Origin of the sequence: Bradyrhizobium sp. CCGUVB14 (assembly GCF_024199935.1) — a bacterium.
GTDB lineage: Bacteria > Pseudomonadota > Alphaproteobacteria > Rhizobiales > Xanthobacteraceae > Bradyrhizobium.
Map to the genome: position 1 here is coordinate 4,548,585 of NZ_JANADS010000001.1, position 57,352 is coordinate 4,605,936.

A 57,352-nucleotide genomic window follows, 5' to 3' on the forward strand; every position below is an offset into this window, starting at 1 on the left:
CGCGAGCGCATGCGGTTGCTCGCGCCGCACATCCAGCGCTCGCGCGTCATGGGTCGGCAGATCAGGGCGCGCTCCCACACCGTGGCCGACCTCGCGGAGGTCCTCGACGCCTTGAGCACGGCGATCTGCCTGTTCGATGCGGATGGACGTGTCGTTCATGCCAACGCATCGTGTCGGCAAATGCTCGCCGACGGAAATCTGCTCGCGATCGTCGGCGATCGCATCGTCGCGCGTAACACCCAGGCCGACAAAATATTCCGCGGTCTCTTTGATGGCGTCGCCGGCGGCGGAACCGGTTCCGCCGATCGCCGCAGGATCGAGCTGATGACGTCGGCCGACGGTCAGCACTATCTGGCCTACGCGTTTTCGCTGACGCCCCAGCGTAGCCTGCATCGCGATGCCGCAGCCACGGTGCTGTTCCTGCAAAAAGCCTCGATGGTGCCCCAGCTTGCAACGGATGCGATCGCTGCAGCATTCCGGCTGACACCGTCTGAAATGCGCGTGCTGATGGCCATCGTCGAGCTTGGCGGAGTTCCCGACATCGCGGCAAAGCTCGGAATTGCCGAGACGACGGTGAAGACGCATCTCGGCCGCCTGTTCGAGAAGACCGGCGCCGGCAGGCAGGCCGACCTCGTGAAGATCGCGGCGGGCTTTGCCGCTCCATTCGTGCAGCCGATCGGCCCGGACGACACCGTGTGATCCAATTCACATCGCGGCCTGCGAAATTGCGCGATCTCAATCCAATGTGAAGACCAGGCGACACTCGTCCTCCGAACGTATGACGCTTGTCATCTGACATTTTCGTATAGCCATTTTCTGACATGCGAGAGGCAATGCGCGCCATCACAACAATGCGCGGCACCGGATACGAGTGCAGGAAACAACAGCGCGTGGCCGAGCCTGCTCGTCGATTGGAGGGATTGCAGTGAGCAGCAATAATGATGTTTCCGTTCTCAAAGTCTCATCGAGCGACATTCCAGAAAGCGAACGCGTCACCACGCTGCGCGATTTCTACTGCCGCGGCACAGCGAAGGCAGAGCTAGAAATTCGCGATGGCGAACCGATCATCGCAAATCTCACGGCGCATTCGCTGCCCGACGCGCACTTGCTCCTCGGTACGCTGTTTGGTGCCAAGCTCGTTCGTTCCCGGCAGCTCGTCGTCGACGACGGCGACGACAGTCTTGCGTTCGTGTTCAATCGCTCGGGAACCATCGGGGTCACGGGGCGGGGACGGGATCTGCTGCTCGGTCCCGGAGACGCGGTGCTGGCCAGCGCCGAGGACGCCACGACTTTCGAACGATTCGTGGAAGGAGACTGCTTCTCGCTGCGGGTGCCGCGGCGGGTGCTCGCGCCGATCATCATGGACGTCGATGACGCCGTGATGCGCGTTATCAGGGACCGGCAGGCCGAGATCAGGGTGCTGGTCGACTACGCCGCCTCGCTGGTGCGGGAGCACGCATTGGCGACGCCTGCATTGCGCGAGCTCGGCGCCGGGCATTTGCACGATCTGCTGGCGCTCGTGCTCGGTCCAACCGACGACATCAGGGAAAGCGCCGGCCGGCGCGGCGCGAAGGCCGCCCGCCTGCGCAAGGCCAAATTCCTGATCGTCAACAATTGCTGGCGGCAGGACATCTCGGTCGCGGGCGTCGCGCAGGAGCTCGGCGTCACGCCGCGCTACCTCCAGCGCCTGTTCGAGGCCGACGGCAGGACGTTTTCCTCGTTCCTGATCGAGCAACGCCTGAAGCGTGCCCATCGCATGTTGCGGGAACCGGAATTCGCCGAGCGTCCGGTCTCCTCGATCGCATACGACGTCGGCTTCGGCGATCTCTCCTACTTCAACCGATCTTTCCGGCGGGCCTACGGGGCCACGCCGAGCGATGTCAGGAGCGGCGCGGCGGAGTGATCGTATCCGCTGGGCATTTGAGCGGCCCGCCGATTTTTAGGCCGGGCCGGGAATTTTTCACATGATCCTTGATCGTGAAATCATGGCTATCGCGCGATTATTGAAACGTAGTGCCGTTGTCGCGAGCGTGCTCTGTGGAGCGTCGGCTTTGGCGGGGACGCCGGACGAGATCAGGGTTCCCGGAGAGATTCCGGGCACCGTCCTCCATGCCGAAGGCGCGCAGATTTACGAGTGCCGGCGCGACCCCACAAATCAGTTGGTCTGGCAGGTGCGGGAGCCGACCGCGACGCTGATCGATCGCGGCAAGTCCGTCGGGCGCCACTCGGCTGCACAGCATTGGGACACCGTCGATGCCAGCACGCTGATGTGGGAGCACAAGGACGGCAGCTTTGTGATGGCGAAGATTGTCGCCCAGGCGGCAGGCCGCAGCGCCGACGATCTGCCGTGGCTCAAATTCGGAGTGATCACACAGAGCGGCGACGGCCTGTTTTTCGGCGCCAGCCACGTGCAGCGCATCAACACGCAAGGTGGCGTGCTCCGGGGCACGTGTCAGCAGGCGGGGACCTATCGCAGCGTGCCGTATTCCGCCGATTACGTGTTCTGGCGCGTGGAGTAGAGATGCGCCGTTTCTTCTTCGACCTCCTGGTCGGCAATGTCGTCAAGATCGATCCGGGTGGCATGGTGTTCGAGCATGCGAGAGCGACCTTCGCGGTCGCCGACGAGATGGCAAATCACCTCTTCGTCTGGCGCGATGATCTGCGCGATTGCGATGCCTGGATCCGCGTCAGGGACGATGGCGGCCGCGAGATCTATCGCGCCGCGGTCTGGGCCGAGAGTGCCGAGAAGGCGGGCTGGGACCAGGCGTGAGCCTGTGGGCAGTGTCACAAGTCTGCACCAGTGCTTGCGAAAGAGCGTCAGTTCGCTCTGAGCCGAACCTCGGTCGCGTCCGTCCAAGTCGGATGTTGACTGTCCTCCTACCTTAGCGATCAGCGATTCACGTTCGCTGCGCCGGCCTCCTTCGAAGGGAGGAGGCTGGTTGCAATAGGTCTGCACGCCCACTGGGCGGAAGGCCTCGCTTGGGGAATGAAGATGAAACGAAGGCTTCTCGCAACCGTCAACCGCCGCCTGCTGCGGGTCCCGGCATCAGCACTTCTGCTGGCGCCGTGGATCATGACCGGGCGCGCCGAAGCTGCGTGCACGCCGCCGTCGCCGGTCAACAACACGACTATTACCTGTTCCGGCACGACGACCAACGCCAACGGTACGATCGGCTATGGATCGGCCACCGACACCGGCAACACCATCAACGTGACGTCCGGCTCGTTCCTGAACGGCACGACCTCCGGCATCACGCTCAACCAGGGCTCGATCAACAATGCTGGCGCCATCCTGGGCGGGACCGCAGCGTCGAATGGCGCCACCGGAATTGCTGCCTTGGGCGACCTCGATCTGAAGAACACCGGAGATCGCGTTCAGGCATTCGGGACCAACGCTGTTGGGGTCAATAGCCTCGGTACGGTGAATGTGAAAACTGAGAATTCAGGAAGCATCTACGCGATCGCCGCAGGCGGCATCGCGATCCAGGCAAACGTCGTCAACCTGTCCACCAGTCAAAATGGCCAGGTTCAGGGCGACCGGTTTGGAATCACCGCAACGACGGCTACGACGGTCGACAACAATGGTACGATCTCCGCAGGGGCAATCAACGGCATCGCGATCAATACATCCGGTACCGCTGTCGTCAACAACACCAACGGCATCACCGGAGCTATCGCAATTCGCGCGGAAACAGTGACTCTCGGTAACACCGGCACCATCCGAGCCGGTGCGGCCGGCATCTCCTTCACGAGCATGGCGACGATCACCAACAATAGCGCCGGCGAGATCGAAGCGGACGGCGTCGCAATATCTGGCCCAGGCACTGCGACGGTCGTCAACTCCGGCGAGATTTCTGGGCTCTTGGGCGGAAGCCAGGCCATCGCGGCGAATATCGTTGTTGTGTCCTCGAACACCGGCCGTATAGAGGCCGGAGCGCAGGGCGTTCTTGCCAACACTGCAACCGTCAGGAACGACAGCGCCGGAATCATACAGGCAGACGACGTCAATGGGGCCGCGATCAATGCGATCGTCGCGACCGTCTCCAATGCGGGACAGATCCTCGCATTGAGCGCGGGCGGCGTCGGTATTTTGGCCGGAACAGTGAATGTGACTGACAACACCGGCACGATCACGGGTGAGGCCAACGCGATCCGATCGCCGTCGGGTTCGGTCACCGTCAACAACAACGGCGGCAAGATTCAGTCCACGAATATCAATTCCATCGCGGTGTTTGCAGGAGCGGACGCAACCGTCAGCAATAGCGGCACGATCAAGGGGGGCTCGAACGGTGGAAAGGCGATCCGCGCTACTAACAATGCGACGGTCGAGAATCTGTCGGGAGGACTCATCTCCGGAGGGCAATTCGGCATCAGTGCGCACAACATCGTGCTGAGCAATGCCGGTGTGGTCGAAGGATCGGGCGGTAACGCCGTCGACGCCACCACGGCGGATGTCCGAAATTCAGGCATTCTGCGGACGTCGACCTTTTACGCCATTTCGGCGACGAGCACTCTGACCGTTGTCAATTCGGGGGCGATCACTGGAGGATCGGCTGGTATCAGCGCTGGCGGGCAGGCGGATATCGCCAATTCGGGGCTCATCACCGGAAGGTCAGGGATCGTCGCCTCGAGCACGCTCAGCCTGACGAACATGGCCGGTGGCAGCATCGCGGGCACAGACCAGGCTGTGCTCGCGCGTGACGCCGCCACGATCGTCAACGCCGGCACGATAACCGCAACGTCCGGCGTGGCGATCCGGCTGTCGAACGCGGCCGATACGCTGACGCTGCTGCCGGGTTCGAAGATCAACGGTGTGGTCGATTTCGGCTTCGGCAATGACGTCGTCAACGTCAACCTCGCGCCGAGCAGCAAAGTGTCGTCCTTGGCGAGCGTCGAGTTGCCGACCTTCAACCGCTTTGCCGGCACCATCAACATCATCACGTCGGGCGGCGGCTTCAATGGCCCCTCGGTCGTCTCCGGCACGACGCTCGCAACCCTCGATCCAACCGCGCTGGCGCAGACCGACCGTACGCTGATGGATTTTACAGGCGGCGTGTCCTCGCTGGTGCAGGGCCGCCTCAATGGCGGCACCGCGCCGGCAGGCAGCAACATGATGGCAATGGCCTACTCGCCCGAAACCGCGCAGGCGGGACCCTTCACCAAGGCGCCGAAGAGTCTGTGGACCGATCCGGCGCCGATCACGGTGTGGGCCAACAGCTTTGGTGGCCAGCGCATCCAGGACGAGACCGCCGCAACGCTGCGCGCGACCTCGACGGCCTGGGGTGGCGCTATCGGCATCGATCGCAAAGTGCAGCCGAACTGGCTGGTCGGCGCGTTCCTCGGCGGCGGGCAGGGCGGCCTCTCGGTCGATCTCAACTCGCAGTCGGTGGACACCAATTATGTGTTCGCGGGTGCCTACAGCCGCTTCGAATGGGCCGCGCAATTCTTCGACTTCACCATCCAGGGCGGCAATGCCGACAACAAATCGCGGCGGCTGGTGCTCAACAATGCCGTGGCCGACGGCATGGAGACGGCGACCGCAAGCTATCGCGGCTGGTACATCAGCCCCGAGCTCGCCTATGGCTACAAGCTCGACATCGGCAATGGCTACCTTCTGACGCCGACAGCGCGGTTGCGCTACGTCGCCGGCCGGTTCGACGGCTATAGCGAGACCGGCTCCGCGCAGGGGCTATCGGTCGGCAGCCGCACGCTCCAGGATATCGAAGAACGCGGAGAGGTCGATCTCTCCCGGGTGACGCGCTTCGACAGCGGCGAGCTCAAGGCCAACATCCACGGCGGCGTGATCGCGCTCCAGCGCGTGGGCGACACCGGCATCAACACGGTGCTGCTCGGCCAAAATCTGGCCTTCGTGACGCCGGGCAGAAGCAGCACCGTCGGCGCGGTGGCGGGCTTCGGCCTCGACTATCGCACCACGACCAACGTCTCCGTGTTCGGCGCGGTCGAGGGCATGGTGATGTCCGACCAGAGTAGCACTGGAACCGCAAGAGGGGGCCTCCGCGTCGCGTTCTGAGCCGGCATCAGCCCTGGCGGCCTGAACGCGATGCCCGCCGGCCGGGCTCCATCCGCCCGGCCGGCACCATCCTCCGATCGGAGGATGAGGAGGTGCCCCGATCGTGATATTGTGCCCGGCATTGTTCATCCAAAGCCATTCAACGCCATGCCGAGAGCTCGGAAGCTGCCCGATCTGGTCGAGTCCATCTACGATGCCGGTCTCGACCCCTCGCTCTGGAACGACGTCGTCGTGGGTATCCGCGATTTCGTCGGTGGCCAGGCCTGTGGGCTGTTTTCGAAGGATTCGATCAGCAAGTTCGGTGTCACGCACTATTATTGCGGAGCCGATCCGCACTACATCCAGCTGTATTCCGAGACCCACTCCAAGTTCGATCCGCTGGCGATCCTGCCGCCACACGGCCAGATCGTCAGCATCCCCGATCTCGTCAATTTCGACGAATATCGCCGCGGGCGTTTCTATCAGGAGTGGATGCAGCCGCAGGGCTCTCACGATGCCGCCAATGTCGTGCTCGAGAAATCGAACGCGCACTGCCCGGTGATGATGACGGTGCTCTCGGGCCGGCGCATGGTCGACGCCGGAATGAAGCACCGGATGTCTCTGATCGTGCCGCACGCCAGCCGCGCGCTGCTCGTCAACCGGGCGATCAACTCGAAGTTGACGCTGGCCACGGCACTCGCGGATGTCCTGGACAATCTCTCATCCGGCATTTTCCTGCTCGATTCCTGCTGCCACCTGGTGCACGCCAATGCGAGCGGTTACGCGCTGCTCGAAGCCGGCGACGCGGTCCGCATCGTTGCCGGCCAGCTCATGACCAGCGGCACCGAGGCCAATCAGACGCTGCGGGATGCTTTTGCGGCCTGCGGCGATGCCGCCTCGCTTCTCGCGGGAGGGCATGCGATTCCGTTGCTTTCGCCGAAGGGCGAGCGCTACGTCGCGCATATCCTGCCGCTGTCGTCCGTGCTGCGGAACGGCAGCGAGCGTTCGTCCGATGCCGTCGGCGCGGTGCTGCTGCGCAAGGTCACGCTTGGCGGGCACGCCTACGGCGAGCTGATCGCGCGGACCTTCGATCTGACGCCGGCGGAACTGCGCGTGTTCCTGTCGATTGTCGAGGTCGGCGGCGTTCCGGAGACGTCCGTCGCGCTCGGTATAGCCGAGACGACGGTGAAGACGCATCTGCATCGCGTGTTCGCCAAGACGGGCGTCGCGCGTCAAGCGGATCTCGTCAAGCTCGCGGCCGGATTCTCCAATCCACTTGTCAACTAGCCGGTTATTTGGCGCGAAACCGTTGAACCTATCGGTGTCTCGGCCGACTCCATAGAAAAGCCGCAGGGCATCAACGTCTCAAATCCGCGCTGGACTATTGGCTTCAATGCAGCTGACCGCAGAACATTCCGAGTTGATCGAGAGCATCTATGACGCCGGACTCAATCCTGAGTTGTGGTCCGATGTCGTCGTCATGCTCAACGGATTTTTCGGCAGCCGGGCCTGCGGCCTGATTTCAAAGGACAAGGTCAGTAAATCCGGATCGACGCATTATTATTGCGGAGTCGATCCGCACTTCATCCAGCTCTATGCCGACGAATACGCGCAGCATGACCCTCTCGCCAGGCTGCCGCGCTATGGCGAGGTGCGTAACATCCCCGACCTCGTGAATTTCGACGAATATCGGCGCGGGCGCTTTTATCAGGAATGGTTGCGCCCCCAAGGCTGTGCCGACGTCGCGAATGTGGTGCTGGAACAGGCGAGTTCGCCGTGTCCGATGCTGATGACGGTGATTCCGGGCAGGGAGATGCTGGACGCGAAGATGCGTGCGCGCATGCAGCTCATCGTTCCACATGCCAGCCGCGCCTTGATGATCAACCGCGCGGTCGAGCGGAAGCAGCAGAAGGCCATCGCGCTTGCCGATGTCGTGGATCAATTGAGTGCCGGCGTGATCCTGCTCGATGCCGCCTGCAACATCGTCTACAGCAATCCGGCGGCCGCCGCGATCCTGGACGAGGACGACTTCTTGCGGTCAGTCAATGGCCGCCTGCTGGCGAGATCGCCCGACGCGAACGCGGCGCTGCGCAACGTCTTTCGTGACGAAGCGGAGGTCGCCGCAGCAGCTGCGGCGGACCGCAATATTCTGCTGACATCGAGCGACGGATCGCATCACGTCGCCCATGTGGTCGCGCTGCCCTCGCTTCTGCGCGAGGGGAATGTGGGGCGTGCCGGTGGTGCCATCGGCGCCCTGTTCGTCTGGAAGGCGAAGCTCGATGCGCGCTCCTGCGCCGGGCTGCTCGACCGTACGTTCGAGCTGACGCCTGCGGAGCTCAGGGTTCTGCAGTCCATTGTCGAAATCGGCGGCGTGCCGGAGACGGCCGACGCGCTCGGTATAGCCGAGACGACGGTGAAGACGCATCTGCATCGCGTGTTCGCCAAGACCGGTACGAGCCGCCAGGCCGACCTCGTCAAGCTCGCGGCAGGTTTTGCCAACCCTCTGGTGCACTGACGCATCGTCAGCGCTGAACAAAGCATCGGCACCGCGCCCGCAATTTCATCATCAGATTGTTATCGCGCGTCATTCGTTTGGGTGACGCGATTTGCTGCGTTCTCTCCTACGAGAGCACACACGCGTTCTTGTTCGTCGCGTGCGATTCGTGTGTGAAGCAACTCACAGTGGTTCAGGGTGAATTCCATCAATCTCGCTTTCAGGTTGAGAGGAGATCGTCATGCGAACAACGGCACGGAGCCTTGTCGGGAAGTTCCACGACGCCGTCGATCGCATGGTCGCAGCGCTGCATCAGCAGCGTGCCATCGAAGCCCGGCGCGTATTGCAGCGCTACCGCCACCTGCTGGAAACGCAGCACGAAACATTGCCTTTGAATGACGCCGATTTTGTCTGCAGCGAAGAGGAATTTTCAGAAAATGCCGATCAATCTGATGCGCGCGAGCGCGGAGTCAGTCACGCGGGTCTCGCGCGCGCGTAACGGCAACATCGTTGCAGTGGCGCTCACCGCCGCGCTCATCGTCCTTCAACTGGCAGGGCTCATCATGCTGGAACGATCGCATGCACATGCGATGCAGGTGTCGTTTCCGCGCGAGCCTGCAAGCTGCGGAGAAAGCGCCGCCGCACCGGTCTCGCAGATCCCCTATGATTGAGTGGAGGGCAGACCGTGCCTGACATTACGACACTGCTGCTCCTCAGCACCGCCGTATTCGCCGGAGCGTTCGTCTCAGGGCTCTCGGGATTTGCATTCTCGGCCGTGGCGGGCGCGATCCTGTTGCGGGTCTTCCAGCCGCTGGAGGCCGTGCCGCTGATGATGGCCTGCAGCATCGGCGTGCAGGCGACCAATCTGTGGGCGCTCCGGCGCAGCATCCGCTGGGAGGGGAGCCTGTTCCTGATCATCGGTGGGCTGATCGGCGTTCCCATTGCGGTATCGCTGTTGCAGTCGACCGACACGCATCTGCTTCGGCGCGGCTTTGGTGTCGTTGTTGCGCTCTATGCCGCCTATATGCTGCTGCGGCCGACGCTGGTGACGGCCGGTGAGGCGGTCGGCCGGCACTGGGTTGCGTTGATCGGCTTCGGAGGAGGGCTCGTCGGCGGGCTCACCGCGATGCCCGGCGCGATTCCGACGATCTGGTGCGACATGCGTGGCATGCCCAAGAGCGAGCAGCGCGGGCTGGTCCAGCCGTTCATCGCCGCGATGCAGGTCTTTGCGATCATCCTGCTGGTCGGGCATCAGGATCTGTCGTCAAAGGTCTTCGTCGATCTCGCGGTCAGCCTGCCTGCGCTGTTCGCGGGATCCGCGCTCGGTGTGATTGCCTTTCACCGGGTGAACGAGACGGTCTTTCGCAAGACCGTGCTCGTTCTGTTGCTGATATCGGGGATTTCCCTGATCTAGTGGCCAGGGACTTCTTGGTTAAGGCCCTGAACCGGAGCCGCGCTGATGTCGCTGCCGTGATGCACCAGCGGCTTCATGCCGGTGACGGTCCGCAGCAGCACATAAAACACGGGCGTCAGGAACAGGCCGAACACGGTGACGCCGATCATGCCGGAGAACACGGCAACGCCCATGGCGCGTCGCATCTCCGAGCCGGCGCCGGTCGAGAGCACCAGCGGCAGCACACCCATGATGAAGGCCATCGACGTCATCAGGATCGGACGCAACCGCAGCCGGCTCGCCTCGATCGCGGCCCGGATCGGCGTGCGACCTGCAAATTCGAGCTCGCGCGCGAATTCGACGATCAGGATCGCGTTCTTGGCAGAGAGACCCACGAGAACGATAAGTCCGATCTGGGTGAAGACGTTGTTGTCGCCCTTCGAGAGCCAGACGCCGAACATCGCGGCCAGCAGACCCATTGGCACGATCATGATGATCGAAAGCGGCAGGGTCAGGCTCTCATAAAGCGCCGCCAGCACCAGGAACACCAGCAGGATCGCCAGCGGGAACACCCAGAGCCCGGAATTGCCGGCGATGAACTCCTGATAGGTCAGGTCGGTCCATTCGAAGGCAAATCCCGGCGGCAGCGTCTCCGCCGCGATCCGCGTCGCAGCCTCCTGCGCCTGGCCGGAGGAGAAGCCGGGGGCGGCAGCCGCGTTGATGTCGGACGACAGGAAGCCGTTGTAGCGGATCGCGCGCTCAGGGCCCGCGCTCTGGCGGATCGTGAGCAGCGCCGATAGCGGCACCATGTCGCCCGAGGATGAGCGCACCTTCAGCTGCCTGATGTCGTCGGCGCGTGCGCGGAACGGCGCGTCGGCTTGGACATAGACAGAGTAGGTGCGGCCAAACTTGTTGAAGTCGTTGACGTAGTAGGACCCGAGGTAGATCTGCAGCGTGTTGAACACCTCGGTCACGGGCACGCCGAGCTGCAGCGCCTTGGTTCGGTCGATGTCGGCGAACAGCTGGGGCACGTTGACCTGGAAGCTCGAGAACACGCCGGCGATCTCCGGCGCCTTCTGCATCGCCGCCATGAACGCCTTGGTCGCCTCGTTCAGCGCCTCATAACCGAGACCGGCGCGATCCTCGATCTGGAGCTTGAAGCCGCCGATGGTGCCGAGGCCGTTGACCGGCGGCGGCGGGAACATGGCGATGAAGGCTTCCTGGATGCCGGAGTATTTCTTGTTCAGGTCGGCGGCGATGGCATTGCCGCTCAATGCCGGGCCCTTGCGCTCGTCGAACGGTTTCAGCGTCGAGAACACGATGCCGGCGTTGGAGGAGTTGGTGAAGCCGGAGATCGACAAGCCCGGGAAGGCCACAGAACTCTCGACACCGGGCTGGGTCAGCGCGATGTCGCTCATCTTGCGGATCACTTCTTCGGTGCGGTCGAGCGTTGCTCCGTCGGGCAGCCGCGAGAAGCCGACCAGATATTGCTTGTCCTGGCCCGGCACAAAGCCGCTCGGCACCTGCTGGAACAGGAAGGCGGTCAGACCGACCAGGACCACATAGAGCCCCATCACCGCGGCCTTGCCGGAGATCACCTTGGTGACGGTGCCGCTGTAGCTCTCGGAGGAGTAGGTGAAGGCGCGGTTGAAGCGGCGGAAGAACCAGCCGAGGCCCTTTTCCATGATGATCGTCAGGCGATCCTTGGGCTCGTTATGACCTTTGAGCAGCAGGGCCGACAGGGCAGGCGACAGCGTCAACGAGTTGACGGCCGAGATCACCGTCGAGATCGCGATCGTCAGCGCGAACTGCTTGTAGAACTGCCCGGTGAGGCCGGAGATGAAGGCCAGCGGCACGAACACCGCGATCAGCACCATCGCGATGGCGATGATCGGCCCGGACACCTCGCGCATCGCCTGATAGGTGGCGTCGCGCGGCGACAGCCCGCCCTCGATGTTGCGCTCGACATTCTCGACCACGACGATGGCGTCGTCGACGACGATGCCGATGGCGAGCACGAGGCCGAACAGGCTGAGCGCGTTGATGGAGAAGCCGAACACATGCATCACCGCAAACGTGCCGACGATCGAGACCGGCACGGCGAGCAACGGAATGATGGAAGCGCGCCAGGTCTGCAGGAACAGGATCACGACCAGCACCACCAGCGCGATCGCCTCGAGCAGCGTGTGGATCACGGCCTCGATCGACGAGCGCACGAACTGGGTGGGATCGTAGACGATCTGGTAGGACACGCCCTCCGGCATGTTCTTCTTGATCTCGGCCATGGTGGCGCGGACGTGGTCGGAAATCTCCAGCGCGTTGGAGCCGGGCGCCTGGAAGATCGGGATCGCAACCGCCTGCTTGTTGTCGAGCAGCGAGCGCAGGCCGTATTCGGATGCGCCGAGCTCGATGCGCGCGACATCGCGCAAGCGTACGACTTCGCCGCGGGTGCCGGTCTTGACCACGATGTCGCCGAACTGTTCTTCGTTGGCCAGACGTCCCTCGGCGTTGACCGAGAGCTGCAGGTCGATGCCCTTGACGTTGGGGGAGGAGCCGACCACGCCGGCGGCTGCCTCGACGTTCTGCGCCTGGATCGCCTTGACGATGTCGCTGGCGGTCAGCCCATGCTCGGCCGCCTTCTGGGGATCGACCCAGACCCGCATCGAATAGTCGCCGGCACCGTAAAGCTGGACGTCACCGACGCCGTCGATCCGCGCCAGGCGGTCCTTGACGTTGAGCACCGCATAGTTGCGCAGATACGTCATGTCGTAGCGGTTGTTGGGCGACAACAGATGCACGACCATGGTGAGGTCGGGCGACGACTTCTTGGTGATGATGCCGAGCTGGCGCACCACCGCCGGCAGGCGGGGCTCGGCCTGCTGCACGCGGTTCTGCACCAGCTGTGTTGCCTTGTCGGGATCGGTGCCGAGGCGGAACGTCACCGTCAGCGTCATGGCGCCGTCGGTGGTTGCTTGGCTCGACATGTACAGCATGCCTTCGACGCCGTTGATCTGCTCCTCGATGGGCGTGGCCACCGTTTCCGCGATCACCTTGGGATTGGCGCCGGGGTAGGTCGCGCGCACCAGGACGGAGGGCGGCACCACATCCGGATATTCGGAGATCGGCATCGCGAACAGCGAGATCAGGCCGGCGAGGAAAATCAGCACCGACAGCACGCCGGCGAAAATCGGACGATCAATGAAGAACTTCGAGAGATTCATGGCTTTGCCCCTGCGCGAGAGACAGCTCTCCCGTTCCCCGGAACGCGGGTAAATGCCCACGTCCGGGAAGCGAGATGCGATGTCGTGGTCGTTATGACGTCGTCCTTCCGGGCGTCCGGCCCGGAACGAGGTAACTAGCGTTGCACCACGTCCTGGTTGCTGTGGTTGGAGGCCTGCTGCCCACGCGCACCCATCGTTGCCACCTCGGTCTTGAGGAGAGCGCCCGGACGCACGCGCTGCAGGCCGTTGACGACGATGCGATCGCCGGTTTTGAGGCCCGCTGTCACGATGCGCAGTCCGTCGACCGAGCCGCCAAGCGTGATCGGCCGGTAGACCGCACGGCTGTCATCACCAACCGCCATCACGAACTTCTTGTCCTGGTCGGTGCCGATCGCACGCTCGTCGATCATCACCAGCGACTGCTGTTTCGGCTGCCCCATCCGCACGCGGGCGAACTGGCCGGGAATGAGACGCCCGTCCTCGTTCTGGAATACCGCGCGGACACGGATCGTGCCGCTCTGGCCGTTGACCTGGTTGTCGATGAGCTGGATATGGCCTTTGGCCGAGAGGCCGCCGGAGGTCGCCATCTCGACCGGAATCTGGTCGAGATTGCCGCGCTTGCCGGTGCTGTCTGCGATCGAGTTCAGTGCGCGCAGCACGACCTCTTCATCCGCATCGAAGGACGCGTAGATCGGATTGACCGAGACCAGCGAGGTCAGCACCGGGGAGGCGGTGCCGGCGGCGACGAGATTGCCGACGGTGATCTCGAACTTGCCGACGCGGCCGTCCACGGGCGCGCGCACCTCGGTGTAGTCGAGATTGAGCTTTGCGGTCTGGAGCGTCGCTTCGGCCGCCTTCACGTTGGCGATGGCTTCGCGGTTGGCGTTGTCGCGCTGGTCGTAGTCACGCCGCGTGACGACGGCATTGCCGACCAGCTGTGCGCCGCGCTCGAGTTCGCTCTGGGTGAACACCACGCGCGCCTTCGCGGCCTCGAGCTGTGCGTTGGCCTTGTCGACCTCGGCCTCGTAAGGCGACGGGTCGATCTTGAATAGGACGTCACCGGCCTTCACCAGCGCGCCCTCGGTAAAATTGGTCGACAGGATCGCGCCGGCCACGCGCGGTCGAAGTTCGACCCGATTGATGGCCTCTAACCGGCCGGAGAAATCGTCCCACAGCACGGTCTGCTTTGGTTCGATCATCGCGACCGTCACGGAGACGGCCTGCTCAGCGGCGGCCGCCGTTGCGGTCGCTTGCGCGGCACGGAAATAGTGGCCGGTCGCGATCGAGCCGGCTACCGCGAGGGCGCCCACGATCGCGACACCGCCGAGAAGACGGCGGACACGGCCAGGGCGAGAGGTGTTTTGGGAGGGGGGCATTTGCGCGCTCCAGAAATGTAGTGTTCACTACAGATGTGGAGCTGGATATCGCAGCGCAAGATACTTATGTACCGTCACTAAGAAAATTGTAGCCGCTTACCGCAAGAATTGGAAGGCGGAAGAGAAAAGAAAGACAGAACAAATAGATAGGGTCGAGCGTTAAGTTGATGGACGACGCTGATTCCTGAGGAGACAGGCACATGGGCATGGGACGCCCCCGCGAATTCGACGCCGAAGTGGCGTTGGATCAGGCGATGGAAGTGTTTTGGCGCCATGGCTATGAGGGCGCCACGATTGCCCAGCTGACGGAGGCGATGGGCATCAACCCGCCGAGCCTCTACGCGTGCTTTGGTAACAAGGAAGGCCTGCTGAAGGCCGCGCTCGACCGTTACACCAAATTGCGCGGCGCCTGGATGGACGAGGTGGTGGCCGCACCGACCGCCCGCGATGTCGCCGAGCGGATGCTGATGGGCATCGCCGAGAAGCAGACCGATCCCGCCAATCCACCCGGCTGCCTGCTCGTGCAAGGTGGCATCGCCACGGGCACTGGCTCCGAAAACGTCCCCTTCGAACTCGCCGCGCGCCGCGCCCAGAACGAGGACCAGCTCCGCGACCGTTTTGTGCGCGCCAAGGCCGAAGGCGATCTCAAGCCGACGTCAGATCCCGCCGCGCTTGCGCGCTATGTGTCGGCCGTGTCGGTCGGCATGGGTGTGATGGCCTCCTCAGGCTCGGATCGCGAAGCGCTACGGCAGGTTGCGACCGTGGCCGTGCAGGCGGTCGAGGCCCAGTCGACCGACAGAACGCAATAACGTCGTCGACCTTCGTTAGCTCGCGGGCAGCGACGGCGGCGGCACGAAGCCGCCGAACTCGCGCTCGATCAGCCCCGCCAGCGCAATCGTCGTACGGTCTTCCAGATACGGCCCGATGATCTGGACGCCCACCGGCAGGCCCGAAGTCGTGCGCTCGATTGGCACGGCGGTGGCCGGCAACCCGCAGGTCGAGGCAGGGTCGGCCCAGATGAAGCACGCATCAGAGTAGTTATAGAGCTTGCCATCGATATCCAGCTGCCGCGCGTCGAACGGCTCCGAATGGTCGTGCGGAAAGGCCGGCACGGCGGCGGCGGGGTAGATCACCGCGTCGAACTCGCGGAACAGCTCATGCCACTTTTGCTGCAGTTGCAGGCGCGCCGCATCGGCCGTCAGCCACTCACGATGGATCATGCCCCAGCCGCGTGCGCGCTCGGCCTGCAGGCTGCGGTCGTCGGGCGCGAGTGCTGCTGCCAATCCTTGCGCTTCTGCGAGGGCGGCCGGCGTGAGGCGCGGACTTCTCGCTGCGTTCAACAGCTTCATGTAGAGCCGTGCGGAATCCGCGAGGTCAGGCAGCGCCGCACTGGCGCGCGCGACCCGCGCGCCCGACTTGCCGAGCCGGTCCGCCAACCGTCCAATCGCTGAACGTACGGCGTCTCCCGTCGGCATCAACGGATGCGTGTCAATCACGAGGATTCTGAAATCCTTGAGCTGGTCATGACGCGGAGCAGGCAGCGCGAGGCGATAGCCGATGCCATCGCGCATTTCATCGGGGCCGGCGATCACGTCGAGCGACAACGCGAGGTCCGAGGCCGTGCGCGCCATCGGCCCGACGACCGCCAGATCGCCCTGGCCCGGGACGGGCGTGGCCGGCGGCAAACTATATCCGCGCAGCGGCACCAGGCCGAGGCTCGGCTTGTGTCCGAACACACCGCAGAAATGCGCCGGCACCCGGATCGAGCCGCCGATGTCCGAGCCGATCGAGAGCGGACCGAAGCCCGCGGCCAGTGCCGCGCCGCATCCGCCCGAGGAGCCGCCGGGGGACCGGCCGAGGTCCCACGGGTTGTGCGTCGCCCCGTAGATCTCGTTGTAGCTCTGGAAATCCCGCAAGCCGATCGGGATGTTGGTCTTGCCGATGATGATGGCGCCGGCCGCTTTCAAGCGCGCGACCAGAACAGCATCTTCGGCCGGTCGAAAATCCCTGAAATGCGGAAAGCCCCATGTCGTCGGCAGGCCGGCGACATTGAACGGTTCCTTCAAGGTCACGGGGATACCGAGCAGCGGCTTCCGCTCGCCGCGGCCAAGCGCAGCATCGGCGGCGTGCGCAGCGTCTCTGGCGCGATCGAAATCCCGAACGATGATCGCGTTGATCGGCCCGTCCAGCGCCTCGATGCGCGCAATCGTATGTTCGAGCAATTCCGACGCGGAGATCTTGCGCGCGTGCAGGGCGCCGAGGAGTGCGCCGATCGAGCCGTAGTTCAAGTCAGCGGCATCTGCGGTCATCACGAACTCCCTTGCATCTTATCGTGTCGGCGAGCCGATCCGGGTATCAAGCATGCAATTCCGCAAGAGAGATGAGGAGGCGATGTAACGGGAACCAGATCTGCCCGCCGATCGGGGCAGGAGACGTTCGAATCTGAAATTTTGCGTGGATGGCCGGGACAAGCCCGGCCATGACGCCGTGGAGTGAGTCAGGAGGCTTCCTTGAGCACCGGCGCAGCGGAGTCCTCGGCCTTCAGCTCCTCGAGACTGCGATGCCGCGGCTCGATGCCGAGCCCCCAGACCGTGATGATCTGGACCACCAGGAGGCCGATCATCAGCGCCATCACGCCGGCAACCCCACGCGTCTCGAACAGCGAGACGACGAGGAACGGCGTGACGATCGTGGCGCCGCGTCCCAGCGTGTTGACAATGCCCGACGCGCGCAGGCGGACCTCGGTCGGAAACAGTTCGGGGATGTAGATGCCGAACAGAAGCGCGACCAGGACGTAGATCGGCACCGTCAGCGCGAAGCCCACGGCCGGCAGCAGGATCGGATCCGAGATCATGGGGTAGAGGATGCCGAGCGCCACCGTGATCAGCGATGCGCCGATGATGGTCGGCTTGCGGCCCCAGCGGTCCGCGGTCAACGCGCCGATCGCCGAGCCGATCGGGGCGCCGAGCGCCATCAGCAGCGAATAACCGAACGACGTCGCGATCGAGAGGCCCTGCTTGACGAAGAACACGGGCAGCCAGGTCACGAAACCGTAGAGCAGGGTGTTGATCGTGATCAGGCAGACCGAGCCGACGATCATCCGAGACAGCAAGGGCGCGGTGAACAGCGTGCCGAGATCGGCCGCGACCGGAGCCGATGTGATGGGCGCGGGAGCAGGCAAGGGCTGGCCCTGCGCCGCTTCCTTCTCGATCGCCTGCATCAGCGCTTCCGCCTCCGCCGTGCGCCCGACAGCTTCGAGCCAGCGCGGCGATTCCGGCAGCGACTTGCGCATGTACCAGACGACGAGCGCGCCGATGCCGCCGAGCACGAACATCGAGCGCCAGCCGTATTGCGGCACCAGCACGGAGGCGACCAGCAGTGCCACTGGCAATCCGGTGACGACGCATACAGTGGTGAAGCCGAGCCATTTGCCGCGGGTGCGGGCAGGCACGAACTCCGTCATCGTCGAATAGCCGACGACGTTCTCCGCCCCCAAGCCGACGCCCATCACGAAGCGGCAGGCAATCAGGAAGGCCATGTTCGGCGAGAACGCGGCGGCCAATGAGGCAACGCCGAAAAGCAGCAAATTGAATTGATAGGTAAAGCGGCGTCCGTAGCGATCGCCGAGAAAGCCGGTGCCGAACGACCCCAGCATCATGCCGACGAAGGTCGCGGAGATGAAGGCCGCGTTCTGGGCAAGTGTCGAAAAGCCTGATTTCAGCGTTACGCTGAGCACGGTGCCGGCGATGTAGATGTCGAAACCGTCGAAGAACATGCCGATGCCGATCAGCAGCATGATGCGGCGGTGGAATGGCCCGATCGGCAGCCGATCGAGACGGCTGCCTGCGTTCACCGATGTCGACATGTACGCTCTCCCTTGACTGTCGTTCTGGTTGATGCGGCCCGCCTTCTGTGGGCGGTCAGCCGCTTCCGGTCTCTGCTAGTTCAATCGTTTCTGGTTGGCCGTGTCGCGATACCAGTCGAACGGCTGCTCATGCGTCGCGACCATCACGCTCTTGGTGTTGAAATGGTCGTCAAAGCTCTCGGTGCCGCATTCGCGGCCGATGCCGGAATCGTCGACGCCGCCCCAGGGCGAGGCCGGATCGAGCCGGTGGTGATCGTTGACCCAGACGATGCCGGCCTTGACCGACGCGGCGACGCGGTGCGCGCGGGCGACATCCCGGGTGCGGATCGCCGCGGCAAGACCGAATGGGGAGTCGTTCGCGAGCCGCAACGCGTCGGCCTCGTCCTTGAACGGCGTTACCGACGTGAACGGACCGAACACTTCCTCCTGGAAGATGCGCATGTCGGAGGTGACGTCGGCGAACACCGTCGGCTCGACGAAATAGCCGTTGTCATGGCCCGGCACCTTTGCGGCAACACCGCCGGTGACGAGACGTGCGCCGTCCGCGTGGCCATAGCCCGCATAGGCGAGAACGCGGTCGCGCTGCCGCGCCGAAATCACGGGGCCGAGCTGCGTGCTGGCATCGAAGGGATCGCCGATACGGATCGTGCGGGTCTTGGCCTGCAGCTTCTCGACGAACTCATCGTAGATCGAGGCCTGAACGATATGGCGCGAGGCGCAGACGCAGGTCTGGCCGGCGCCGATGAAGGCGCCGAATGCGGCATAGTTGACGGCGCGATCGACGTCGAAATCGTCGAACACCATCACCGGCGTCTTGCCGCCGAGCTCCATGGTCTGATGCGCGAACACCTTCGCCGCCGCGCTGCCGGCGATGCGGCCGGCCTCGGTCCCGCCGGTGAGCACCAGCTTGTTGATGTCGCCATGTTCGGCCAGCATCTTGCCGGCGCTCTGGCCCAACCCAAGCACAATGTTGAAGACGCCGGGCGGCAGGCCCGCTTCGGTGAAGATCTGCGCCAGCTTCAACGTCGTCAGCGGCGTGTATTCGGACGGCTTGACCACGGTGACGCATCCGGTCGCCAGCACCACGGCGAGCGACTTGCACAGGATCATCAGCGGGTGATTGAACGGGGTGCAATTCGCGACGACGCCGATCGGCGTGCGGAGCGTATAGTTCAAATATGCGCCTTCGACCGGGATCACGGAGTCGCGTCGCGACAACGCAAGGCCGGCGAAATAACGGAAGAAGTCGGGCAGGCGGGAGAGCTGCGCGCGGGTCTCGTTGATCGGGCGGCCGTTGTTGAGGGTCTCGAGCCGGTACAGGCTGTCGAGATTGGCCTCGAACGCATCGGCGAGCTTGTTGACCAGCCTGGCCCGCATGCGCGTGTCCATGCCGCCCCAGGCCTTGCCTTCGAACGCGGCGCGCGCGCTTTTCATGGCGCGGTCGATGTCCTCGGCGGTGGAGTTGGGAATGCGGGCGATCACGTCGCCGGTTGCGGGGTTGCGAACATCGAGCATCGCGCCGTTGCCGGCTTCGACCTCACGTCCATCGATGAAATTGCCGTGGCTTTCGACGTCGATCGACGCGGGTTTCGACGGAACGTTCATGATGACCTCTCCTCGACGATGACGGCGTTACGCTTGAGCGCCGGCAGGACGCGTTTTTCGGTGGCCCCGATGTGGGCCTTGATGATGCGCGCCGCGGTTCGTGTTTCGCGGCTCTGCATGGCGTCGATCAGGGCGACGTGCTCGGCGACAAGCTTTGTCGGGTCGTGGCCCTTCAGGTTGGAAATGCTGACCCGGACCAGCCGATCGGCCTGACCGATCAGATCGCACAGCGCGGTCGCCATGCGGCGATTGCCGGACGCATGCGCCAGCGCGGTGTGGAAGCCGCGATTATAGGCGATGAAGTCTTCGTGGTTGCCGGCGAAGCGGCGGAATTCGTCGAGCGATTTCAGCACGCTGTCGGGGGCGCTCTCGATCGCCTCGGCAACGCAGGCCGGCTCCAGCGCAAGACGGAAGCGCAAGAGATCGCGGGCGTCGGACAGCGAGATCGGCGTGACCCGATAGCCCTGGCGCGGCTGCACGGTGACGAGGTGCTCGCGCTGCAGTCTTAAGAGCGCGTCCCGCACAGGCTGGCGGCTCACCTCGTAGCGTTCGGCCAGGTCCTGCTCGCGCATTTCATCGCCCGGAGCCAGGCGACAAGCTAAAATATCAGCTCTCAGAAGGTCATAGATATTTTCGCGCAAAAGCATGGAATTTGGATTCTCCTTGGCCATAATCTCTCAGTCCTGATATTTCACGTCAAGCTCCAAATGCTTGAAATCCCGTCGAATTGATTTATCAATCGGACCGATGAGGCACGCGGTCACGCGTGTTCCGAGCGACGCAGCCGAGGAAAGACCGACATGGACAGGCTTTTTGCCAACGGGACCGTCAACGTCGCGCAATCGGGCGAGGGGCCGCCGCTCTTTCTCTTTCACTCGTTGTTGTCGGATCGCGCGAGCTTCGACGCGATTGTGCCTGAGCTCGCGCCGTCCTTCCGGACCATCGTGCCGGAGCTCCCGGGGTTCGGCCGGTCACGCGCCGTAGCAGGCGGTCTTGCTGCGGTCGCCGACCGGATGGCCGAGGCCGTGCGGGATGCTGCGGGCGGCGCGCCGGCGATCGTGCTCGGCAATGGTTATGGCGGGTTCGTCGCCTTGCAGATGGCGATCCGGCATCCCGAGATCGCGAGCAGGCTCATCCTCGCCGACAGCGGTGCGGCGTTCTCCGAGCCCGGCCGCGAGGCGTTTCGCAACATGGCGAGGGTGTCGCGGGAGAAGGGACTGGAGGCCATCACCGACGTCGCGATGCGGCGCCTGTTCGCGCCCGAGTTTCAGGAGCAGCAGCCCGACCTGATGAAGGACCGTCGTGCAGCTTTTCTGCGAACGGATCCCAATGTGTTTCGCGCGGCCTGCGATGCCCTGGCGAGCCTCGATCTCCGCGCCGAACTTGCCGGCGTGAAAGTTCCGGTTCTTGTGATGGTCGGCGAGCATGACGAGGCAACGCCTCCGCCGATGTCGCATGAGTTGGCCGCGGGACTTCCGCACGCCGAACTCAAGATCCTCGCGGGTTGCGCCCACGTGCCGCAGCTGCAATCGCCGCGACAGTTTCTCGACGCCATGAAGGGGTTTCTGCTCTGAGCTCGCAGGCCGTATAAGGATGGATCGGCCCTGCGACTCGCACCAGAGTAGGCAATGTTCGCCCTGACATTTCTCGGGACCTCGGCCAGCGTGCCATCCGCGGAACGCAACCATCCGGCGCTTCTGCTGGAGGCCGCGGGCCATCGCATGCTGATCGATTGCGGCGAAGGCACGCAGCGCCAGCTGCTGCGAAGCGGTGCGGGCTTTCGGCGGCTCGATCGCATTCTGCTGACACACGGCCATCTCGATCACGTGCTCGGCATCCCCGGCCTGTTCTCGACATTGGGGCTGCGGCAGACCTCCGATGTCATGGCCATCCATGGCGGGCCGGGCACGCTCGACACCGTCATCCGCATGCTTGCAGGGCTGTGGGGGGAGGGGCGCGCGCCGATCTCCGTGCAGTTCGCGCCGCTGTCGGAAGGCCCCGTCGTCGACGCCGGCGACTTCAGCATCGGCTGCTTTCCGGTCCGTCATCGCAACACCGACAGTTTCGGCTTCGTTTTTGAAAGCCCTGCGCGGCGTCATCTCTTGTCAGATCGCCTCTCGGCGCTCGGTGTGCCCGACGGTCCCGTGCGCGGCGAGCTTGCCGCAGGTCGACCGGTCACGATTGAAGGGGGCCGGACGATCCATCCGGAGGATGTTCTGGGTCCGCCGGGTGGGGCCAGGAAGCTGGTCGTGATCGGCGACACCGAGACCACCGAGGGGCTTTCGACACATGCCGCGGATGCGGACCTGCTGGTGATCGAGGCGACGTTCCTGGATCGGGATGCGCCGACGGCGCGAGATTACGGCCATCTCACCGCAGCGGAGGCGGCTCGGTTCGCGGCCGCGAATAACGTCCGGCAGCTCGTGCTGACCCATCTGTCGGGCCGCTATGAGGACGGAGAGATCCTGGCCGAGGCGGCAAAGATCTTTCCGAACGTCCGGATCGCCGCAGACTTCGATCGCATCGCTGTTTAGGCGGTGCGTTGCACGGCCATTAATCTTACCTGTCAAGGTTGACGCGACTTCATTCCCGCAGCCGCGCGCCGGCGCGGTATTTTCGCGAGATCAGAAATCAGCTTGTATTGAGAGTATCATGTCTCGTTCCGTTGAATTGATCGTTGAGGGCTATGTGCGGCTGAACGATCGCCATGCTCTGGAGGATATTTTGGCGCATCGCCAGGATCTGCTGCGTCAGCTGGTGGCTGTGACTGGCGTCGACCCGCAGCACTCCATCGCGCAGGTGAACGAGGAAATCACCATCATCGAAGCCGGACTTGCCACGCTCGTCCCGGAATAGCCATCTTCAGAGACCGCGCTTCGGCCGACAGCGCACTCAGCTCAACAGGCCCGACTTGATCGCGAGGCCCTGCACCTTGCCCGTCAGCAGCGTCAGCTTCGGCAGCGCCTGGTCGCGAAAGGTCGGCATGTCCATGCGCATTGCATCCACGGTGACGCTCAATCCCGCGATCACAAAACCCTGGGCGTCGAGGATCGGCGTCGCCAGCGTGCGCAGGCCATAGGCGTTCTCGCCGTCGGAGACGGCATGGCCTTTCTTCTTCACCTGGTCCAGCCGGGCGAGCAGGGCATCGAGATCGGTCAGCGTTCGCTCCGACAGCTTGACGCGGGGGCGTGACTCCAGCCGCGCGATCTGCTCGTCACGCTGAAGATGCGCCAGCATGGCATGGCCGAGCGCGGCGCTATAGGCGGGGATGCGCGAGCCGGGCCGGCGATCCATCTTGTAGCGGTCGAGGCCCGCACTGGCGCGCGCAAGATAAATCACGTCGCCGCCGTCGAGGATGCCAAGCGAGGCCGCATCGCCGACCTCGGGCACGAGATCGTGCAGCAGCGGCTCGACGAGGGCACGCAACGATCCGTGCGACAGCACGGTGTAGCCGAGGTCGAGACAGGCGACGCCGAGACGGAACCGGCGGCTCTGTGGCACGGCCTGGAGATAGCCGAGTTCGATCAGGGTCTGGATCAGCCGGAATGCCGTGCCGCGATCGAGCTCGGCGCGTGCGGCGACTTCGCTCAACGTCAGCTCGAAGGCCTCGCTGGTGAAACTCTTGAGCACGGCAAAGGCCTTGCCGACGGACGCGACATAGTTCTTGGGATTTTTATCCTTGGGATTCTTATCCCTAGGGTTTTTCGGTGTAGCTTCCGGTGCGCGCTTCGCCGGCTTCTTTTCGACCTTGGCCATGCTTGTATGCCCTGCCATGACAGCCACAGCCCTTGACGCGGCGGCAGCCTGATCTTACCAACAGGTCAGATTATAACAAATGTTCGCATTCCGAACAACATCGATCTGACGATCGGAGGAAGCTTTGTCGACATCATCTCTGCACCCCCAGCCCTTGCACCCACATGGCGTGTTCTCCGCCGCGCTGACGCCGCTCGATGCCGAGCTCGCGCCCGATCATGCGCGCTTCATCGCGCATTGCCGTTACCTGCTGGACGAAGGCTGCGATGCCATCGCGATGCTTGGCACGACGGGGGAGGCGAACTCCTTCTCGGTCTCCGAGCGCACCGCGCTGCTGGAGGCCGTGATCGCCGGCGGCATCAAGCCGAACCAGCTGCTGCCGGGCACCGGCGTTGCTGCATTCACCGAGACCATCGCGCTGACGCGCCATGCACTGTCGGTCGGCGTCGATACCGTGGTGATGCTGCCGCCGTTCTACTACAAGAACGTCAGCGATGATGGCGTCTATGCCGCCTACAACGAGATCATCCAGCGCATCGGCGATAAGCGCCTCAGGATCGTGCTCTATCACATCCCGCAGATGTCGATGCAGCCGATCTCGCACGCGCTGATCGAGCGGCTGCGCACGGCCTATCCGTCGACCATCGTCGGCATCAAGGATTCCTCGGGCGACTTCGCCAACATGACCGCGATGGTCGAGCGGTTCCCCGGCTTTTCGGTGCTGACCGGCGCCGACCCGCTGCTGCTGCCGCTGCTGCGCAAGGGTGGCGCTGGCTGCATCACGGCGACCTCGAACCTCATCGCGCGCGATCTCGCCTATGTCTTCAAGCATTTCCGCGACAGCGACGACGACGCCAAGCTCGCGGCTGCGCAGGCGCGCATCGTGAAGGCGCGCGAGCTGGTCTCGCGCTTCGCGCAGATGCCGTCCCTGAAGGCCCTGATGGCCGAGCGCACCGGTCACGCCGGCTGGCAGCGCCTGCGGCCGCCGCTGGAGACCTTGCCGGCAGCTCAAGTGAAAGAGCTGCTCGCGAATGCCGCGGCATTCGCGACGGCTGCCTAAGGCGGACGCGGACGGCGAGGCGATCCGATGTCCGACTCTTTCCAGGACGCGCTGACCGGGCTCGCCGCCATCGTCGGCGACAAGCACGTCATTGCGTCCGGGTCTGACCAGGAGCCCTATGTGGTGGACTGGCGCGGGCGTTATCGCGGCCGCGCGGTTGCGGTGGTGAAGCCCGGTTCGACCGCCGAGGTCGCGTCCGTGGTCAGATATTGCGCCGGGATGCAGCTCGCGATCGTGCCGCAAGGCGGCAACACCGGGATGTGCGGGGCTGCGACGCCGGATGATGCTGCCGGCAACGTCGTGATCCGGCTGGATCGCATGCGCACCGTGCGCGATGTCAGCCCGCTCGCCAACACCATCACGGTGGAGGCCGGCTGCATCCTCGCCGAGGTGCAGAGTGCGGCCCGCGACGTCGATCGCTATTTTCCCTTGAGCCTGGGTGCCGAGGGCTCCTGCCAGATCGGCGGCAACATCTCGACCAATGCCGGCGGCACCGCCGTGCTGCGCTACGGGCCGACGCGCGATCTCGTGCTCGGCCTGGAGGTCGTGCTGCCCGACGGGCGCGTCTTCAACGGCCTGCGCGCGCTGCGCAAGGACAACACCGGCTATGCGCTCAAGCAGCTCTTCATCGGCGCGGAAGGCACGCTCGGCATCGTCACCGCGGCGGTGCTGAAACTTTTCGCGTCGCCGCGCAGTTCGGCATTGGCGCTGTTGAAACTGCAAGGCGTCGAGCAGGCGCTCGAGATCATGGCGCGCCTGCGCGGTGCGGTCGGCGACCGGCTCGGCAGCCTCGAGATCATGTCGCGGTCCCAAATCGAGGCCATCGCCGCGACCGTGCCGCACGTCACCATTCCCTTCGTGCTGACGACACCTTGGTATCTGATCGTCGAGCTGACTGACACGCTCGCGGGCGTCGACCTCAACGAACCTCTTGCGGCGGTGCTTGCCGATGCGATGGAAGCAGGGCTCGCGGAGGACGCGATCCTGGCCTCGAACCTTGCGCAGGCGAAGGCGATCTGGGCCGTCAGGCACAGCGTGTCGGAAGGCAACAAGCGCAGCGGCTATGTGGTGTCGCACGACAGCGTGGTTCCGCTGGAGCGCCAGGCGGCCTTCGTCGCCAATGTCGAGGCCCGGATCAAGGCGGCCGTTCCGCATGCGAACGTCGTGATGCATGGCCATATCGGCGACGGCAATATCCATGTCATCGCGCTGATCGATCGCGCGCGTTGCCAGGATCCGGCCGCGACCGCGGCGCTGGTGGCTGAGATCAACGAGATCGTCGATGACGAGACTGCGGCGCAGGGCGGGGCCATCAGCGCCGAGCACGGCATCGGCATCACCAATCGCGGCCGGCTCGCCCGCGTCGCCGATCCCTTGGACATCGAGCTGATGCGCGGCATCAAGCAATTGCTCGATCCGCAGGGCTTGATGAATCCCGGCAAGATCTTTGGCGCGGGAGCGGCATGACGATGACCAGCGTCCGCCTGCTTGCCGACGATTTGACCGGCGCGCTCGACACCGCGGCGGAGTTCGTTGGCCTGTGCGGACCGTTCGATGTCATCTGGAAGGATACGGCGTCGGGTTCCCCGAGCCTCGCCATCGACAGCGGCACGAGGGAACGTTCGAAGGCCGAAAGCGTCGCGATCGTCGGCCGGCTGGCACCGCTGCTGCGCGACGGCACGATCGCCTACAAGAAAGTGGACAGCCTGCTGCGTGGCGCATGGGCAGCCGAGCTCGGTGCCTGCCTGGGCACCGGCCACTGGGCGTCCTGCGTGGTGGCGCCTGCCTTCGACTATCAGGGACGCCGCACCGTCGATGCCCAGCAATATGCGCGCACGGTGGATGGCGACTGGCATCGCGTCGGCGACAATCTACTGGATCAGCTGAGACAGGATGGCATCGCGGCGCAGCGCGGCAACGCCGACACGCTGGCGCAAGGCGGCGTTCAGGTCTTCGACGCCGAGAGCGACGTCGATCTCGATCGCGTCGTCGAGATGGCGCGGCGAATGCCCGGGCCGGTGCTGTGGTGCGGAAGTGGCGGGCTGGCCGGTGCCCTCGCGCGGGGCCAACGCGCAGATGCGCTTTCGAAATTGAAGCGCCCGGTGCTGGGCCTGTTCGGCTCGGACCAGGCCGCCACCGCCTCCCAGCTGGATGCATGTGGCGACGCCACTGTTGCGCTTGGCGAAGGTGAGGGCCGCGCTATCGTTCAACGCAAGCTGGCCGATGCCGGCGTGGCGCTGGTGAAATTCTCGCTGGCCGAAGGGCTGTCGCGCGCCGACGCTGCGCAACGGATCGCGCGCGAGCTGACGGCGTTGGTCACGGCGCTCGATCCGCCGGGAACCCTGATCGTTGCTGGCGGAGAGACGCTGAAGGCCGTATGCCTTGCCCTCGGCGCGCACGCGCTGCAGGTGACAGGGCGGATCGTGCCGGGCTTGCCGCGCTCGACGCTGCAAGGCGGCCGCTGGGCCGGCGTCGATGTCGTCTCGAAATCCGGAGCCTTCGGTGCGCGCGATCTCTGGCGCGATCTGCTCCGGGACAATCATTTGCTCAATCAGGGGAGTCCGACATGACCTCTCGTCATCTTGCCATCACCATGGGCGATCCCGCGGGGATCGGACCGGAGATTATCGTCAAGGCTTGTGTGGGATTGAAGGAGCGGATCGCGCGCGGCGATCTGCGCCTGCTGATCATCGGCAGCGGCGCGGCGCTGGACGGTGCGAAGGCCGCGCTCGGCAGCGACGTTGCGATCCCGCAAGTGACCGCGGATGATCGCGACTGGCCGAACCTCTGCTATTTGCAGGCCGACGTCGAGGGCGACCCGATCAAGCCCGGCGTGCTCAGTGCCGATGGCGGCCGCTTTGCATATAAGGCGATCGAGCAGGGCGTGCGCCTGACCCAGGCAGGCCGAACCGGAGCCATCGTAACCGCGCCGCTGAACAAGGAAGCCCTCAACAAGGCCGGCTATCATTTCCCCGGCCATACCGAGATGCTGGCGCATCTCACCGGCGTGCGCGGCTCGGTGATGCTGCTCGCTCACGGCAACATGCGTGTCAGCCATGTCTCGACCCATGTGGCGCTGGAGGATGTGCCGAAGCGTCTGACGCCGGAGCGGCTGCGCATGGTGATCGATCTCACCAATGATGCGCTGCTGCGGCTCGGCATTGCCAAGCCGAAGATCGCGATCGCCGCGCTCAATCCGCATGCCGGCGAGGGTGGCCTGTTCGGCCGTCAGGATATCGACGTCTCCGCGCCGACGATCGCGAAGGCGGTCGCCGACGGTCTCGACGTCGTTGGCCCGGTGCCCGGCGACACCATCTTCGTGAAGCTGCGCGCCGGCCAGTACGACGCGGCGGTCGCGATGTATCACGATCAGGGGCACATTCCGGTCAAGCTGCTCGGCTTCCAGGTCGATCCCGCGACGGGCCGCTGGCAGGAACTCTCCGGCGTCAACATCACGCTGGGTCTGCCGATCATCCGCACCTCCGTCGACCACGGCACCGCCTTCGACATCGCCGGCAAGGGCATTGCGAACGAGCACAGCCTGATCGAGGCCATCGATTATGCCGAGCGGCTGTCCGCAGGCAGCACCGCATCCAAGTCCTGAGATCGAGCCCACGATGACCAACGCCTTCACGCCCATCGAAATCCTCCGCCCCACCATCCTGGAGTTCGGCAACGGCACCATCACCGCTGCAGCGCGCTTCGCCGAGCGGATCGGTGCCAAGCGGCCGCTGGTGATCTCCGATCCCTTCAACGCGCGCCGCGTCGACATGCTGGCGCTGCCGGGCGCCGTCAAAGTGTTCGGCGAGGTCAAGCCGGAGCCGGATCTGCCCAATCTCGAAAAGGCGGTCGCGATGGCGAAAGAAGCCAAGCCCGATCTCGTCGTCGGCTTCGGCGGCGGCAGCGCGATGGATCTCGCCAAGCTGGTCGCGGTGATGTGCACGTCTGAGGTGCCCTTTGCCGACATCGTCGGGCCGGAGAAGGTCGCCGGCCGCAGCGTCGCGCTGATGCAGATCCCGACCACGTCCGGTACCGGCAGCGAGGCCGGCACCCGCGCGCTGGTCACCGATCCCGTCAGCCAGAACAAGCAGGCGGTGCAGAGCCGTTTCATGCTGGCCGATATCGCCATCGTCGATCCCGATCTGACGATGACCGTGCCGAAGGAGATCACGGCTGCCACCGGCGTCGATGCGCTGGCGCATTGCGTGGAGGCCTACACCAGCCGCAAGGCGCACCCGACGATCGATCTCTACGCGCTCGAAGGCGCGCGGCTGGTCGGGCGTTATCTCAAGCGCGCGGTGGCCGATGGCGGCGATCGCGAGGCCCGTGCCGGTCTGTCGCTGGCTTCGCTCTATGGCGGCTATTGCCTGGGGCCGGTGAACACCACTGCCGGCCATGCCGTGGCCTATCCGCTCGGCACGCGTCATCACATTGCCCACGGTCTCGCCTGCGCGATGATCTTCCCGCACACGCTGGCGTTCAACATGCCGGCGGTGGAGGCGAAGACGGTCGCGGTGCTCGGAGCGCTCGGTCTGCCGGAGCAGAACGATCCGAAGCTTGCATTCGATGCGACCTACGCCTTCTGCAAGAACCTCGGTGTGGAGATGCGGCTGTCGGCGCTTGGCGTGCCAAAGGACGATCTCGGCATGATGGCCGACGAGGCGCACGCCATTCGCCGCCTGCTCGACAACAATCCGCGCGATTTGGGACGGGATGCGATCCTCAACATGTACGAGGTCGCGTTCTAGCCATCTCCGCCGTGCGCGGCGCTCAATCAATAACATTGAAAAAAGTAGAGGAAACTTCGATGAGATCGATCTGGCTTGGTCTTGCCTCGGCAATCCTGCTGGCGATGTCGCCGGCGAGAGCGCAGGACGGCTATCCGTCCAAGCAGGTGACGGTGATCGTGCCCTTCGCCGCCGGCGGCACCGCTGACATCTTCGCGCGCATGGTGTCCAACCATTTGCAGATGAAGCTCGGCAAGCCGTTCGTGGTCGAGAATGTCGGCGGCGCCGGCTCGATCCTCGGCGTGACGCGGCTGGCGAAGTCGGCCCCCGATGGCATCACGATCGGTCTTGCCAGCACCTCGGCGCTCGCGATCAATCCGTCGCTGTACGGGCCGAAGCTCAGCTACCAGCCGGACAGGGATCTCGCGCCGGTCGCCCAGATCAGCGTCGTGCCCAACGTGCTCGTCGTCAATCCCGACAAGATCAAGGCGCGGACCGTGCCGGAGCTGATCGCCTATCTGAAGGCGAACCCGGACAAGGTCTCGTTCGGCTCGGCCGGCGTCGGCACCTCGCAGCATCTCGCAGGCGAATTGTTTCAGCAGATGACCGGCACCAAGATGGTGCACGTGCCCTACAAGGGCTCGAGCCAGATGCTGACGGACCTGTTGAGCGGCCAGATCGATCTCGCCTTCGACAACGTGCCGCTGCTGCTGCCGCAGGTGAAGACCGGCCAGCTCGCGATGCTGGCAACCGCAACGCCGAAGCGCGCCGCCTTCGATCCGGAGGTGCCGGCCGTGGCCGAATTCCTCCCCGGCTTCGAGGCGGTCGCCTGGCACGGCTTCTTCGTTCCGGCCAGCACGCCGAAGCCGATCATCGAAAAGCTCTCGGCCGAGATCCGCGCCTACATGCAGCAGCCTGACACGGTGCAGAAGATGGCCGAGCTCGGCGCCACCGCAGTCGCCGTCGATTCCGAGCCGTTCGCCGCCTACATCGCCTCCGAGACCGAGCGGTGGAAGAAGGTGATCGAGGCCGCGAACATCAAGATGGAGTAGGGGACGATCCGTCCACCGCAGCGCTTGCCAGTCCGGGGACGAGCAGGTAGAAGGCTGCACGCCTGAGCCGTGATTTGCGCAGACCGCGCTTCCGGCCACAGTCGGACAGATCAGTAAGATATTGAATTTGTTCGACTATTCCGTTGGGGAATGGTGTAACGGTAGCACAACAGACTCTGACTCTGTTTGTCTTGGTTCGAATCCAGGTTCCCCAGCCATTCAAGGCGCCTCCCACAGGCCTGAATTGCCTCTGACCCGGCCGTCTGCCGTGCCCGGCTCGCGACGGTTTGCCTCATCCCGACTTCGCCATCGCGTGTCGGATCGGTGTGCGTCCGATCGTCCTTGGGGCACATAACCCAAGGAGATCCGAGATGCCCTATGTCGATGGTTTCGTGCTGGCGGTGCGCAAGGACAAGATCGAGGCCTACAAGGCGCTGGCCCGCACGGCTTGCGAGGTGTGGATGGAGCACGGCGCGCTCGACTATGTCGAATGCATCGGCGATGACGTGCCTTATGGCGAGCTCACATCCTTTCCGCGCGCGGTGATGGCGACGGAGGATGAGGTCGTGGTGTTCTCGTGGATCGTCTACCGCGATCGCGCGAGCCGCGATGCCGTCAACGCCAAGGTGATGGCCGATCCGCGGCTGAAGGGCTCCGACATGCCGTTCGACGGCAAGCGCATGATCTATGGCGGCTTCACGACGCTGCTTCAGGCACGTGATGAGCGGGATTCAGCGACGCAATAGACTTTGCGCCGGCTAGGAAATCCCCGTGATGTCGCTGAGCTGCGACGCCAACGCCGGCGTACAGCCCAGGATCGGATTGCCCTTGCTGATGCCGTCTCCGGCGAAGAAGTCGTTGACCCAGCCACCGGCCTCGCCGACGATCACAATGCCGGCGGCGACGTCCCAGGCGTTGATGTGCAGCTCGGCATAGGCGTCGGTGCGCCCGTTCGCGACATGACAGAGGCCCAGCGTGCCTGAACTCCCGCGCTTGATCGAGCAGCCGGCGGAATAACCGCGGCCGATCATGTCGAGATAGCGCTGCGAGGGTATGCGGGCCGACCAACCCAGTTCGACATAAGCGCGGCGGATGTCATCGGCGCCTGAGACGGCGATCGGCTGCCCGTTGAGCGTCGCACCCTGGCCACGTTGCGCGACATAGAGCTCGTCCAGCGCCGGTGCCGCGACGATGCCGATCGTCGGCTCGCGGTTCAGCAGGAAGCCGATGGAGATGCACCAGTTGCGATCGCCGCGCGCAAAGTTCGAGGTGCCGTCGATCGGATCGAGGATCCAGACCGCATCGCTGGCCTCGCCGCCGCCTTCCTCGCCGATCACGGTGTCGCCAGGGAAAAGCTCTCTGAGCCGTGCGCGCAAAAAATCCTCGACGGCGCCGTCGGCGACGGTGAGCCAATCCTGCGCCCCCTTCATCGTGACGCCGAGGCTTTCCTTGCGGCCGAAATAGTCGAGCGCCATGCGTCCCGCCTCGGCGACGAGGCCCTGCGCCGCGTAGCGCCGCAGCATGAGCTCGGCGGGGGTCATGGTCAGGTGGCCCCGATCGCGACAGAGCGACCGGTGCGGGCCGATTCGGTTGCTGCGTCGGCCAGCATCTGGGCGCGCAGTCCGTCGAGACCGGTCGGAGAGGGCGCTGCCTTGCTGGCGCAAGCATCGATGAAGGCCGCGAGTTCGACGCGATATGCGGCGGCATAGCGTTCGAGGAAGAAGTTCTGCACCGGATCGGCGCGGAAGCCTGCGCCGGTGGCGATCTCGACGGTTGTCTCGTGGATGTTGCCGGCCCTCAGCATTCCCTTCGAGCCATGCACCTCCACGCGCTGGTCGTAGCCGTAAGTGGCGCGGCGCGAATTCGAGATCTGCGCGATGCGTCCGCTCGCCGTCTTCATCAGCACCGCGGCGGTATCGACGTCGCCGGCCTCACCGATGGCCTTGTCCACCAGCGCCGAGCCGAGCGCGAAGACCTCGACCGGCTCCTCCGCCAGCAGGAAGCGCGCCATGTCGAAATCATGGATCATCATGTCGCGGAAGAGACCGCCCGAGCGTTTCACATACTCGACCGGCGGCGGTCCGGGATCGCGCGAAATGATGTTGACGATCTCGATCTCTCCGGCCTCGCCCTGGCGCAGCCGTTTCTCCAAAGCCGCGAAGTTCGGATCGAAGCGGCGATTGAAGCCGATCATCAGCGGCTTGCCTGTCTTCTCGACCGTGGCGAGACAGCGGCGAATGCGTCCCGAATCGAGGTCGACCGGCTTCTCGCAGAACACAGCCTTGCCGGCCGAGACGGCGGCCTCGATGAGGTCGGCATGCGTGTCGGTCGGCGTGCAGATCAGGATAGCGTCGATGCCGGAATCGCTCAGGATCGCGTCGGTGTCGGCCGCTTTCGCGCCTGCAGCCTGCGCCAGCGAGGACGCGGCCTCGCGCGAGGCGTCGGCCACCGCGACGAGCTTTGCATCGCCGCGCGCGGCGACATTAAGGCCGTGAATGCGCCCGATCCTGCCGGCGCCAAGAAGTCCAAACCGCATTGTCATCATCATGTCCGTCTAAGACGGAAGCGCTCCCTCGGGTGGCATATTTTGTTTGTCTTGCTTGACTATTGGATTAAGCATTCCATTCTCTGCGCCGCCTAGTCAAGGTCGGAGCGTGCGCTTCTCGATGTCGTCAACCGCGTCACGGCATCGTGTCAGATTGGACGACGACGAAGGCGCGGTCGGCGCGATGATGGAACAATTTCCGCCAGCTTGCCCAAGCCGGGTGGCGCGGTTGAGTGGGAGCGAGTAATGGCGACGATCAGGCTGACCATGGCGCAGGCGCTCGTCGCCGCGATGGCTGCGCAGCGAACGGTGATCGACGGGCAGGACCAGCCGCTCTTCGCCGGTGTCTGGGCGATCTTCGGGCATGGCAATGTCGCGGGTCTCGGCGAGGCGTTGTATGCCGCGCGCGACCGTCTGCCGACCTTGCGCGCGCACAACGAGCAGGCGATGGCACATGCCGCGATCGCCTTCGCCAAGGCCTCGCGCCGCCGGCGCATGATGGCGGTCACGAGCTCGATCGGGCCAGGCGCGACCAACATGGTGACGGCCGCAGCCGTTGCTCACGTCAATCGCCTGCCGGTGTTACTGCTGCCGGGCGATGTCTTCGCCGGCCGTCGCCCCGATCCCGTGCTGCAGCAGATCGAGGATTTTGGTGACGGGACTGTCTCCGCCAATGACTGCTTCCGGCCGGTCTCGCGCTATTTCGACCGCATCACCCGGCCCGAGCAGATCATGCCCGCCTTCGAGCGTGCGATGCAGGTCCTGACGGATCCTGCCGAATGTGGGCCCGTGACGCTCGCGCTCTGCCAGGACGTGCAGACGGAAGCCTTCGACTATCCCGACTGGTTCTTCGCCGAGCGCGTCTGGCAGCCGCGCCGGGCGCGAGCCGACGAGACGCAAATGGCGCAGGCCGCAGCGCTGCTCAAAGCCGCGAAACGCCCGCTCGTCGTCGCCGGCGGTGGCGTCCTCTACAGCGAGGCGGAAGGCGAACTCGCAGCCTTCTGCACAGCGCACGGCATCCCGGTGGCGGAAACGCAGGCCGGCAAGAGCGCGCTGCCTCACGACCATCCGCTCAATCTCGGCGCGATCGGCGTGACCGGCACGGGCGCGGCCAACGATGCGGCGCGGCAGGCCGATCTCGTCCTTGCGATCGGCACGCGCTTGCAGGATTTCACCACAGGTTCGCGCTCGCTCTTCGCCGACCCGGCCTGCCGGATCGTCGGTCTCAATACGCAGCCCTTTGATGCCGGAAAACATCGTGCGCAGCCACTGGTCGCCGATGCCAAGGTCGGGCTGGCGGAGCTTGGCGCCGCACTTCAGGGCTGGGCGGCGCCTGCCGGTTGGACCGGCCACGCCAAAAGCGGCCGCACGGCTTGGCTCGAAACAGCAGCGCGCTACCTAGCTGCCGGCAACGAAGCCTTGCCGAGCGATGCGCAGGTCATCGGTGCCGTTCAGCGTCGCAGCCGGCCCAGCGATGTCGTGCTTTGCGCGGCCGGTGGCTTGCCTGGCGAGCTGCACAAGCTCTGGCAGGCGAGCGCGCCCGGCGGCTACCACATGGAATACGGCTATTCCTGCATGGGCTACGAGATCGCCGGCGGTCTTGGCGTCAAGCTCGCCGATCCCGCGCGCGACGTCATCGTGATGGTCGGCGACGGCTCTTATCTGATGATGAACTCCGAGATCGCGACGTCGGTGATGCTCGGTGTCAAGCTCATCATCGTCGTGCTCGACAACCGCGGCTTCGGCTGCATCAACCGGCTCCAGAACGCGACCGGCGGTGCCCCCTTCAACAACCTCCTGCGCGACGCCCGTCACGAGACGCTGCCCGCGATCGATTTCGCCGCCCACGCCGCCGCGATGGGGGCGAACGCGCGCAAGGTCGCGAGCATTGGTGAATTGGAAGTGGCCTTCGACGAGGCGCGCCGCCATGATCGGACCAGCATCATCGTGATCGACACCGACCCGATGCCCTCGACCGATGCCGGCGGCCATTGGTGGGACGTGGCGGTGCCGGAGGTTTCGGGACGCACCGAGGTCGAAGCCGCAAGGCGCAACTATGTCGAGGCGCTCGTGCGCCGCAAATACTGATCAAGCGAGGACGACATGCCTATCCGTATCGGCGCCAACCCCATCGGCTGGTCGAACGACGATCTGCAGGAGATAGGCGGCGAGACGTCGCTCGAGACCTGCCTCGCCGAAGCGCGTGAGGCGGGCTTCGAGGGCATGGAGCTGGGCCACAAATTTCCGCGCGAGCCGCAGGCGCTGAAGGCTGCGCTCGCGCCGTTCGGCATGGCCTGCATCTCCGGCTGGTATTCGGCCGAACTTCTGCGGCGCGATGCCGATGAGGAGATGCGGCACCTGCGTCCGCATCTCGATCTGCTGAAGGCGATGGGATCGACCGTGTTGGTCTTCGCCGAGACCTCGAATGCGATCCATGGTGATCGCAGCAAGCCGCTATCGCAGCGTCCGGTCATGAAGGCGGGCGACTGGGCGGAGTTCGGCCGCCGCATGACGGATGTCGCGGAGCGTACGCTCGCCGAGGGCGTCAGGCTGGTCTACCACCATCACATCGGCACCATCGTGGAAAGCGCCGATGATATCGATGCCTTCATGGCGGCGACTGGTGATGCTGCTCATCTCCTGCTCGACACCGGTCACGCCACGTGGGGCGGCGCCGACCCGGCCGCGCTGGCCCGGCGTTATCGCACCCGGATCAGCCATGTCCACGCCAAGGACGTGCGCCGGGCGGTGATGGAGCAGGCGCGCCGCGAGGATTGGAGTTTTCTCGATGCGGTGCTGGGGCAGGGCAGCGAGCTCGGCGTCTACACAGTCCCCGGCGACGGCATGGTCGATTACCCCTCCGTGTTCCGCGAGCTGCCGGGCTATTCCGGTTGGGTTGTCGTTGAGGCGGAGCAGGATCCGCGGAAGGCGCACCCGCTGACCTATGCCAGGAAGGGGATCGCCCATCTGAAGACGAGCTTGAAGGAGGCCGGGCTCACCTAGGCAGCAAGCGCGCCGCAGCGGTTGCGCGCGCCTCCCGGACCCGCGCCATCGGTGCTTCCTTGTGCAACATCGTCGCAATCCGTTTCACCTTGCCGGTACTCCGCTGGCATGCCATCCTCTCGCCGCCAGGAATAATCAAACGGAAGCGGGCGCCCGCCACAGCTTCCAAAAAACCTTGGTTGGGGAAACCCTTTGGGAGGTCTGATTTCATGACATTGAAGCACGTCACGGGGCTGCTTTGCGCGGCCGCGATGTCCCTTGTGCTCGCGGCCGGCGTGCGCGCCGAGGACAAGGTGGTCAAGATCGGCGTCATCATGCCGATGTCCGGCGGCACCGCCTCGATCGGCGCGCATGCCAAGGCGGCCATCGAAGTCGCCATGGACATCATCAATAACGCACATCCCGAGCTCGGCAATCTGCCGCTGGCCAAGAACGCCGGCCTTGCCGGCCTCGGCGGCGCCAAGATCGAGGCGGTCTTCGCCGACAACCAGGGCAACCCGGCGACGGGACAGAACCAGGCGCTGCGCCTGATCACGGAAGACAAGGTCGCGGCCGTGTTCGGCTCGTATCAGTCCGGCGTGACGCTGACATCGAGCGCCATCGCCGAGAAATACGGCATTCCCTTCCTCAATTCGGAATCGGTAGCCGCCAATCTCACCGAGCGGGGCTTCAAATGGTTCTTCCGGACCACGCCGATCGCGACGGATTTCGCCAAGATCTACGTTGATTTCCTTGCCGACATGAAGGCCACCGGCGCCAAGACCGACGCGATCGCGCTGGTCCACGACAACACCGAATACGGCACCTCGGTCGCCAATACGATCAGCGCCGCCTTCAAGGAGAAAGGGCAGCCGGTCGCGCTCGACGTCGCCTATCCCGTCAATGCCACCGACGTGCAGGGCCAGGTGCTCCAGCTCAAGGACAAGAAGCCCGACGTGATCATCATGATCAGCTACACGTCGGATGCGATCCTGTTCGCCAAGACCATGCAGTCGCTCGACTACAAGCCGGCGATCCTGCTCGCCGACGACGCCGGCTATTCCGACCCGTCCTTCATCAAGGCGGTGGGCAAGATCTCGCAGGGCGTCTTCAACCGCTCGTCCTGGGTCGTCGGGCCGCCGGGCTCGGCGTCGGCCGTCATCGCCGACATGTACAAGAAGAAGAGCGGCGAGGAGATGGACGACACGGTCGCTCGCCAGATGCAGGGCTTCTTCGTGCTCGCCGACGCCATCGATCGCGCCCGCGCGACCGATCCGGCCAAGGTGCAGGCCGCGTTGAAGGCGACGGAGCTGAAGGCCGACCAGCTCATGATCGGCTACAAGGGCGTGAAGTTCGACGACAAGGGCCAGAACATCCTGGCGTCCGGCGCGATCATCCAGCTTCAGGACGGTGAGAACTACGTCTCGGTGTGGCCGAAGACCAACGCCGAGAAGCCGCCCGTGCTGCCCTACAAGGGCTGGTGAAAATTGTTGAAGGCGGGGCCGCGCGTCCCGCCTTTCCCAAACTGATTTGATCAGAGCAACGCGGCTCATGTCCTTTGTCCTCGTGCAGGTGATTGTCGGCGGGCTTCTGCTTGGCGCCGTCTACGCCCTGTTTTCCTCGGGCCTCACGCTGGTGTGGGGCATGATGAACATCGTCAATTTCGCGCATGGCGATTTCGTCATGCTCGGCATGTATGTCGCCTATGTCGTCTACACCCTGATGGGAGGCGGGCCGATCCTGGGGGCGCCGCTCGCAACGCTGGTGCTCGCAACCGTCGGCGTCGTCGTCTACTTCGCGCTGATCCGCGACATCATGAAGGGGCCGATGCTGGCGCAGATCCTCGGCACCTTCGGCCTCGCGCTGCTGCTGCGCTATTCCGTGTTCTGGTGGTTCGGCGCCAACTTCCTGTCGATGCCGCCGAACATCGTCGGCGGCACCTATGCGTTTGCGGGCTTGCGCATCGAGGCCTCGCGGCTGCTGGCCGGTGTGGTCGCGCTGCTGGTGACGCTCGGCCTGCATCTGTTGCTGACGCGCACCTCGCTCGGCTCGAAAATGCTGGCGGTGGCGGAGGACCAGACCGCGGCGCAGCTGATGGGGATCAGGCCCGACACCATGCAGGCGATCGCCTGGGCGATCGCGGCCGGTGCCACCGGCCTTGCCGGCGCGCTGATCGCGAACTTCTTCTACATCGTGCCGACCGTCGGCGAGACGCTCGGCATCGTCGCCTTCGTCACGGTCTCGCTTGGCGGTTTCGGCAGCGTGCCCGGCGCGCTGGTTGCGGGCCTGTTGATCGGCGTGATCGAGTCACTGTCCGGCTATCTGATCGGTGCGGTGTACAAGGACATCGTCGTCTATGTCCTGTTCCTGTTCTTCCTCTGGTTCCGGCCGCAGGGCCTGATGGGGAAGATGTGATGCGGCGCCTGATCTGGCTCTCGATCGTCGTCGCGGTTGCGATCGCCTATCCACTGCTGTTGTCTTCGCCGTTCCAGCAGCGCCTTGGCGCGCTGGTGCTGCTCTACGCGATCGCTGCGTCGGCCTGGAACATCGTCGGCGGCTATGCCGGCCAGGTCTCGGTCGGGCATGTCGTGTTCTTCGGCTGCGGGGCCTATGCCGCGATGGGGTCCTACGCCAAGTTCGGATTGTCGCCGTTGCTCGGAATTCCGGGCGGCATTGTCATCGCGGTCGCGCTTGCCGCGATCATCGGCGTGCCGACGCTGCGGCTGTCGGGCCATTACTTCAGCATGGCGACGATCGCCGTCGCCGAGACCGTGCGATTGATCGTCACCAACACCGATTGGCTGGGAGCGGCGGTCGGCCTCTCGGGCCCGACCGTGCCGCGCAACATCTTCGATCTCTCGTTCCTGTCGTCTCTGCCATATTACTATCTCTTCCTCGTCATCCTCGCGATCACGCTGTTCATCACCTGGTGGATGACCAACAGCCGGATGGGATTTTATCTACGCGCAATCAAGGATTCCGAACGTGCCGCGCGCTCGCTCGGTGCACCCGCCAGCCGCACCAAGCTTTACGCCTATATGATGAGCGCGGCATTCACCAGCGTCGCCGGCGCGCTCTATGCGATGATGTTCGGCTTTGTCGATCCCGAGTCAGGCCTCGGCATCCTGATCTCGGTGAAGATCCTGATCATGGCAGCACTTGGCGGGGCAGGGCTGCTGTTCGGGCCATTGGTGGGCGCGGCGATCCTGGTGCCGCTGGAAGAGATCTCCAACAGCTGGCTCGGCGGCAAGGGGGCGGGCCTCACCTTCGTGGTCTATGGCGCGATCATCGTGCTGATCGCACGCTTCCAGCCCGGTGGATTGCTCAGCCTGTTCACGCGGCGCAGGAAGTCAACATCCGACACGGGAGCCAGCCATGCTCCTTGAAGCACGCGGAATCACCAAGGCGTTCGGCAGCTTCAAGGCGGTGGACGATGCCTCCGTGACGCTGGAGCAGGGCGACATTCTCGGCCTGATCGGCCCGAACGGCGCGGGTAAGTCGACCTTCTTCAATTGCCTGACCGGCGATCTCAAGACCACCTCCGGCCGCGTGTTGTTCGAAGGACGCGACATCACCGATGTCACGCCGGAACTGCGCGCCGGCCTCGGGCTCGCCCGCACCTTCCAGGTGCCGCAGACGTTCGAGGGCATGACGGTGCTGGAAAACGTCATGATCGGTGCATTCCTGCGCACCGCGCAGCGCAAGGAAGCCGAGACCAAGGCGCGTGCCGTGCTGGAACGGGTGGGCATGAGCCGGCTTGCGGATGCACCGGCGCGCTCGCTCGGCACGCCGGGCCGCAAGCGGCTGGAGATCGCCCGCGCTCTTGCGACCGAGCCAAAGGTGTTGCTGCTCGATGAGGCCATGGCCGGCCTCAACGCGCATGAGGTGAAGCTTGCGATCGATCTCGTCCGCGACATCCATCGCTCCGGCATCACGCTCGTCATCGTCGAGCACATCATGGAGGTGATCATGTCGCTCGCGAGCCGGGTGATGGTGTTTCACCAGGGCAAGGAGATTGCCCGTGGCTCGCCGCGCGAGGTTACCTCGAACCCGGCCGTGATCGAGGCCTATCTCGGCAAACGTGCGGCGAAGGCGGCCGCCGGCCATACGCCGGTCGAGCTGATGGGCGGGCCGGACCTATGAGCGGACCGTTGCTCAGGATCGAGCACCTCGAGGTGCGCTATGGCGACCTCATCGGCGTCTCCGACGTGTCACTGGAGGTGCCTGAGGGCAGCGTCGTCGCGCTGCTCGGCTCCAATGGCGGCGGCAAGACCACGACGCTGAACGCGATCGCCGGCCTTATCCCCGTGCATTCCGGCACGATCAGCTTTCGCGGCGAGGAGATCGCCGGCCAGAGGGCCTTTGCGATCGTGCGCAAGGGGCTGGCGCTGTCGCCGGAGGGCTGGCGGCTGTTCGTGCAGCAGAGCGTCGAGAACAACCTCATGCTCGGCGCGACGCCGCTGCACGACAGATCGCGCCAGGCCGAACTGCTCGAACGCGTCTACGAGATATTTCCGCGGCTGAAGGAACGCCGCAACCAGCGCGCCGGCACCATGTCCGGCGGCGAGCGGCAGATGCTCGCGGTCGGCCGGGCGCTGATGAGCGACCCGAAGCTGTTGATGCTGGACGAGCCATCGCTTGGCCTTGCACCGGCGGTGGTCGAGTCTATGTACGAAACGTTTGGTCGTCTGCATCGCGAAGGCCTGACCATCCTGCTCGCCGAGCAATCGATCGAGCTCGCACTGGAAGTCTCGGACTTCGCCACCGTCCTCCAGGTTGGCAAGAGCGTGCTGTCCGGTACCGCCGCGGCATTGGCCGAGGACCCGCAGGTGCAGAAGGCCTATTTGGGCGTGGACTGATCGATCTCTGCCTGCAGCAGCAGCAACAGGCAGCCTGCAAGCCGCGTCTCGATCTCTTTCGACCGAAGCGACAGCGGTCCGGGATCGTTGAGGATCGCGTTCACCAGCGTGCCCAGCACCACCTGGAAGCCGAACGCGATGGCGCGGGTCTTGGCGGCCGCGCGGCCCTTGCCCATGGCCGGCAGCAGGAGAGGGGTGGCACGCGCGGTGGTGGCCTTGGCCAGTGCCTTGAATGGCGTCCATTTGTCCGGACGGGTGTCGTCATGCTGCAGCGCTGCACGCAGCACGCCCTCGTGGTGGCGCATCCAGGCGATGATGCCGCTGACGACGATATGGCAGAGCTTGTCGAGATTGGTCTCGGGCGACGGCCGCCTGATTTCGCCGAGCCGCTGCTCGCCGTCGCGTGCGGCCAGCGCCATCAGCGCGTTGAAATAGGCCTCCTTGCTCTCGAAGCGGCTGTAGAAGGCGCCGACCGTGGCGTCGACTTCAGTGCAGAGCGCCTCGATCGAGAGCTCGGCCAGGCTTCGCGTCCGCAGCATATCGGCGCCGGCCCGCAGCAGCGCGAGCGTCGTCTCGCGGCTGCGTCTCTGGCGTGACGGGGCGACGCCCGGCAGGTCGAAATCGCGGGAGCCAGGCGCCTCGGAAAATGGTCGCGTTCGTGCTTGCATCCGCCCCAGATCATAATCATAATTCGGATTATAATTTAGATTGAGACGAGCCGCGGGTCAACCGCGACGGCCGGGAGAGGGAGCAACAGATGAGCGCAGGCAGCGGCACGCCGTTTCGCGGCACCGTCGGCAAGACGGTTGCGGAGTCGAAACCCTGGTGGCCGGAGGCCGTGAAGCCGCCCGCGGGCGCGCCGAACATTCTCGTCGTGCTGTTCGACGATGTCGGCTTCTCTGACTTCGGCTGCTACGGCTCGAGCATCAAGACGCCGACCATCGATCGGCTCGCTGCGGAGGGGCTGCGCTACTCGGGTTTCCACACCACTGCAATGTGCTCGACGACGCGCGCCGCGCTGCTCACCGGGCGCAACCATCATTCGGTCGGCGTCGGGTGCCTCGCCAATTTCGACTCCGGTTATCCCGGCTATCGCGGCAAGATCGCGCGCGAGGCGGGGACGCTGGCCGAAATGCTGCGCGTGCACGGCTATCGCAACTACATGGTCGGCAAATGGCACGTCACGCCGCTGACAGAAAGCGGGGCGACCGGCCCATTCGACGGCTGGCCGCTCGGGCGCGGCTTCGACCGCTTCTACGGCTTCCTCGACGCCGAGACCGACCAATATGCGCCCGAGCTCGTCTCCGACAACACGCACATCGATCCTCCCGGCACCTACGCCGACGGCTATCATCTGACCGAAGACCTGATCGACCAGGCGATCCGCTTCATCGGCGATCACCATGCCGACCGGCCCGATATCCCCTGGCTGACCTGGGTCGCACTCGGCGCCTGCCATGCGCCGCACCAGGCGCCGGCCGACATCATCCGCAGCTACGATCCCGAATTCGTGCACGGCTGGGATGTCGAGCGCGAGCGGCGGCTGGCGCGCCAGAAGGCGATGGGACTGGTGCCGCAGGAGACGCGGATGCCTGATCGCAATGACGGCGTGAAGGCCTGGGAGGATCACTCCATCGACGAGCGTCGTGTGTTCACGCGGCTACAGGCGGCCTTCGCCGGCATGCTTGACCATTCCGACCGACATCTCGCGCGCCTTGTTTCATTCCTGGAGACGGCTGACATTCGCGACAACACGATCATCATCGTGATGTCCGACAACGGCGCGAGCCAGGAGGGCGGCCCGCTCGGTTTCGTCAACGCGATGGGACCGTTCAATTTCAAGCCGGAGCCGATTCCCGAGAAGCTCGCCCGCATCGACGAGATCGGCGGACCCGACACCCACAGCAATTTCCCCCATGGCTGGGCCATGGCCTCCAACACGCCGCTGCGCCGCTACAAGCAGAACACCCATGGTGGCGGCATCCGCGATCCCTTCGTCATCAACTGGCCGAAACGGATTGCAGCCAAAGGCGAGCTGCGGCACCAGTTCGTGCACGCCTGCGACCTGACGCCGACGCTGCTCGAGTTGATCGGGATCGGCGCGCCATCCGAGATCGCCGGCTGCCCGCAGATGCCGCTCGAAGGCGAGAGCTTTGCGCGCTCGATCACGGATGCGTCCGCGCCTTCAAAACGCTCGCCGCAATATTTCGAGATGTTCGGTCATCGCGGGCTCTGGCAAGGCGGCTGGAAGGCGGTCGCCTACCATCCGCCCGGCACGCCGTTCGAGAAAGACAAATGGGAGCTGTTCCATCTCGACCGCGATTTCTCCGAGACCGACGATCTTGCGACGAAAGAGCCTGAGCGGCTGGCGCAGATGATCGCGATATGGTGGGGCGAGGCCGAGAAGCATAACGTGCTGCCGCTCGACGACCGTTTCGGGCCGCGCTTTGCCGAGAACGCCGCGCGCTTCCACGGCGCGCGCCACCACTTCGTCTTCCATCACGGCATGGGCCACGTGCCGACCGACGTCGCGCCCGATGTGCGCAGCCGCAGCTACATGATCGAGGCGCATGTCGAGATCGGCGACGCGGGCGCCGATGGCGTGCTGATCTCGCATGGCGATGCGACATCGGGCTACAGCCTTTATGTCAAGGACGGCCATCTCGTGCACGACCTCAACATCGGCGGCAGCCATCAGATCGTGCGCTCCGACCGCCAGGTGCCCTCCGGTGCGCGTCGGCTGGGCGTTCATGTCGAGCGTCTCGTCCGCACGGAGCCGCCCGCCAAGGGCTCGCGCACCGGTGTCACCGACTACACGTTGTTGATCGACGGCGAGAAGGCCGGCTCGCTGCAGACCCAGCTCGGCTTCCATACGCTGATCTCGTGGTCGGGCCTCGACATCGGCCGCGACCGCGGCAGCCCGGTGTCGCACTACGAGGCGCCGTTCGAGTTTGAGGGAAAACTGCTGCGCGTCACCGTCACCATGCACAACGACCAGACGCTCGACGGCGAGGCCGTCGGCAATGCGCAGATGGCGCGGCAGTAAGCGCGAGCCGCAGACGGGTCGCTACGGCTTGGCTGGGGGCGGCTGCAGCGGTCCAATCGCGAAAGGGGCGTCCGTGTTGCGTTCGCGCGTCGTGCGAATGCGCTTCACATCGGAGGTGGACGACGATTTGCCGGCATTGGGCGTCTGCGAGAAATTGCCGTCGGTCTGGTCGTTGCGTGGCCGCACCCTCGCATCATGGACGGTCGGCTCGGCCGTTGGCGTCGGGGGCGACTGCAATTGGGCCTGTGCGCGTGTGGCGGCGCCGATCACCCCAATGATGGCGATCAAGACAGCAAGCCGATCGAGGTCCGACTTTCTTCGCGTCATGCTCCGCCGCCGTTGCCGGAACACCCGGCTGCGGCACCAGCGTAATCCAGCACAGGCGGCTCGGGAAGCCGCCCGGTGCAGCCGCCGACGTCTGCGGACCTACTTGATCTTGTCGTAAGCGGCCGCGAAGTCGTTCAGCGGCATCGGGATCGCGATCGTTTCCTTCGCCATGTTCTGGAAGGAGACCTTCAATTGCTTGCCCGACTTCAGGCTCGCAAGCAGGTCGGGCGCGATCGGCGTCGAGGCGTAGCAGCCGCGGTTCTCGCAGGTCTGGATCTGGAGATCGACCGTCTTGCCCTCGTCGACCTGGAGCTTGGCGCCGACCGGCAGGTTGAGGCCGAGCGGCAGCTGGAGCAGGGCGACCGGCGTGCGGGTATCGGGCGCGATGCGGATGTTGATCAGGACGATGGTCTGGCCGGTCTTGGTCAGGACCGCGTTCTGCTCGATCGCGCATTCGAGCGGCGCGTCGCGGCTCGCGCTGGTGCAGCGTGCGATCCAGCCGGGCTGCGCCGGAGCGCCTTCAGCGGCCTGCGGCTGGGTCGGTGCGGGCGAGGGCGCCGCCTGCGCGGCCGGGGTTGGGGACGCTGCGTTCTTCTTGGCGCCCTGCTGGGCATACGCGGCACCCGTGGACAACAGGGCAGCGGCGGCGAGAGCGACAAGTCTGGATTGCATGGGCATGGCGAGACCGCGTTGGCGTGAACCGAGGGCCTCGCTGTAGCGTCGCGGAAGCCGCGGCGCAAGCTTACTCGGCGGCTTCCTTGACGGTGCCGTGCCCGGTCGCCTCGTGCCCGTCGTCCTCGGCCGAGTGGCTCTTGAACAGGTTCGAGAACTTGTCGAGATAGAGGTAGACGACCGGCGTGGTGAACAGCGTCAGCGCCTGGCTGACGATGAGGCCGCCGACCATGGCGTAGCCGAGCGGCTGGCGGATCTCGGCGCCGGTGCCGTGGCCGAGCATCAGCGGCACGCCGCCGAGAAGTGCGGCCATCGTGGTCATCATGATCGGGCGGAAGCGCAGCAGCGCGGCCTGGCGGATCGATTGCTCCGGCGTCTTGCCGTCGCGTTCGGCGGCGATGGCGAAATCGACCATCATGATGCCGTTCTTCTTCACGATGCCGATCAGCAGGATGACGCCGATCAAGGCAATGAGGCTGAACTCGAAGCCCGCCGCCATCAGGATCGCGAGCGCACCGACGCCGGCCGAGGGCAGGGTCGACAGAATCGTGATCGGGTGGATGTAGCTCTCGTAGAGGATGCCGAGGATCAGATAGACCACGACCAGCGCCGCGAGGATCAGGAGCGGAACGGTGCCGAGCGATTGCTGGAACGCCTGCGCCGTGCCCTGGAAGCTCGAATTCAGCGTTGCCGGCGCGCCCATGTCGGCCATCGCCTTCTGGACGGCTTCGGTGGCCTGGCCGAGCGCAACGCCCTGCGCGAGGTTGAAGCTGATCGTGATCGCCGGGAACTGGCCCTGATGGCTGATCGAGAGCGACCGGACCGGATCGGTGGTCCAGGTCGCAAAGGTCGACAGCGGCACCTGGTCGCCGGTCAGCGGCGATTTCAGATAGAGCTTGTTCAGCGAATCCAGATTGCCCTGCATCTCCGGCAGGATTTCCAGGATCACGTGATAGCTGTTGAGCTGCGTGAAGTACTGCGCGACCTGACGCTGGCCGAACGCATCATACAGCGTGTCGTCGATCAGCTGCGGCTGGATGCCGTAGCGCGAGGCGGTGTCGCGGTTGATCTTGAGCTGGACCGTGGTGCCCTGGGTCTGCTGGTCGGTCGCGACGTCGCGCAGCTCCGGCAGCGTCTGCATCTTGGCGAGAATCTTCGGCGCCCACGAATTGAGCTCGCCGAGATCGGCGTCCTGCAGGGTGAACTCGAACTGCGTACGGGTCGGGCGGCCACCGAGGCGGACGTCCTGGGCCGCCTGCATATAAAGGCGGGCGCCGGACACCTTCTCGAGCTTGGGACGCAGCCGCGCGATGATCTGTTGCGCAGATGCGTCGCGCTCGTTGCGCGGCTTCAGCGTGATGAACATGTTGCCGTTATTGCCGGCGCGGCCGCTGCCGCCGATGTTCATTGCCACCGATGCGATATCGTGATCCTCCATCACGATCTTGCCGAGCTCGACCTGACGGCGCTGCATCTCGGCGAAGGAGATGTCCTGGGAGGCTTCCGAGGTCGCGGTGATCAGGCCGACGTCCTGTTGCGGGAAGAAGCCCTTCGGGATCAGGATGAAGAGATAGACCGACAGACCGAGCGTGGCGAAGAAGATGACGAGCGTGGTGCGCCGCCAGGCCATGGCGTGGTCGAGCACGTATTCATACCCGCGCAGCAGAGCGTCGAACGCGTTCTCGCTCCACTGGTAGAACTTGCCGTGGGTGACCTCGCTGTGGGAACGCAGGAAGCGCGAGGCCATCATCGGGGTCAGGGTCAGCGACACGAACATCGAGACGAAGATCGTCATCGCCAGCACGACCGCGAACTCGCGGAACAGGCGGCCGATGATGCCGCCCATCAGCAGCAGCGGGATCAGCACCGCGACCAGCGAGATCGAGATCGACACGATGGTGAAGCCGATTTCCTTGGAACCCCTGAAGGCGGCGGCGAGCGGCTTCTCGCCTTCCTCGATGTAGCGCGTGATGTTCTCGAGCATCACGATGGCGTCGTCGACGACGAAGCCGACCGCGATGGTGAGGGCCATCAGCGACAGATTGTCGAGCGAATAGCCGAACACCCACATCAGCGCGCAGGCGCCTAACAGCGCCAGTGGAACCGTGATGGTCGGAATCACCGTGGCCCAGAAGCTGCGCAGGAAGACGAAGATGACCATGACCACCAGCGCAATGGTCAGGAGCAGCGTGAACTGCACGTCCTCGACCGCGGCGCGGATGGTGGTGGTGCGGTCACTGATGACCTCGATCTTGACCGCGGGCGGGATCGCCGCGACGAGGCGGGGCAGGGTCGCCTTGATCCGGTCGACGGTCTCGATGACGTTGGCGCCCGGCTGCTTGAACACGACCAGGAACACGCCGCGTTTGCCGTTGGCCCAGGCCGCCTGCTTGGCGTCTTCAGGACCGGTCACCGCCTGACCGATGTCCTTGATCCGCAGGGGACCGCCGTTGCGGTAGGCGATAATGACGTCGTTCCAGTCCTTGGACTGCAACAATTGGTCGTTGGCGTAGATCGTGTAGGCGCGCTTCTCACCGTCGATATTGCCCTTGGGGCTGTCGACGGTGGTGATGCCGATCGCGCTGCGCACATCCTCGAGCGACAGGCCCTTGGCCACGAGTTTCGCCGGATCGATCTGGACGCGAACCGAGGGCTTCTGCTGGCCGCCGATGAACACCTGCGCCACGCCGGAGATCTGGCTGATCTGCTGGGCGAGCTGGGCGTCAATCGAATCGCTGACGGTGGTCAGCGGCAGCGTGTCCGACGTCGCCGACAGCAGCAGGATCGGCGAGTCCGCCGGGTTCACCTTGCGGTAGGTCGGCGGCGAGGGCAGGTTCTTCGGCAACTGGCCGCTGGCGGCGTTGATGGCGCCCTGCACGTCGTTGGCGGCGCCGTCGATGCTGCGGTTGAGGTCGAACTGGATGGTGATCGACGCCGTGCCCAGATAGCTCGTCGAGGTCATCTGCGCGATGCCGGGAATCTGGGCGAACTGGCGCTCCAGCGGCTGCGCGACCGACGAGGCCATCGTCTCCGGGCTGCCGCCCGGCAGATTGGCCGTGATCTGGATGGTCGGGAAGTCCACCTGCGGCAGCGGTGCGACCGGCAGCAGCGGATAGGCGACGAGACCGACAAAAAGAATGCCGGCCATCAGCAACGATGTGCCGATGGGATAACGGATGAAAGGTGCCGAAATCCCGCCTTCGGTCATTCCTGCTGAACCTTGCTTTTCTGAACCGGATCCGAACTCGCCACGGCCGTCGAAACGAGGCTGCCGGGCTGCACCTTATACTGACCGCCGGTGATGACTTGCTGACCGGGGCTCAAACCTTCCTCGACGACCGAACGTCCGTCGATGGAGTAATTCACCTTGATCTTGCGTGCCTCGGCCTTGTTGTCCTGGCCGACGGTATAGGCGTAGAGGCCGTTGGTTGAATGCAGGACCGCGTCATCGGGGACGATGGTCGCATCCTTCAGGGTCCGCACCAACAGGCGTGTCGACACCGATTGCCCCGGCCACAGCGTGTGTTCCTTGTTGGCGAACACCGCCTTGAGCCGAATAGTCCCGCTGGTCGTATCAACCTGGTTGTTGATGACGGCGAGCTTGCCCTCGGCCAGCGTCTTCTTGCCGTCGGTGGTGAACGCGATCACCTTGAGCTCGCCGGACTTCTGGCCCTCGCTGATATAAGGCAGCTGGTCTTCCGGCGCGGTGAAGATCACCGTGATCGGCTCGACCTGCGCGATGGTGACGACGCCGGTCTGGCTAGAAGCGTTGACGATGTTGCCGATGTCGACCTGGCGCAGGCCGGCGACGCCGGTGATCGGCGACTTGACCTGGGTATAGTCGAGCTGGGTCTGGGCGTTGGCGATCGCGGCTTCGTCGGCGGCGATCTGGGCGGTGAGCTGGGCAACGGTGGAGCGTTGCGTGTCGGTCTGTTGCCGCGTCGCGAATTCACCGAGCTTGGTGTAGCGCTGCAGATCGAGATTGGCGTTGGCGAGATTGGCCTCGTCCTGCGCCTTCTTGGCCTTGGCCTGATCGAGGGCGGCCTGGAACGGGCGCGGATCGATCTCGACCAGGAGATCGCCTTGGTTGACCATTTGACCTTCGGTGAAGGCGATCTTGTCGATCTGGCCGTCCACCCGGGTCCGGACTTGTACGGTGTTGAAGCCTTGCACCGTGCCGAGGCCGGTCAGGTAGACCGGGAAGTCCGCCTTCTGGACCGGCGCAACGCTGACGGGGACGGCGGGTGCCCGCGGCGGGCCCTTCTGCGCGGTCTGGGCTTTCCCGGCCTCAGGGCCTGAGAAACGCTGCCAGCCGTAATAGCCGCCACCGGCCACAGCTGCGATGATGACAATCCACAGGATCGGCCGTGACTTTTTCATATCTATTTGTATCGGCTTGTATGCCCAAAGGAACGACTTCAGCGCCAGCAACAAGTTCCCGGCGCTGTTGTATAATACACGCCAAGTTCCAGTGTAAACAGCACTATCGGCTGGGAATCCTAAACAATTGGAAAGCTTTGCACCCCGTAGGCAACCGGGTGGCGAAGCGGTGTGCAGTGCTGCATTTTCCCGATGCGAACCGACAAAGTGCAAAAGTTGGGCAGTGCTCGCGGACCGCGTGAGCGGCCAACCATGCGCGCGTGGCGCTGTACGCGGCTGGCCGCATCGTCGATGTTTCGGATTGATCGCAGTTAGGATGGTTCTAAACCGGCGGCATGCCGTTGCGGTTGTCAGGAAAATCAGTGTCGTTCATATCGGCCCGCCACAACGGGAGCACATGATGGACGAGCTGAACGGCAAGCTGATCGCGTGTCAGATCTTGATCACGGGGTTGATCGCGCGCGTCGCCAACGAGCAGCGTGATCCCTTGCGCTTCCTCACCGACTTTCGCGACGAGATCAAAGCCGTCGTCAACGGCATCAACATCGCCGGCATGGACAACTCCGATCGTGTGCGCGCGACCGCGCAGCGCACCGTCGACGAATTGTTCTCGTTGATGAAGCCGCCGAGCAGCGACTGACGGCTGCGCAAAATGATGCGCGAAGACAAGCGCCGTCGTTTCCGATTGCTTCAATATGTCGCGCGACATTTCATCGTTTCGGATTCGAAATTTTAGAATCGATTTGAACTAGAGCGATTCAAGTGGTCGCGCGCGTCTCCTCGCATTGACCTGATTTTTCGTGATCGATAGCACCGCCTCATCGTTCGTCGCGCATGTCGCGGATCGACGAATATAAATTGGGGTGCGTTGGAATGGGGCTGGCGGTGGCTCCGCGATCGTTGCGTGCGATCGCGGCAAGGAATTCGTTTGAACTCGATGGCAATTCCGGCAAGGCGGTGTCCGCCGTCGCCGGCCTGATTGCAGTGGCGTCGGTCTCGGGCGGCGCACAAGCGCAGCAGTCGAGCCTGCCGCCGGTGAATGTCGATGCGCCGGTCGAGCGTTCGCGCCCGGCAGCCTCCAAGCCGACGCCGGAGCAGGTCCGTGCGCGCAACGCGCTTCGCCGCGCCGCGCAGCGCCAGCAGGCGCAGCAGCAGGCCGCCGCCGCGGCACCGGCTCCGGCCGGTGCAGTGGATCGCAATCCCTATGCCGATCCGGCTGCGCCCTACAAGGTCGACCACGTCCAGGCCTCCGGCAAGTTTCCCGAGCCGATGCTGAACACGCCGAAGACGATCACGGTGCTGAGCAAGGAAGTGCTCGAGGATAAGAATGCGACGACGCTGAAGGAAATCGGGCGCTCGACCGCCGGCGTGACGCTGGGGTCGGGCGAGGGCGGCAACGCCTTCGGCGACCGCTTCTTCATCCGCGGCTTCGACGCGCGCAACGACGTCTTCATCGACGGCATCCGCGATCCCGCCGTGTCGATCCGCGAGAACTTCTTCACCGAGCAGATCGAGATCCTGCGCGGACCGGCATCGTCCTATGCCGGCCGCGGCACCGCAGGCGGCGCCATCAACATCGTCACCAAGCAGGCCGGCGACGTCAATTTCAAGCGGATGGATACCGAGTTCGGCACCGACCGGACCAAGCGGGTCACGCTCGACGTCAACCAGGTCGTCGATCCGACCTTCTCGGTGCGCACCGGCGGCCTGTTCCAGGACGCCAATGTCGCCGGCCGCAACTACGTGACCGACGATCGCTGGGGCACGTTCCTGTCGACCAAGTACACCCCGACCAACGACATCAAGATCACGACGAACTACGTCCACACCGATCTCAGCGGTCTGCCGGATTTCGGCGTGCCCTATTACAAGCAGGGCAACGTGCCGGTGACGTCGGCCGGCATTCCGCGCGGGACCTGGTACGGCTTCCTCAACCGCGACTTCCAGACCGCGCGACAGGATTTCGGTACCGGGACGGCGGAGTACAAGGTCAACGAAGCCATCACGCTGACCAGCAAGGTGCGCGGCGAGCATTCGCTGCTGAACTATATCGGCACGCTGCCGCAGAACCCGGTGACGACCAGCCCGAATCCGCTGCTCTGGACCACGACGGCGAGTGCGCAGAGCCGCTACCAGACGGTGGACGTGTGGGCCAACCAGAACGAGGCCACGTTCAAGCTCGACACCGGCGGGATCAAGCACACCGCGGTGTTCGGCGTCGAATACACCAACGAGAACATCTCGATCGATCGTTACTCGGGTCTTGCATCGGAGCTGGCCGGCTCCGGCTTCACGAGCAACGGGGCTCTCTCGGGGATCAATCTCTACAACCCTCAGTCCACTTACGTCGGTGGCTTCGGCACACCGACGCTGACGGGCAATCCAACGCGCTATGGCGTCAACACCAGCAGCGTCTACGTCATGGACACGGCGAACTGGCAGGACACCGTCATCGTCAACGGTGGCATCCGCTACGACGGCTACAACATGAGCTCGTCGACCAATGCGGCCTATCTGAAAATGAACTCCGATCTGGTCAACTATAACGTCGGCCTGGTCTACAAGCCGATGTCGATCGGCAGCATCTATGCGGCCTACGCGACCTCGGCCAATCCGTTCGGCTCGGAGCTCGACGCGACCGGCACCGATTACGGTGGCGTTCCCGCCAACACGACCGTTCTGCTCGGGCCCGAGCGCAACAAGGCGGCGGAGGTCGGCACCAAGTGGGAGCTCGCCGATCGTCACCTGCTGGTCTCTGCGGCGCTGTTCCAGACCACGAAGGACAATGCGCGCGAGAACAACGCCGCGGGCTTGCTCACCTCGGGCGCGGCCTACCGCATCCAGGGCATCGACATCGAGGCCGAGGGCAAGATCACCGATCGCTGGAGCATCTTCGGCGGCCTGGTGCTGATGCAGTCCAAGGTCACGCAGAGCAACATCGCCTCCAACCTGGGCCTGCAGCTCGCCAACGTCGCCCACCAGTCGTTCAGCATGCTGACCAAGTACAAGTTCGACGGCGATTGGGAAGTCGGCGGGCAGGCGGTGTATCGCTCCAAGGTCTATGGCGGCACGTTCGCGGCCAACACCGGCAACGAGCTGCCGAGCTACTGGCGCTTCGATGCGTTCGTCGAGAAGAAGATCGACAAGAACTGGACCATGAAGTTCTACGCCCAGAACCTCACCAACAAGCTCTACTACGACACACTCTATCGCAGCGCCGTGCCGTTCGTCGCGGTCGCGCCGGGGCGGGCGTTCTACATCGTCACGACGGCCAAGTTCTGATGACGTTCTGATTGCGCCCGTTCCAAAACCGGGATGCCTGCCACGGCAGGCGTCCCTGCGCTCCTGCAATCGACCACGATGCGCGCCATCCGCAACTTGGTACCAGTTTAGAACGCTTACAAACTTCAGTTTAGAACGGTTCAAACTGAAGTGCGTGAGCAAGTTTAGAATCGCTATGAAGTGGCTGGTTTGTTGCCCAGTGTTGCCGTGATCGCGTTGACCCCCCTGAACACGCTCGGTAGCACCAATGCGTCGCGTTGTCGCAACGCGACTATTGGAAGCAGAAGCACTGTGGGGCGTGTGATGGGCATGACTAAAACACCGAGGTCGTTGCGTTCGGTCGCGGTTCGGAAATCATTGGGCAGCAATCTCGATGGCGCGACCGGCAAGACCGTGTCTGCCGTCGCGAGCCTGATTGCGGCCGCGTCCGTCTCGACCGGCGCGCAGGCACAACAATCGACGCTGCCCCCCGTCAACGTCGATGCCCCGAAGGAACGTCCGCGCTCCACCGCTGCAAAGCCGACACCCGATCAGGTCCGCGCCCGCAATGCGCTGCGTCGCGCCGCGCAACGCCAGCAGGCAGCGACGGCCCCGGTCGTTGATGCGGCCGGGCCGGCGCCCGATCGCAATCCCTATGCGGACCCGGCTGCGCCGTACAAGGTCGATCACGTCCAGGCCGGCGGCAAGTTTCCCGAGAAGCTGGTCGATACACCGAAGTCGATCACGGTGCTCAGCAAGGAAGTGCTCGAGGACAAGAATGCCACGACGCTGAAGCAGGCGATTTTGAGCACCGCCGGCGTGACCCTGGGCACGGGCGAGGGCGGCAACGCCTTCGGCGATCGCTTCTTCATCCGCGGCTTCGATGCTCGCAACGACGTCTTCATCGACGGCGTGCGTGATTCCGGCGTCAGCGTGCGTGAAAACTTCTTCACCGAGCAGGTCGAGATCCTGCGCGGACCCGGCTCGACCTTTGCGGGCCGCGGCGTTGCCGGCGGTGCGATTAACATCGTCACCAAGCAGGCGACGACCGAGAAGAGCTTCTACAACATGGACACTACGTTCGGCACCGACAAGACCAAGCGCGTGGTGCTCGACGTCAATCAGGTGATCGATCCGAGTTGGTCTGTGCGTGCGGGCGGCATGTTTCAGGACGCGGGCGTTGCCGGGCGCGATTACGTCAAGGACAATCGCGACGGCGCGTTTGTCGCCACGACCTGGAAGCCGATCGATGCGGTCAAAATCCAGGCGAACTACATTCACACCGAACTGACCGGCCTGCCGGACTTCGGCGTGCCGTACTACCGGCCGAGCACGGCGAGCACAGCCGGCGGCCCGTTCCCCGACTTCGGATCGAACAGAAACGCCTGGTATGGCTTCGTCAATCGCGATTTCTTCCGAACGGGTCAGGACATCGGCACTCTCAATGCCGAAGTGCAGATCACGCCAGACCTGTTGCTCACCAACAAGTTTCGGGATTCTTATTCCACCCAGAACTACATTGGCACGCTTCCGGAAGGTCCGGTTCTAGCTACCCCGTTGTCGGCCTCGACGCTCAGCGCCAATCCGCAGAGCCGTTTCCAGACCACGAACGTGATCGCCAACCAGACCGAGGCGACTTACAAGTTTAGTGACGGTGCTGGATTCAAGCACACGGCTCTGGCCGGTTTCGAATACGACAACGAGAGATTATCCATCGACAAATATACCGGTCTCAGCTCCGAAGCTCTACCCGGAGGTTTCAGCGGGTCGGGATCGTTGTCCGGCGTGAGCGTCTTCAATCCGCAGTTCACGAATCTTCCGTTCGGAATTCCCGGGGGCCTGTCGGGTCTGCCCACCAAGGTCACCATCGACACCAAGAGTGTCTACGTGATGGACAGCGCGAACTACAACGACCAGCTGATCCTGAACGGCGGCTTTCGCTATGATGATTACAACATCAAGGCGACCGGATATGGCACCGTTGGGGGTGTGGCAAACGTCTTTGGCCAGCAGCAGCAAGAATACTTGATGCCGAATTTCAACCTCGGCCTCACGTTGAAGCCGCTGCCGAACGGGAGCGTCTACGTCGCTTATGCCACCTCGTCGAACCCTGTCGGTGCCGAATTCGACGGCACCAGCGTTCAGTATGGTGGCTTGGCTCCATCCCTGAACGGCAATCCCAACCAGATATTCGGGCCCGAAAAGAACAAGGCGATCGAGCTCGGCACAAAATGGGAGCTGTTCAACCGGCATTTGCTACTGACCGCTGCGCTGTTCCAGACGGAGAAGGACAACGCGCGTGAATCCCGCAACATAGCTGGGGCCGGGGGGAGCATCGTGTCCCTCATTACCGCGGGCGCGGCCTATCGCATTCGCGGCATCGACCTCGGCGTCGGCGGCAAGATCACCGACAAATGGAGCGTCTTCGGCGGCTTGGTGTTGATGCAATCGGAGGTCACCAAGTCGCTGATCCCGCCGGCGAACACGACCCTGTACACCACGAACGTCGGCCTGCCGCTCTCGAATGTCGCGCACCAGTCGTTCAGCATGCTTTCGAAGTACCAGATCAACGACGTCTGGGAGCTTGGCGGCCAGGCGGTGTACCGTTCGAAGATCTACGGCGGCACGTTCCTCGCGGCCAACCAGGGCACATCGATCCCGAGCTACTGGCGGTTCGATATGTTCGCCGAAGCGAAGATCGACAAGCACTGGCAGGTGAAGCTGTTCGTCAACAACATCTTCGACAAGCGCTACTACGACGCGCTGTACCAGAGCGCCGCGCCCTTCGTGCTGGAAGCACCGGGACGCGCTGCTTATGTGGTCCTTTCGGCGCGCTACTGATGGAGAAATAACGAGGTGCCATGCTGACATGCATAGACGGCGTCCTGAGCAAGGAAGATGTGGCGGATTTCCGCCGCATCATGGACGCCAGTGAATGGGAAGACGGCCGTTCCACCGCGGGCGCGCAGTCAGCAATGGTCAAGCGCAACGAGCAGTTGCCGCCGGATAGCGAGGTCGCGCGCAAGCTCGGCCATCGCATCATCTCGGCGTTGACGGCGAACCCGCGATTTCTGGCAGCCGCGATCCCGCTCCAGATCTTCCCGCCGCTGTTCAACCGCTATGCGGCGGACAGCGGCCACCATTTCGGCCTGCATGTCGACAACGCCATCCGCGGCGACCGGCTGACCGGCCTTCGCATCCGCACGGATTTGTCGGTCACGCTGTTCCTCAGCGAGCCCGAGGATTACGACGGTGGCGAACTTGTGATCGAGGACACCTACGGCTCGCACGAAGTCAAGTTGCCAGCCGGGGACTGCGTGCTCTATCCCTCGACCAGCCTGCATCTGGTCACGCCGGTGACCAGGGGGGCGCGGGTTGCGTCTTTCTTCTGGCTCCAGAGCATGATACGGGACGATCAAGCTCGCAGCATGATCTTTGATCTCGACACCGCCATTCAGGCGCTGGTGGCACGGCTCGGGCGTGACGATCCCGAAACGGTCAAATTGACGGGTATCTATCACAACCTCATTCGCTACTGGGCCGAAGTATGAAGATCACATCTTTCCAAGCAAGCCTCGCTGCAGCCGTGCTGCTGACGGCCACCTGGCTCGCAGCTCCTGTTTCTGCCCAGACACAAACCCAGCCGGCCGCGCCGGCACGGCCCGTTGCGGCGCCGGCACCCGTGGCGGCTCAGCCGGCTCCGGCTGCTCCCGCAGTTGCGGCACAGCCGAATGTTGCGGCGCCCGCGCCGTCGACGGCCGCGCCCGCGGTGGCTGCGCCCGCGGCCGCCGCGCCCAGCGCGACCGAGGCTACCATCGCCCCCGCATCCGAGGCGGCGCCGAAGGCCGGCATCGCGCCGGCCATGAAGGAATTGTCGCCCTGGGTGATGTTCATGTCGGCGGACATCATCGTGAAGGCGGTGATGATCGGGCTTGCCTTCGCCTCGCTCGTGACCTGGACCGTCTTCATCGCGAAGTCGATCGAACTGTCGGTCGCGTCCGCCAAGCTCCGGTCGGCCTTGAAGAAGATCGCCGAGGTTCGCTCGCTTGCGGAAGCCCAGATGGCGCTCGGCACCAAGCAGGGTATCCTGCCGTCCTTCCTGGCGGCCGCGCTGCGCGAGGCGCGGATGTCGGCGGGCCTCTCCAGCGACACCGGTATCAAGGAGCGCGCGGCCTCGAGCTTCGCCGAGATCGTGCGTGCTGAACAGCGCCGCATCCGCATCGGCATGGGCTTCCTCGCCACCATCGGCTCGACGTCGCCCTTCGTCGGCCTGTTCGGTACCGTCTGGGGCATCATGAACAGCTTCATCGGCATCTCGAAGTCGCAGACGACGAACCTCGCCGTCGTCGCTCCCGGTATCGCCGAGGCACTGCTCGCGACCGCCATCGGCCTCGTCGCGGCGATCCCGGCCGTCATCATCTACAATCACTTCTCGCGCGTCACGAAGGGCTATCTCGAGCTCGTCAGCCGCGCCTCGGGAGCGGCGGCGCGGCTGTTGTCGCGCGATCTCGATCGCAGCCACGGCAGCGCACATTCGCGCGCGGCGGAGTAGGCCATGGCTGTCTCGCTCACCGACAACGATGACGACGACGACTTCTCGGAAACGCATGACATCAACGTCACGCCGTTCATCGACGTCATCCTGGTGCTGCTGATCATCTTCATGGTCGCAGCCCCCTTGTCGACGGTCGATCTGCCGATCGACCTGCCGACCTCGAGCG

The 57,352-nt window shown here is 64.4% G+C and carries 49 protein-coding genes and 1 tRNA gene (2 of these 50 only partly in view); 35 read left to right on the forward strand and 15 right to left on the reverse strand.

The features are described from left to right. The 7 genes from NLM32_RS20895 to NLM32_RS20925 all read left to right on the forward strand — a co-directional run. Nucleotides 1-699, forward strand: the 3' portion of a protein-coding gene (locus tag NLM32_RS20895; protein WP_254130776.1) for a LuxR C-terminal-related transcriptional regulator. 456 nt of this gene lie to the left of the window's left edge; 699 of the gene's 1,155 nt are visible here — the last part of the coding sequence; its start codon lies beyond the left edge, outside the window; it ends in the stop codon at nucleotides 697-699. A 226-nt stretch (nucleotides 700-925) separates the two neighbouring features. Continuing rightward, complete coding sequence (locus NLM32_RS20900; protein ID WP_254130777.1) at nucleotides 926-1,903, forward strand: AraC family transcriptional regulator; 978 nt, start codon at nucleotides 926-928, stop codon at nucleotides 1,901-1,903. Between the two features lie 61 nt (nucleotides 1,904-1,964). Next, a complete protein-coding gene (locus tag NLM32_RS20905; protein ID WP_254130778.1) occupies nucleotides 1,965-2,519 on the forward strand; it encodes a DUF3455 domain-containing protein in 555 nt (184 codons plus the stop codon). Nucleotides 2,520-2,521: 2 nt separating this feature from the next. Next, nucleotides 2,522-2,770: a DUF6894 family protein gene (locus NLM32_RS20910; protein ID WP_254130779.1), complete on the forward strand. Its 249-nt coding sequence runs from the start codon at nucleotides 2,522-2,524 to the stop codon at nucleotides 2,768-2,770. Between the two features lie 222 nt (nucleotides 2,771-2,992). Then, nucleotides 2,993-6,031 carry an autotransporter domain-containing protein gene (locus NLM32_RS20915; protein WP_254130780.1) on the forward strand — a complete coding sequence of 1,013 codons (3,039 nt, stop codon included), beginning with the start codon at nucleotides 2,993-2,995 and terminating at the stop codon, nucleotides 6,029-6,031. Nucleotides 6,032-6,178: 147 nt separating this feature from the next. Continuing rightward, entirely contained in the window at nucleotides 6,179-7,297 is a 1,119-nt protein-coding gene (locus NLM32_RS20920; RefSeq protein ID WP_254130781.1) for a helix-turn-helix transcriptional regulator, read from the forward strand. A 106-nt stretch (nucleotides 7,298-7,403) separates the two neighbouring features. Beyond that, on the forward strand, nucleotides 7,404-8,525 hold the full coding sequence (locus NLM32_RS20925; protein WP_254130782.1) for a helix-turn-helix transcriptional regulator: 1,122 nt from the start codon (nucleotides 7,404-7,406) through the stop codon (nucleotides 8,523-8,525). Nucleotides 8,526-8,724: 199 nt separating this feature from the next. Here the strand turns inward: NLM32_RS20925 and NLM32_RS20930 are convergent, their stop codons facing one another. Then, nucleotides 8,725-8,883, reverse strand: coding sequence for a hypothetical protein (locus tag NLM32_RS20930; protein WP_254130783.1), 159 nt, complete (start codon nucleotides 8,881-8,883; stop codon nucleotides 8,725-8,727). 58 nt (nucleotides 8,884-8,941) lie between these two features. On the opposite strand from NLM32_RS20930, the gene NLM32_RS20935 reads away from it, so the two are divergent. Together NLM32_RS20935 and NLM32_RS20940 are read left to right on the forward strand one after the other, a co-directional pair. Further along, the gene (locus tag NLM32_RS20935) at nucleotides 8,942-9,175 is read left to right on the forward strand and encodes a hypothetical protein (RefSeq protein WP_254130784.1); all 234 of its coding nucleotides are present in this window, start codon (nucleotides 8,942-8,944) and stop codon (nucleotides 9,173-9,175) included. 14 nt (nucleotides 9,176-9,189) lie between these two features. Continuing rightward, entirely contained in the window at nucleotides 9,190-9,918 is a 729-nt protein-coding gene (locus NLM32_RS20940) for a sulfite exporter TauE/SafE family protein (RefSeq protein ID WP_254130785.1), read from the forward strand. Here NLM32_RS20940 and NLM32_RS20945 read toward each other — a convergent pair. Together NLM32_RS20945 and NLM32_RS20950 are read right to left on the reverse strand one after the other, a co-directional pair. Beyond that, nucleotides 9,915-13,118, reverse strand: a complete 3,204-nt coding sequence (locus NLM32_RS20945; RefSeq protein WP_254130786.1) for an efflux RND transporter permease subunit — start codon at nucleotides 13,116-13,118, stop codon at nucleotides 9,915-9,917. The genes NLM32_RS20940 and NLM32_RS20945 overlap by 4 nt on opposite strands. Before the next feature lie 134 nt (nucleotides 13,119-13,252). Beyond that, on the reverse strand, nucleotides 13,253-14,494 hold the full coding sequence (locus NLM32_RS20950; protein ID WP_254130787.1) for an efflux RND transporter periplasmic adaptor subunit: 1,242 nt from the start codon (nucleotides 14,492-14,494) through the stop codon (nucleotides 13,253-13,255). Nucleotides 14,495-14,694: 200 nt separating this feature from the next. Here NLM32_RS20950 and NLM32_RS20955 point away from each other — a divergent pair, with 200 nt between their 5' ends. Further along, nucleotides 14,695-15,303: a TetR/AcrR family transcriptional regulator gene (locus NLM32_RS20955; protein ID WP_254130788.1), complete on the forward strand. Its 609-nt coding sequence runs from the start codon at nucleotides 14,695-14,697 to the stop codon at nucleotides 15,301-15,303. A gap of 15 nt (nucleotides 15,304-15,318) precedes the next feature. On the opposite strand, the gene NLM32_RS20960 is transcribed toward NLM32_RS20955, so the two are convergent. The 4 genes from NLM32_RS20960 to NLM32_RS20975 form a co-directional block, all read right to left on the reverse strand. After that, a complete protein-coding gene (locus NLM32_RS20960; RefSeq protein ID WP_254130789.1) occupies nucleotides 15,319-16,803 on the reverse strand; it encodes an amidase in 1,485 nt (494 codons plus the stop codon). Between the two features lie 188 nt (nucleotides 16,804-16,991). Then, nucleotides 16,992-18,359 carry an MFS transporter gene (locus NLM32_RS20965; RefSeq protein ID WP_254130790.1) on the reverse strand — a complete coding sequence of 456 codons (1,368 nt, stop codon included), beginning with the start codon at nucleotides 18,357-18,359 and terminating at the stop codon, nucleotides 16,992-16,994. 75 nt (nucleotides 18,360-18,434) lie between these two features. Beyond that, nucleotides 18,435-19,964, reverse strand: a complete 1,530-nt coding sequence (locus NLM32_RS20970; RefSeq protein WP_254130791.1) for an aldehyde dehydrogenase — start codon at nucleotides 19,962-19,964, stop codon at nucleotides 18,435-18,437. After that, the gene (locus NLM32_RS20975; RefSeq protein ID WP_254130792.1) at nucleotides 19,961-20,611 is read right to left on the reverse strand and encodes a GntR family transcriptional regulator; all 651 of its coding nucleotides are present in this window, start codon (nucleotides 20,609-20,611) and stop codon (nucleotides 19,961-19,963) included. The genes NLM32_RS20970 and NLM32_RS20975 overlap by 4 nt, the downstream gene beginning before the upstream one ends. Nucleotides 20,612-20,764: 153 nt before the next feature. On the opposite strand from NLM32_RS20975, the gene NLM32_RS20980 reads away from it, so the two are divergent. The 3 genes from NLM32_RS20980 to NLM32_RS20990 all read left to right on the forward strand — a co-directional run bounded on the left by NLM32_RS20980 (nucleotide 20,765) and on the right by NLM32_RS20990 (nucleotide 22,820). Beyond that, on the forward strand, nucleotides 20,765-21,538 hold the full coding sequence (locus NLM32_RS20980; RefSeq protein WP_254130793.1) for an alpha/beta fold hydrolase: 774 nt from the start codon (nucleotides 20,765-20,767) through the stop codon (nucleotides 21,536-21,538). Nucleotides 21,539-21,592: 54 nt separating this feature from the next. Further along, nucleotides 21,593-22,498 carry a ribonuclease Z gene (gene rnz, locus NLM32_RS20985; RefSeq protein ID WP_254130794.1) on the forward strand — a complete coding sequence of 302 codons (906 nt, stop codon included), beginning with the start codon at nucleotides 21,593-21,595 and terminating at the stop codon, nucleotides 22,496-22,498. 118 nt (nucleotides 22,499-22,616) lie between these two features. Beyond that, nucleotides 22,617-22,820, forward strand: coding sequence for a hypothetical protein (locus tag NLM32_RS20990; protein WP_254130795.1), 204 nt, complete (start codon nucleotides 22,617-22,619; stop codon nucleotides 22,818-22,820). Nucleotides 22,821-22,856: 36 nt separating this feature from the next. Here the strand turns inward: NLM32_RS20990 and NLM32_RS20995 are convergent, their stop codons facing one another. Then, nucleotides 22,857-23,720 carry an IclR family transcriptional regulator gene (locus NLM32_RS20995; protein WP_254130796.1) on the reverse strand — a complete coding sequence of 288 codons (864 nt, stop codon included), beginning with the start codon at nucleotides 23,718-23,720 and terminating at the stop codon, nucleotides 22,857-22,859. Between the two features lie 124 nt (nucleotides 23,721-23,844). On the opposite strand from NLM32_RS20995, the gene NLM32_RS21000 reads away from it, so the two are divergent. The 8 genes from NLM32_RS21000 (at nucleotide 23,845) to NLM32_RS21035 (ending at nucleotide 31,305) form a co-directional block, all read left to right on the forward strand. Next, nucleotides 23,845-24,780, forward strand: coding sequence for a dihydrodipicolinate synthase family protein (locus NLM32_RS21000; protein WP_254130797.1), 936 nt, complete (start codon nucleotides 23,845-23,847; stop codon nucleotides 24,778-24,780). A gap of 27 nt (nucleotides 24,781-24,807) precedes the next feature. Next, complete coding sequence (locus tag NLM32_RS21005) at nucleotides 24,808-26,247, forward strand: FAD-binding oxidoreductase (protein ID WP_254130798.1); 1,440 nt, start codon at nucleotides 24,808-24,810, stop codon at nucleotides 26,245-26,247. Nucleotides 26,248-26,249: 2 nt separating this feature from the next. Further along, on the forward strand, nucleotides 26,250-27,350 hold the full coding sequence (locus NLM32_RS21010; RefSeq protein ID WP_254135379.1) for a four-carbon acid sugar kinase family protein: 1,101 nt from the start codon (nucleotides 26,250-26,252) through the stop codon (nucleotides 27,348-27,350). Then, entirely contained in the window at nucleotides 27,347-28,384 is a 1,038-nt protein-coding gene (gene pdxA, locus NLM32_RS21015) for a 4-hydroxythreonine-4-phosphate dehydrogenase PdxA (RefSeq protein WP_254130799.1), read from the forward strand. The genes NLM32_RS21010 and pdxA overlap by 4 nt, the downstream gene beginning before the upstream one ends. Continuing rightward, a complete protein-coding gene (locus NLM32_RS21020) occupies nucleotides 28,341-29,528 on the forward strand; it encodes an iron-containing alcohol dehydrogenase (protein WP_254130800.1) in 1,188 nt (395 codons plus the stop codon). The genes pdxA and NLM32_RS21020 overlap by 44 nt, the downstream gene beginning before the upstream one ends. 59 nt (nucleotides 29,529-29,587) lie before the next feature. After that, complete coding sequence (locus NLM32_RS21025) at nucleotides 29,588-30,559, forward strand: tripartite tricarboxylate transporter substrate binding protein (protein WP_254130801.1); 972 nt, start codon at nucleotides 29,588-29,590, stop codon at nucleotides 30,557-30,559. 144 nt (nucleotides 30,560-30,703) lie between these two features. Further along, a tRNA-Gln gene (locus NLM32_RS21030) sits at nucleotides 30,704-30,777 on the forward strand. Between the two features lie 153 nt (nucleotides 30,778-30,930). Continuing rightward, nucleotides 30,931-31,305, forward strand: coding sequence for a DUF1428 domain-containing protein (locus tag NLM32_RS21035; protein WP_254130802.1), 375 nt, complete (start codon nucleotides 30,931-30,933; stop codon nucleotides 31,303-31,305). 12 nt (nucleotides 31,306-31,317) lie between these two features. On the opposite strand, the gene NLM32_RS21040 is transcribed toward NLM32_RS21035, so the two are convergent. Next, nucleotides 31,318-32,100, reverse strand: coding sequence for an inositol monophosphatase family protein (locus NLM32_RS21040; RefSeq protein WP_254130803.1), 783 nt, complete (start codon nucleotides 32,098-32,100; stop codon nucleotides 31,318-31,320). A 2-nt stretch (nucleotides 32,101-32,102) separates the two neighbouring features. Next, the gene (gene iolG / locus NLM32_RS21045) at nucleotides 32,103-33,095 is read right to left on the reverse strand and encodes an inositol 2-dehydrogenase (RefSeq protein ID WP_254130804.1); all 993 of its coding nucleotides are present in this window, start codon (nucleotides 33,093-33,095) and stop codon (nucleotides 32,103-32,105) included. Between the two features lie 255 nt (nucleotides 33,096-33,350). Here iolG and iolD point away from each other — a divergent pair, with 255 nt between their 5' ends. The 7 genes from iolD (at nucleotide 33,351) to NLM32_RS21080 (ending at nucleotide 40,945) form a co-directional block, all read left to right on the forward strand. Continuing rightward, nucleotides 33,351-35,192 carry a 3D-(3,5/4)-trihydroxycyclohexane-1,2-dione acylhydrolase (decyclizing) gene (gene iolD / locus NLM32_RS21050; protein WP_254130805.1) on the forward strand — a complete coding sequence of 614 codons (1,842 nt, stop codon included), beginning with the start codon at nucleotides 33,351-33,353 and terminating at the stop codon, nucleotides 35,190-35,192. Nucleotides 35,193-35,207: 15 nt separating this feature from the next. Further along, nucleotides 35,208-36,107: a myo-inosose-2 dehydratase gene (gene iolE, locus NLM32_RS21055; RefSeq protein ID WP_254130806.1), complete on the forward strand. Its 900-nt coding sequence runs from the start codon at nucleotides 35,208-35,210 to the stop codon at nucleotides 36,105-36,107. A 209-nt stretch (nucleotides 36,108-36,316) separates the two neighbouring features. Then, complete coding sequence (locus tag NLM32_RS21060; RefSeq protein WP_254130807.1) at nucleotides 36,317-37,570, forward strand: ABC transporter substrate-binding protein; 1,254 nt, start codon at nucleotides 36,317-36,319, stop codon at nucleotides 37,568-37,570. 67 nt (nucleotides 37,571-37,637) lie between these two features. Continuing rightward, nucleotides 37,638-38,501, forward strand: coding sequence for a branched-chain amino acid ABC transporter permease (locus NLM32_RS21065; RefSeq protein WP_254130808.1), 864 nt, complete (start codon nucleotides 37,638-37,640; stop codon nucleotides 38,499-38,501). Next, the gene (locus NLM32_RS21070) at nucleotides 38,501-39,472 is read left to right on the forward strand and encodes a branched-chain amino acid ABC transporter permease (RefSeq protein ID WP_254130809.1); all 972 of its coding nucleotides are present in this window, start codon (nucleotides 38,501-38,503) and stop codon (nucleotides 39,470-39,472) included. The genes NLM32_RS21065 and NLM32_RS21070 overlap by 1 nt, the downstream gene beginning before the upstream one ends. After that, nucleotides 39,462-40,229, forward strand: a complete 768-nt coding sequence (locus NLM32_RS21075; protein ID WP_254130810.1) for an ABC transporter ATP-binding protein — start codon at nucleotides 39,462-39,464, stop codon at nucleotides 40,227-40,229. Before NLM32_RS21070 ends, NLM32_RS21075 begins: the two co-directional genes overlap by 11 nt. After that, nucleotides 40,226-40,945: an ABC transporter ATP-binding protein gene (locus NLM32_RS21080; protein WP_254130811.1), complete on the forward strand. Its 720-nt coding sequence runs from the start codon at nucleotides 40,226-40,228 to the stop codon at nucleotides 40,943-40,945. Before NLM32_RS21075 ends, NLM32_RS21080 begins: the two co-directional genes overlap by 4 nt. On the opposite strand, the gene NLM32_RS21085 is transcribed toward NLM32_RS21080, so the two are convergent. After that, entirely contained in the window at nucleotides 40,927-41,613 is a 687-nt protein-coding gene (locus NLM32_RS21085; RefSeq protein WP_254130812.1) for a TetR/AcrR family transcriptional regulator, read from the reverse strand. The genes NLM32_RS21080 and NLM32_RS21085 overlap by 19 nt on opposite strands. 89 nt (nucleotides 41,614-41,702) lie before the next feature. On the opposite strand from NLM32_RS21085, the gene NLM32_RS21090 reads away from it, so the two are divergent. Then, the gene (locus NLM32_RS21090) at nucleotides 41,703-43,991 is read left to right on the forward strand and encodes an arylsulfatase (RefSeq protein ID WP_254130813.1); all 2,289 of its coding nucleotides are present in this window, start codon (nucleotides 41,703-41,705) and stop codon (nucleotides 43,989-43,991) included. 21 nt (nucleotides 43,992-44,012) lie between these two features. Here the strand turns inward: NLM32_RS21090 and NLM32_RS21095 are convergent, their stop codons facing one another. From NLM32_RS21095 to NLM32_RS21110, 4 genes are all read right to left on the reverse strand, one after another. Continuing rightward, on the reverse strand, nucleotides 44,013-44,318 hold the full coding sequence (locus tag NLM32_RS21095; protein ID WP_254130814.1) for a hypothetical protein: 306 nt from the start codon (nucleotides 44,316-44,318) through the stop codon (nucleotides 44,013-44,015). A 99-nt stretch (nucleotides 44,319-44,417) separates the two neighbouring features. Further along, on the reverse strand, nucleotides 44,418-44,996 hold the full coding sequence (locus tag NLM32_RS21100; protein WP_254130815.1) for an invasion associated locus B family protein: 579 nt from the start codon (nucleotides 44,994-44,996) through the stop codon (nucleotides 44,418-44,420). A 64-nt stretch (nucleotides 44,997-45,060) separates the two neighbouring features. Further along, on the reverse strand, nucleotides 45,061-48,198 hold the full coding sequence (locus NLM32_RS21105) for an efflux RND transporter permease subunit (protein ID WP_254130816.1): 3,138 nt from the start codon (nucleotides 48,196-48,198) through the stop codon (nucleotides 45,061-45,063). Then, entirely contained in the window at nucleotides 48,195-49,370 is a 1,176-nt protein-coding gene (locus NLM32_RS21110) for an efflux RND transporter periplasmic adaptor subunit (RefSeq protein WP_254130817.1), read from the reverse strand. Before NLM32_RS21110 ends, NLM32_RS21105 begins: the two co-directional genes overlap by 4 nt. Before the next feature lie 400 nt (nucleotides 49,371-49,770). Here NLM32_RS21110 and NLM32_RS21115 point away from each other — a divergent pair, with 400 nt between their 5' ends. The 6 genes from NLM32_RS21115 to exbD all read left to right on the forward strand — a co-directional run. After that, nucleotides 49,771-50,010 carry a hypothetical protein gene (locus NLM32_RS21115; protein ID WP_254135380.1) on the forward strand — a complete coding sequence of 80 codons (240 nt, stop codon included), beginning with the start codon at nucleotides 49,771-49,773 and terminating at the stop codon, nucleotides 50,008-50,010. A gap of 233 nt (nucleotides 50,011-50,243) precedes the next feature. Beyond that, nucleotides 50,244-52,652: a TonB-dependent siderophore receptor gene (locus NLM32_RS21120; protein WP_254130818.1), complete on the forward strand. Its 2,409-nt coding sequence runs from the start codon at nucleotides 50,244-50,246 to the stop codon at nucleotides 52,650-52,652. 303 nt (nucleotides 52,653-52,955) lie between these two features. Further along, entirely contained in the window at nucleotides 52,956-55,472 is a 2,517-nt protein-coding gene (locus tag NLM32_RS21125; RefSeq protein ID WP_254130819.1) for a TonB-dependent siderophore receptor, read from the forward strand. A gap of 20 nt (nucleotides 55,473-55,492) precedes the next feature. Continuing rightward, nucleotides 55,493-56,182, forward strand: a complete 690-nt coding sequence (locus tag NLM32_RS21130; RefSeq protein ID WP_254130820.1) for a Fe2+-dependent dioxygenase — start codon at nucleotides 55,493-55,495, stop codon at nucleotides 56,180-56,182. Then, nucleotides 56,179-57,183: a tonB-system energizer ExbB gene (gene exbB, locus NLM32_RS21135; protein ID WP_254130821.1), complete on the forward strand. Its 1,005-nt coding sequence runs from the start codon at nucleotides 56,179-56,181 to the stop codon at nucleotides 57,181-57,183. Before NLM32_RS21130 ends, exbB begins: the two co-directional genes overlap by 4 nt. A 3-nt stretch (nucleotides 57,184-57,186) precedes the next feature. Beyond that, a protein-coding gene (gene exbD / locus NLM32_RS21140) for a TonB system transport protein ExbD (protein ID WP_254130822.1) crosses the window boundary here: on the forward strand, nucleotides 57,187-57,352 show its start. The gene runs 296 nt beyond the window's last position; the window shows 166 of its 462 coding nt (coding positions 1-166); its start codon is at nucleotides 57,187-57,189; its stop codon lies beyond the right edge, outside the window.

Bases quoted from the DNA above. Each gene is read 5' to 3' on its own strand.
- NLM32_RS21110 (WP_254130817.1), bottom strand. From the start codon at position 49,370: ATGAAAAAGTCACGGCCGATCCTGTGGATTGTCATCATCGCAGCTGTG.
- NLM32_RS20965 (WP_254130790.1), bottom strand. From the start codon at position 18,359: ATGTCGACATCGGTGAACGCAGGCAGCCGTCTCGATCGGCTGCCGATC.
- NLM32_RS20970 (WP_254130791.1), bottom strand. From the start codon at position 19,964: ATGAACGTTCCGTCGAAACCCGCGTCGATCGACGTCGAAAGCCACGGC.
- iolG (WP_254130804.1), bottom strand. From the start codon at position 33,095: ATGCGGTTTGGACTTCTTGGCGCCGGCAGGATCGGGCGCATTCACGGC.
- NLM32_RS20920 (WP_254130781.1), top strand. From the start codon at position 6,179: ATGCCGAGAGCTCGGAAGCTGCCCGATCTGGTCGAGTCCATCTACGAT.
- iolD (WP_254130805.1), top strand. From the start codon at position 33,351: ATGGCGACGATCAGGCTGACCATGGCGCAGGCGCTCGTCGCCGCGATG.
- NLM32_RS20995 (WP_254130796.1), bottom strand. From the start codon at position 23,720: ATGGCCAAGGTCGAAAAGAAGCCGGCGAAGCGCGCACCGGAAGCTACA.
- NLM32_RS21075 (WP_254130810.1), top strand. From the start codon at position 39,462: ATGCTCCTTGAAGCACGCGGAATCACCAAGGCGTTCGGCAGCTTCAAG.
- NLM32_RS20960 (WP_254130789.1), bottom strand. From the start codon at position 16,803: ATGACCGCAGATGCCGCTGACTTGAACTACGGCTCGATCGGCGCACTC.
- NLM32_RS21035 (WP_254130802.1), top strand. From the start codon at position 30,931: ATGCCCTATGTCGATGGTTTCGTGCTGGCGGTGCGCAAGGACAAGATC.
- NLM32_RS21060 (WP_254130807.1), top strand. From the start codon at position 36,317: ATGACATTGAAGCACGTCACGGGGCTGCTTTGCGCGGCCGCGATGTCC.
- NLM32_RS21120 (WP_254130818.1), top strand. From the start codon at position 50,244: ATGGGGCTGGCGGTGGCTCCGCGATCGTTGCGTGCGATCGCGGCAAGG.
- NLM32_RS20935 (WP_254130784.1), top strand. From the start codon at position 8,942: ATGCCGATCAATCTGATGCGCGCGAGCGCGGAGTCAGTCACGCGGGTC.
- rnz (WP_254130794.1), top strand. From the start codon at position 21,593: ATGTTCGCCCTGACATTTCTCGGGACCTCGGCCAGCGTGCCATCCGCG.
- NLM32_RS21130 (WP_254130820.1), top strand. From the start codon at position 55,493: ATGCTGACATGCATAGACGGCGTCCTGAGCAAGGAAGATGTGGCGGAT.
- pdxA (WP_254130799.1), top strand. From the start codon at position 27,347: ATGACCTCTCGTCATCTTGCCATCACCATGGGCGATCCCGCGGGGATC.
- NLM32_RS21040 (WP_254130803.1), bottom strand. From the start codon at position 32,100: ATGACCCCCGCCGAGCTCATGCTGCGGCGCTACGCGGCGCAGGGCCTC.
- NLM32_RS21090 (WP_254130813.1), top strand. From the start codon at position 41,703: ATGAGCGCAGGCAGCGGCACGCCGTTTCGCGGCACCGTCGGCAAGACG.
- NLM32_RS21100 (WP_254130815.1), bottom strand. From the start codon at position 44,996: ATGCCCATGCAATCCAGACTTGTCGCTCTCGCCGCCGCTGCCCTGTTG.
- NLM32_RS21065 (WP_254130808.1), top strand. From the start codon at position 37,638: ATGTCCTTTGTCCTCGTGCAGGTGATTGTCGGCGGGCTTCTGCTTGGC.
- NLM32_RS21080 (WP_254130811.1), top strand. From the start codon at position 40,226: ATGAGCGGACCGTTGCTCAGGATCGAGCACCTCGAGGTGCGCTATGGC.
- NLM32_RS20905 (WP_254130778.1), top strand. From the start codon at position 1,965: ATGATCCTTGATCGTGAAATCATGGCTATCGCGCGATTATTGAAACGT.
- NLM32_RS21025 (WP_254130801.1), top strand. From the start codon at position 29,588: ATGAGATCGATCTGGCTTGGTCTTGCCTCGGCAATCCTGCTGGCGATG.
- NLM32_RS21095 (WP_254130814.1), bottom strand. From the start codon at position 44,318: ATGACGCGAAGAAAGTCGGACCTCGATCGGCTTGCTGTCTTGATCGCC.
- NLM32_RS21005 (WP_254130798.1), top strand. From the start codon at position 24,808: ATGTCCGACTCTTTCCAGGACGCGCTGACCGGGCTCGCCGCCATCGTC.
- NLM32_RS21125 (WP_254130819.1), top strand. From the start codon at position 52,956: ATGGGCATGACTAAAACACCGAGGTCGTTGCGTTCGGTCGCGGTTCGG.
- NLM32_RS20980 (WP_254130793.1), top strand. From the start codon at position 20,765: ATGGACAGGCTTTTTGCCAACGGGACCGTCAACGTCGCGCAATCGGGC.
- iolE (WP_254130806.1), top strand. From the start codon at position 35,208: ATGCCTATCCGTATCGGCGCCAACCCCATCGGCTGGTCGAACGACGAT.
- NLM32_RS21020 (WP_254130800.1), top strand. From the start codon at position 28,341: ATGCCGAGCGGCTGTCCGCAGGCAGCACCGCATCCAAGTCCTGAGATC.
- NLM32_RS21105 (WP_254130816.1), bottom strand. From the start codon at position 48,198: ATGACCGAAGGCGGGATTTCGGCACCTTTCATCCGTTATCCCATCGGC.
- NLM32_RS20990 (WP_254130795.1), top strand. From the start codon at position 22,617: ATGTCTCGTTCCGTTGAATTGATCGTTGAGGGCTATGTGCGGCTGAAC.
- NLM32_RS20975 (WP_254130792.1), bottom strand. From the start codon at position 20,611: ATGCTTTTGCGCGAAAATATCTATGACCTTCTGAGAGCTGATATTTTA.
- NLM32_RS20925 (WP_254130782.1), top strand. From the start codon at position 7,404: ATGCAGCTGACCGCAGAACATTCCGAGTTGATCGAGAGCATCTATGAC.
- exbB (WP_254130821.1), top strand. From the start codon at position 56,179: ATGAAGATCACATCTTTCCAAGCAAGCCTCGCTGCAGCCGTGCTGCTG.
- NLM32_RS20915 (WP_254130780.1), top strand. From the start codon at position 2,993: ATGAAACGAAGGCTTCTCGCAACCGTCAACCGCCGCCTGCTGCGGGTC.
- NLM32_RS20910 (WP_254130779.1), top strand. From the start codon at position 2,522: ATGCGCCGTTTCTTCTTCGACCTCCTGGTCGGCAATGTCGTCAAGATC.
- NLM32_RS21115 (WP_254135380.1), top strand. From the start codon at position 49,771: ATGGACGAGCTGAACGGCAAGCTGATCGCGTGTCAGATCTTGATCACG.
- NLM32_RS20950 (WP_254130787.1), bottom strand. From the start codon at position 14,494: ATGCCCCCCTCCCAAAACACCTCTCGCCCTGGCCGTGTCCGCCGTCTT.
- NLM32_RS20945 (WP_254130786.1), bottom strand. From the start codon at position 13,118: ATGAATCTCTCGAAGTTCTTCATTGATCGTCCGATTTTCGCCGGCGTG.
- NLM32_RS21070 (WP_254130809.1), top strand. From the start codon at position 38,501: ATGCGGCGCCTGATCTGGCTCTCGATCGTCGTCGCGGTTGCGATCGCC.
- NLM32_RS21010 (WP_254135379.1), top strand. From the start codon at position 26,250: ATGACCAGCGTCCGCCTGCTTGCCGACGATTTGACCGGCGCGCTCGAC.
- NLM32_RS20955 (WP_254130788.1), top strand. From the start codon at position 14,695: ATGGGCATGGGACGCCCCCGCGAATTCGACGCCGAAGTGGCGTTGGAT.
- NLM32_RS21085 (WP_254130812.1), bottom strand. From the start codon at position 41,613: ATGCAAGCACGAACGCGACCATTTTCCGAGGCGCCTGGCTCCCGCGAT.